Here is a 57243-nt window from a genome sequence, read left to right as displayed (position 1 = left end):
TTCTCTTTTTTGAGGGATGTTTATCAAATTGAGAAAAGGGAACAGTAACAAGGGAGAGAAAACGATGCAGTTACAAACAATTCAAGGAGGCTATTGGATGACACAACTACACGATCACGTAAACACAATCGTCGCAACACAAGGGGTGCTTTTTACGAAGTTACACCAACACCACTGGTATGTGAAGGGCGATAAATTCTTTACGTTACATGAAAAGTTTGAAGAGTTATATGATGAAGTAAACGGACAATTTGATGCATTTGCTGAGCGTTTATTAACGATTGGTGGTCGTCCTTATTCGACGCTACAAGAATTTATTGACCACTCAAGTATTAGTGAAGCACCATACACAAAAGAGGTCTCATCAGAAGAGATGGTCAAGACCGTCCTAGCTGATTTTGGCACGGTCGTCAAAGACTTAGCTAAAGGGATTGAACTGGCTGGTGAAGCGGGAGACGATGTGACGGAAGATTTATGTATCGGCTATAAAGCGTCACTAGAGAAGCATATGTGGATGTTACGTTTTTACTTAGGTTAAGTTTTTTACGCTGTACAAAAATGCTTTTACAAAACACATGAACGCATGTTATCAACATCCATCTAAACATATTCAATAAACAAAAAGGAGCTGTTTTCATTGACACAACTACATGATCACGTAAACAAAATCGTCGCAACACAAGGGGTATTATTCACGAAGTTACACCAACATCACTGGTATGTAAAAGGAAATAAGTTTTTCGTTTTACATGAAAAGTTTGAAGAATTATACGATGAAGTGAATGGGCAATTTGATGAATTTGCGGAGCGTTTATTAACGATTGGTGGAAGCCCTTATTCTACACTACAAGAGTTTCTTGATCACTCAAGTATAAGTGAGTCGCCATATACGAAAGAAGTTTCATCAGACGAGATGGTTAAAACGGTCCTAGCTGATTTTGAAACAGTCGTTGAGGACCTAGAAAAAGGGATTGAACTGGCTGGTGAAGCAGGTGATGACGTGACAGAAGACATGTGCATCGGCTATAAAACATCACTTGAAAAACATATGTGGATGTTACGTTACTATTTAGGCTAAGTAATCAAATGAAGTAAGAGACGTCAAATAGACGCAATAGCAGAGTTTCGTAGTGGATGAATCGAATGAATAAACTATTAAAGGAGTTGTTTTCATTGACACAATTACACGATCACTTAAACAAAATTGTCGCAACGCAAGGGGTATTATTCACGAAATTACACCAGCATCATTGGTATGTGAAAGGACCGAACTTCTTTACGTTACATGAAAAATTCGAAGCGTTATACGATGAAGTCAATCAGCAATTCGATGAATTTGCGGAGCGTTTGTTAACGATTGGTGGAACTCCATATTCTACACTACAAGAGTTTCTTGACCACTCAAGCATTAGTGAAGCACCTTACACAGATAAAGTACCGGCAGAAGAGATGGTTAAGTCGGTCCTTTCGGACTTTGAAACAGTCGTCAAAGAGTTAGAAAATGGGATTGAACTTGCTGGTGAAGCGGGCGATGACGATACAGAAGATTTATGTATTGGCTATAAAACATCACTCGAAAAACATATGTGGATGCTTAAGTACTATTTAGATTAATTTCACATGAGTGAAGTCACCATTTGTTCTTTTGTCGATAGACATATAGGTGAACGCAAGCGAATGTAACTAAAATAGCATGAAACAAGAGAAAGCGAAAGAGAGAAGATAGAAAAAAAGACTCACATGGCGTGAGTCTTTTTGTATGTCAAGCTAGTCTTAATAGAAAGATGCGCCAACGATGACAAGTAAAATAAACAAAACAACAATTAAAGCAAACGTATTGTAGCTGTTTGATTGGCATGGGTTTGGTTGGCAAGGATACATAAACGTCACCACCTTTACTCGAGATATAATAGTATATCCGATTAGTGATAAAAAGGTAGGGCGATTATCTTTAAAGAAACAGATTCTATTTTGATTAGCTCAATACGAGCCAATACTATTTAATCAAACGTCTTCCGATTCTTTTGCATTTATAGTCAACGCACGTTCGATCGCTTTTTTTACCCCATCATCATTATTTGATGTGGTCGTATAGGCGGCGTTTGCTTTAATTAAATCTGCAGCATTGTCCATCGCGACACCGTATTTAACGTTTGTTAACATCGGTAAATCATTTTCGTTATCACCAATAGCCATAATCTCATCTGACGTAATGCCGAGCGACTTGGCGTAACGTAATAGCGCATGGCCTTTCGTTGCTTCTTTATGATTAAATTCAACATTATCAAATCCTGAGCTTGTCACATAAATGTCTTCTCTATTTGAAAACATATGACGCAACGATTCAAGATCACCTTTATTATAAGAGAAAGCAAGTAATTTATAGGGGATAATATTCGGGTCATGTAAGACTGATAGAAAATCATCTGTAAAGGTGAATGTTTCTTCTTGGAAACGTCGATCAATATACGCTTTAATTTCATCATCACTGAACCCAACAAACTTTTCTCGTAAAATCGTTAACAACATATCGATAAAGTGATCTTTTTCTGGCGCGTAGACGCCGTTGTTTGTATACATTTCTAAATAAATTTTATTTGTGTCAACCGCTGCAATAATTTCTTTTGCGATAGGCACATCAAAGGGTGTGTCCACGACAAGATTATGCTCATGGTCGAATAGATTAGCCCCATTCATGCAAAGATAGGCACGTCAAGTCCTGCCTTTGAAATTGCTTGTTTTGCAGAGCCGTATGAGCGGCCAGTTGCGACCATAAAACGAATACCTTGTTGTTCTGCTTTGTTAATCATCTGAACGGTTTCTTTTGAAATCGTCCCACCTTCTTGTAGTAAGGTGCCATCTAAGTCTGATGCAATTAATTTAATCATTTGCTTGCTCCTCATTATGTTTATATAGTAAATGGATGTAAATAGATGTTTCTAATGAAACGAAGATCAGTTACGATGATGATTCAATAATGCCTAAATGAATAAAGGCATCATATAAGCCCCCTTCATCAACAGAGGTCGTCTGATAATCGCTATAAGCGATTAAGTCAGGATGAGCGTTCCCCATCGCGATACCGGTACCGGCAAGTTTCAACATGTCTTTATCATTCATTCCGTCGCCAATGGCAGCTACCTGTTCCATGTTTAGACCTTCTTGTTTTACAATGGCTTCGATTGCTTTGCCTTTATTGACAGCTTGTTGAATAATATCATAGTGATTAGTCATACCTTCGACGTGTACTTCAGAAAAGAAAAGTGTCTCATCTTTTTGATATAAGTAGATGTTGTCTTTTGGACAGTTCATTAAAGTCATACCATATATATGACTTTTTTGATCATCGGTGTATAAAGCGTTGTACACAATACCGAAGTGTTGAATAAACGTTTGAACAAAGTCAGGTTCAAAAGAGGTAAACAAATTATGTGTGTCAGAATATAACACGATTTCTTGATTATGAGCTTGTGCGGTCTGAATCAAATCATCGACAACTTGTTCATTCATATGTTGTTCATATAGAACACGGTCGCCTTTTCTCGCATAAGCCCCGTTATATCCAACAACATTGGTAATGCCGAGTGTGTCCATTAATGGCTTTAGTTCATGTACCGGTCGCCCCGTCGCGAGCCATAGTTCAACGCCTTTTGCTTTAGCAGCTTTAAGGGCGGCGATGGTTTTGCTGTGAATCGATTGATCATGTCTTACGATAGTACCGTCAACATCGATAAAAAGGTGTGTGATCTGTGTCATGGTTATTCCTCCGGATAAATAATTAGTGAAATATAAGCTATATTTAAAACGCCATGTTCATCGCTTGTTCTTCCTCATATTCTAGTGTACCATGAAAAGGAATCATCTGTGTATTGTAGAACATCATGTAAGGGCATACATATTAAAGGAGCGATTTTTTTGGGTAGTTTTAATCAACAATTCATTTTATCGATTATTATTATCGTGCTAGGTTTTTTTATTAACCGTTTCGGCTGGTTGGGAGAGAATGAGGGGGATGGCCTCTCGCGTTTGATCATCAACGTTACCTTACCAAGCTTAATTATCTATTCGTTTCATGATTTAACAATTGAACCCTCCTTGTTAGTACTTGTATTGTGTGGCATTATTTATGGTTTGATCTTAATGGGAGTAGGCTACTTGTTTTTTCGTAAGAAAGTAGGCAAATCAAAAGGCATGTTGCTTATGATGATGCCAGGTTTAAATATTGGCTTATTCGCTTATCCTTTAGTAGAAGGCTTATTTGGCCAAGAAGGCATTCAGTTTTTTGGGATGCTTGACGTTGGGAATGCTTTAATTACCTTTGGTATGTGTTATGTCATTGGTAGTTATTATTCAGGTCAACATCAGGCCTTTGATTTTTTATCCATATTAAAGAAGTTAGGGCGATCGGTACCGCTGATGACTTATCTCGTCGTCTTTATCCTTTCAGTTCTAAACTTGCAGCTGCCTATGCTATTGATTGATACGGCGGAAGTCATTTCAAGAGCGAATATGCCGCTGTCTTTAATTGTGCTCGGGATGTTTATTCATATCCACATGGACAAGTCACAACGCCATGATTTACTATCGTTTCTATCAGCGCGATTTGGGGTGGTATAATCGTTGGTTTGATTTGTTATTACATGCTACCGCTAAGTGAGATGGTAAGACTCACATTATTCATTGGGGCGATTCTTCCCTTGCCACTTGTCCACTTACCGTATGCGGTTGATTTTGATTATGATCGCCGCTTTGTCGGGACGGTATCCAGTTTTTCGCTTGTTATCAGTTTTCTATTGATTTGGCTCGTCGCGATGTTGATCGTTTAACTTGTTTATAAATGAAGAAATTTAATTTGCTTGAACCGTTTTTAATCACAAGATTTAAGGTATAGTCTAGCATAATCGTTATAAAGTGAGGGGTTTATTATGGATGACTACTTAAACATTTTACGTGTATTTGAAGATAATGTCTTAAAACTAAAAAAGCGTTACCGCTGGCGTTTTGACTCAAAAAGTATTGCGCTCGTATCACTACAATTTGCGCTTAGTCATCAACCGCTAGATTTAAATGTATTTGAGCATGTTAGTCAAACGCTCAGTAAAAAACTATCGCCTTTCTCCACGTTAAAACAATCGGAACAGTACTTTATTGCTGCATCTTTAATTATTAAGACAGACGATCCGATCGCAGCGATTGATGATTTTTTAACGCAACAAAAAGCGTTAATGAAAGAGGGTATGATCAAAGAAACGGTCAGTTATTACTTAGCACTTATGTTAGTAGAGAAAAAGGCGCCGCTTTCTTCTGTAGGGTCAGCTAATCAGCTGTATCGCCGCTTAAAGCATCGACATAGCTTTATGCTAAATCGAACCATTTTTCCATTTGTATTTAAAATTACTGTCGAACAACAGCATAATAAACGCTTGCAAGATGAACAAGCTGTTGTTGAAGTGATTGAATCGAATTATGATCAATTAGTCAAACATGGGTTTAAGGCGGGGACGCACCTTTATGTCATGAGTATGGTCTTTTCATTACCGGCCTTCCGTCACCATTTAAGTCATGCGATTCAGTTATTCAAACAGTTAAGTGAGGTAAACTTTACGATAGAACCAGAACAATATCTCTCGTTTGCGATTTTATCACATTCATCTTTTGAGAAGAAACATGTAATTGAACTGGAGATATTAGTTAATGACTTAGTGAAACGAACGAAAATTAAGCAAGATAAAAAGTTTCAAAAACAGTTAGCGATGCATATGCTACTGATTGATTATTTGCCGCATCAAACAGGGGCGAGTCAAGACGTGCTGACGCTTGCGTACGAATTAATTGAAGTGGAGCACATGGCCATTATGTCGGCTGTGTCATCTAGTTCTATTGGGTTATATTAAAAATAATTATAGGGAAAGTAGGAGAAGATTATATGGCGCAAATGACGTGTCACTTTTTTTCAGATGTTTTACAAAAGCATACGGGAATGACTGTGATAATTCCGGAACAAACAAGCAACCAATATGGCGGGGTAAATAAAGACCAACAAGCAAAGTTACCTCTTCTTTATTTACTTCATGGCTTTTCCGATGATCATACGATTTGGAGCAGACGAACATCAATTGAACGCTACGCGGATGAACATGGGATAGCTGTTGTAATGCCTGATGGTGACCATAGTTTTTATACTGATATGCATCAAGGGAGAAACTACTTTACTTTCTTATCGGAAGAGCTACCTAAAAAAGTGGCCTACTTATTTCCGGTATCAATGGAACCTAAGGATACTTATGTCGCCGGTTTATCGATGGGGGGATATGGGGCGCTTAAATGGGCGTTAAGTAGACCGGACGCTTTCCATAAAGTCGCTTCGCTCTCTGGGGCTGTTGATATGGCGAGACTACGACAAGAACGCGAGACGGGCGATATGGGACCATTAATGGATCGCATTTTTGCGGATAAAGATATTACCGATACGACACATGATCTGTTTTACTTACTCAAGCAGTTAATCAACAATAAAAAGGATGTACCAGATATTTATCTTGCATGTGGAACAGAAGACTTTCTTTACGAGGATAATCAACGTTTAGCAGAACAGTTAACAGCCTATGACCTTCGGTCAAAAGTGACGTTTGATTCAGGTACCCATGAATGGGGCTATTGGGACCGACATATAAAAGAAGTGTTGGACTGGATGATGAAATGAAACAGATCTCATAAGTCTTGCGTGTATTCGAGACTTAAACCTAGCGGTCCCCAGCGATCTCTAGGTTTTTTTAATACCTATATATGTGTTAAACAGGACCAGTAACATCGATAGGTGTGGTAGACTATGGTTAATGAGGTGAAAATAATGACAATATTAGTGGTAGAAGATGAAGTGAAATTGGCACGTGCTTTAGAACTTGAGTTAAAGTTTGAAGGTTATGATGTGTTATTATGTCATGACGGGAAAGAAGCACTTCAACTTATGTTAGATCAAACGTTTGAATTAGTCATTTTAGACGTTATGTTACCTAATTTAAGCGGGATGGATATTTTGCGTCGCTTACGAAAAGAAAATGAAACATTGCCAGTGATCATGCTGACAGCGCGTGATCAAATTTATGATAAAGTGAGTGGCTTAGACTAGGTGCGAATGATTATATTACCAAGCCGTTTGAAATTGAAGAATTGCTTGCTAGAATCAGAGTGCAACTGCGCAAGAATCCATTAGCGCTTGAGACCGATCAAGCAGATCAATTAGCTATCAAAGATGTCGTGATTTATTTAAGTACTTACGAAGTAAAGAAAGATGACCGACTTGTTGAATTAACGAAACGAGAATTTGAGTTAATGGCTTATTTAGCGAGGAATAAAAATCACGTGTTGACTCGTGATCAACTCTTGGCAGAAGTGTGGGGATATGATTATATGGGCGAGACAAACGTCGTTGATGTCTATGTCAGATATTTACGACAGAAGTTAGGTTATGAGCTGATTGAAACGGTGCGGGGTGTCGGTTATATGGTGCGGAGTGAATAAAGATGAAACTGAAGACAAAGCTTGTCTTATTTAACACGCTCGGCTTTCTCTTGTTTTTATTTGTGATTGAAGCGCTCATTTATTTTAGTTTTATTCAAATTATGACGAGTCAAGAAATCGACCGGATTGAAGCGCAAGCGACGACATTACTTGAAGCTTTTGCTCAAGATGAGGTCAGCAATGTAGACCCGGCCCAATTATTAAAAGCTTATGTTCCCGCTGATGGGATGATTCGTCTCATAGACGATGAAGGGGAGATTATTCAAGTCGTGACACAAGATGAACGCTTGACGAATCTTGATGCCTCATTTATTAATCGATCAGCGACAGAAGAATTCACTATCGAAGATGGTGAGCGCTTTGCTAAAGTATCTGTGCCAATTATTTATGTCGATCAACAAGTAAGAGCGCTCGAATTAGTGCAACCACTCAAATATATTGATGATGCCCTCGATGTCTTAATGCTCGTGCTCATCTTAAGTTTTTTCATTATGATCATTCCGGGTGTATTAATTGGGAAGACAATTGCCAGACTCATCATTCAACCAATCGAACGATTGTCGCACGCGATGCAACATAATCAAACGGATGGGAAGTGGGAAACGGTCGAATTTAGTGATCGGAAAGATGAACTTGGACAAATGGCGCTTAACTTTAATGAAATGAATACCCGACTTAAGTCAATGTTTGATACACAAGAACAGTTTGTCGCCAATGCTTCGCATGAATTAAAGACTCCCCTAGCGGTGATTAAGAGTTATGTAAGGTTGATGGAACGTCAAGGGAAGATTAATCCAGAGGTGATGGAAGAATCACTTGAAACGATAAATGATGAAACAGACCGTATGCATCGCTTAATCCAACAAATGTTAACGCTCGTATCAATTGAAAAAGGTGAGAGGTTTACGTTTGAACAAGTATCTTTAAGACCGCTTTTAAAACAAGCGAGTAAATCCATTGCTTTAGCTTTTGACCGAACCATTGCGCTAGATATGGTAGAACAAGAGATAACGATTGTTGGTGATCAAGAGAAGCTAAAACAATTGGTCTATATTTTGTTAGATAATGCTCAGAAGTATTCAGAAGCCGCTATTATGTTAAGGTTAAAACAAACGGCGACTGAGGCGATTATTGAAGTGGAAGATAAGGGTGAAGGATTAAGTGAACAAGATCAATTAGCTATTTTTGATCGGTTTTATCGTGTGGATAAGGCTCGTGCACGCGAAACCGGGGGAACAGGTCTCGGTTTAACGATTGCCAAAGCGATTGTTGACCAACATGATGGGCGGATTGAAGTAGCGTCAACCTTAGGTAAAGGGACGACATTTCGTATCTTTTTACCATTCTAACCATCTTCTCATTAATTTCTCATGAAGCCTTTACAGTGCTTTCATCTTCTATTGCTATACTAAAAGTAACAAAGGGAGGATGATAAAAATGAAATCAACAATGGTAAAAGTAATCGGAAGTCTTGTCGGTGGGCTGGCTGTCTTTCTTATCAGTGCGTATGTATTCCAATATGCTATGGGCACAACAGAAGCTAAGATGTCGATCGAAGAGATTGAGTCGCTTGCTAGCGAACGCTTTCCTGGAGAAGTAGTCGAAGTTGAATATGATGACAACACGTACGAAATTGAAATTAAAATGGATACGCAGTCATTTGAATTGGTATTAGATGCAACAACGGGAGAAATCCTTTACTTAGAAGAAAAGAATCATTCCGTCGCAACAGCGAATGATCGTGAACAAGCGGATCAACCTAAACAAGAAGCAACTGCTGATCAATCAGGTGAAGTAACAACGACAGATGAAGAACAAGTAGATACATCTACTGACTCAGATCCTGCCTCTGAATCTGACAGCTCAACTGTTGATGGAACGACAGATGACTCAAAAGAACCAGTGTCAGAACAAGAAGAATCGAAAGGTGATGAAGAACTGTCATCTAATCAATCGATTCCAAATGAAAATGCCTCCGATGTAGCTAAAGAAACAGTAGCCAATACACCGGCTGTTATGATTAATCGAGGACAGGCACAGAAAATCGCAAGAGAAAAAGCAAACAATGCAAAAGTGACTGAAATTGAACTTGAAGAAGATGATGGCATGACTTACTATCAAGTCGAACTTGAAAATGATACGCATGAATTTGAAGTAGAGATTGATGCTTTTACCGGAAAAGTGCTCATTATTGAGATGGAGCAGCGCGATGACCAAACAACCGCTAAAAGTCAAGTCATGTCACGTGATGCTGTGCGTCAATTATTAACTAAAAATTATGCGGACTATCGAATTGAAAAAATAGAGTTAGATAACGATGATGGTCGTATGGTATATGACATTGAATTAAAAGCTGGTCGGGTAGAAATTGAGATGGCATTAGATGCTGTCTCTGGCGATGTTTTAGACTTTGATAAAGAAGTAGACGACGAAGATGATCGGGATGATGATTAAAGTAAAAGGGGCTAAGGCCTCTTTTTTTCTTTTTTAAAACAACGCCATTATGGTGTAAGTCATTGATCACGATGGGTCATCTCACAAGTATATGCGGGTTGATAAATAAAAATAATCAACAAAAAAAGGAAGCGACAGAATCGCTTCCTTTGTGTGTTAGGTCTAATTAGTTCTTTTCAACGTTAGCTGCTTGTGGTCCGCGGTTACCTTCTTCGATATCGAAAGTTACTGCTTGTCCTTCTTCAAGTGTTTTAAAGCCATCGCCTTGGATTGCTGAGAAGTGTACGAATACATCGTCTTGTCCTTCTACTTCGATAAATCCAAAACCTTTGTCTGCGTTAAACCATTTTACTGTACCTTGTGCCATATTACTTTTCCTCCTAGTGTGGTTATTCCACACAATTGTATTACTATTCTTGCTCAAGCATCAAAACGAAAACTTTCACGTTGCTAGTTACTTGAAGTGTTTTTGCAGTCGAACAAAATAGCTAAGTTCATTATAGCAGGCGTTTTTAATAAATGCAACCCTATCGGAAGAGAAATTGTTGCTTTCGTCTATAAAATTCTGACTTTTTTTAAAAATATAGAAATGAAGCTTGATATGATAGGGTTTAGCACGGTAAAAATAAAAGAAAAAAATATAAATTTATTTTGAGATAGCGCTTGAATAGCACGTTTTTTCGTTGGCTTCATCATTTTTTAGCTATATAATGAGAGGAAAAGGTTGCGTAAAAAGACGTGAACCTATAATATAAGTAAGTGATTTAACTGTACGGTGGATTTAACAACAAAGGGGAAATGATTTATGTCAAACAAACCATCCATTTATGGCTTAACGAAAGACCAATTAACCGATTGGTTTTTAAGTCAAGGATTAAAGAAATTTAGAGCGACACAAGTGTGGGATTGGTTATATGTTAAACGTGTTAAAAACTTTGAAGATATGACGAACCTACCTAAAGACACGCGTGATTTATTAGAAGCGCATTTTACGATCGGGACATTAGAAGAAGAGATCAAGCAGGAATCAAAAGATGGGACAATTAAGTTCCTATTTAAATTATCAGATGGTAACTTAATTGAAACAGTTTTGATGCGTTTTTCTTATGGTCTATCCGTATGTGTGACAACACAGGTTGGCTGTAACATCGGCTGTACGTTTTGTGCCAGTGGGTTATTAAAGAAGAATCGCGACTTAACGAGCGGTGAAATTGTTGAACAAATTATGAAGGTGCAACATGCCCTTGATGAAAAAGGTTTAGATGAACGCGTGAGTCATATCGTTGTGATGGGTATTGGCGAACCATTTGATAACTATGATCATACGATGGCGTTCTTACGTATCGTAAATGATCAAAAAGGATTATCGATTGGTGCACGGCACATTACTGTTTCAACAAGTGGTCTTGCGCATAAAATCAGAGATTTTGCTGATGAGAACTTACAAGTAAACTTAGCTGTCTCACTCCATGCACCAAATGATGAACTAAGAACGTCTATTATGAAGATCAATCGAGCTTTCCCGATTCAAAAGTTAATGGACAGTATTGATTATTACTTAAAAACGACCAATCGACGGATCACATTTGAATATATTCTTTTAAAAGATGTGAATGATCATGTGAAAGAAGCAAAACAATTGGCGAAGTTATTAAAAGATAAACGTCATTTGAGTTATGTGAATCTCATTCCGTATAATCCTGTTGCTGAACATAATCAATATGATCGTAGTGAAAAGAAACAAATTTTAGCTTTCTATGAAGCCCTACTTAAAGAAGGGATCAACTGCGGGGTCCGAGTTGAACAAGGGTCAGACATTGACGCGGCCTGTGGTCAACTGCGCAGTAAACAAATGAAAAAACAACAAGCTTAACTAAAAGACAAAACCTATGAGCATCATTCTAGGTTTTGTCTTATTTTTGTGGATGTATTAAACGTGCTGTTGATACTACCATAGCATTCCTTCAATTTATAGGAAGCGTATGTGAGAAAGTAAGAGACATAAATATTTTGACAGAAAGATCTAATCCTTGTATACCCATAGGGGTATATAAGGAGGGGTTGTATGACTCAATCAATATTTTTATATAGCATCATTATGCTATTGACAGCTTTATCATGGTTTAAGGACCGGCAAAAAACAAAAAAAGCGCTGATGAAAGCTAAAAATATGTTAGTCAAGCTCGCACCAGAGCTGCTAGCTATTTTACTGTTTGTCGGTTTAAGTTTATCCATATTCACACCCGAGACCATTTCATCATTGATCGGTGATCAATCAGGCGTTGTGGGTGTCTTCATCGCTAGTTTTATTGGATCATTTGCGATGCTACCAAGTTTTGTCGTGTTTCCACTGGCGGATACATTAGTGGACAATGGGGCAGGATTAGTCCAAGTATCAGCGTTTATTGCGACCCTTGTCTCTGTTGGTTTTGCTAGTTTACCGATGGAAAGAAAAATCTTCGGTAAAGAGTTTACGTACATGCGAAACTTATCAGCGGTACTCATGGCGTTTGTTTTTAGTTTCGTCATTTGGGTGGTGTTACCATGGCTATAATTAAACGCTTCCGTGCGCTGACCATCTTAAGTATTATCCTGCTTGGTTTGACATGGATCAGTCCTGACCGAGGGACGAATGCTTTATCACTGACAGGCGATAGCTTAATTGACATGTTTTCGTTACTACCACCTATTCTCGTCCTTGTTGGATTAATAGATCAGTGGGTTGATAAAAAAGTCTTAATTAAGTTTATGGGAGATGACTCGAAGTTTCTAGGTGTTATCGTCGCGTTGTTATTAGGAGGACTTGCGGCGGGGCCGATGTATATAGCCTTTCCAATCGCTATTACATTATTAAAGAAAGGTGCGAATATTCGTTATGTCGTGTTTTTCTTAGGGGTATGGACAACCGCAAAGCTACCGATTGTGTTATTCGAAGTGGCGGCATTTGGTTGGCAGTATACATTCATTCATGTGTCTGTTGGACTGATCTTCTTCTATTTTGTCGGTGTATTTTTCGAGAAGCGATTTGATCCAAAAACATTAGTAAAGGAAGATATTACAAGTAATGATAAATAGTCTGCTTAAAACCTCTCATGCGGTTTGTCCGTTTGAGAGGTTTTTTGTGAAAAAAACGTCGTCTTCTCTCAATTTGTATAAGAAAATAAGGTAAGGCATGCCAGGTCACTTTAAATGGATAAAAATAACGGGTGGATTTAAACAGAAAGAATGAAAGCTATTATAAATTAATTTAAGTAAATATATTGCGACCTGAAATGAATTGTGCTATTCTTTTGATAGCGATTAAGTGCAACCGTTTGCCTTAAGGTTTGTTATGGCTAATAATGTATCCGGTTGCAAATGATTTTATACTGTGGCTGATTTAGCGGTCATTCATAATTCGATTAACATGTAATGAGAGAAAAATAGTTATTTGTAAAAAATGCAAAATTGCGCAACTTTTTCATGAATAATATTAAGGAGGCATTAAAATGGGGAAATGGTGGCAAAATTCTACTGTCTATCAGATTTATCCACGTAGTTTTAATGATTCAAATGGCGATGGTATTGGAGATATTAACGGGATTACAGAGCGCTTACCGTACTTAAAACAGTTAGGTATTGAAGTCATTTGGTTATCACCGGTGTATCAATCACCGAATGATGATAATGGCTATGATATTAGTGATTATGAAGCCATTATGGATGAGTTTGGTACAATGGAAGATTATGATCGTATGTTAGCGGAAGCGAACCGGTTAGGATTAAAAATTATGATGGATTTAGTTGTAAATCATACATCAGATGAACATCACTGGTTTATTGAATCAAGACAAAGTAAAGCAAGTGAGAAACGAGACTATTATATTTGGCATGACCCAAAAACAAACGGTGAACCACCAACAAACTGGGCGGCCGCATTTGGTGGCAGTGTGTGGGAGTTTGATGAGGCAACGGGTCAATACTACTTACATCTTTTCAGTAAGAAACAACCTGATTTAAACTGGGAAAATGAAAATATGCGTCACGACATTTATCAGATGATGCGTAACTGGTTAGATAAAGGCGTCGCTGGCTTTAGAATGGATGTCATCAACATGATTTCAAAAGATCCGCGCTATCCAGAAGGTGAATTACTAAAAACGGGTTATAACGATGGCAGTCCGTATTATTTTAATGGACCGAAGGTCCATGACTTCTTACAAGAGATACATCAGGAAGTGTTGGCGGATTATGAAACAATCACCGTTGGTGAAATGCCCAATGTGAATGTAGACCAAGCGAAGCTCTATACAGGTGAGGACCGGAAGGAATTAGATATGGTGTTTCACTTTGATCACGTCGGCTTAGGTGACGGTGAACTCGGTAAGTGGACACCGAAAGAATGGAAACTTACCGAATTAAAAAAGATTTTCACTCGTTGGCAAGAAGGGCTCGACCAAGTGGGGTGGAATAGCTTATATTGGAGCAATCATGATCAACCCCGGGCGATTTCTCGCTTTGGTGATGACCGCGCGCAATACCGGGAAAAGTCAGGTAAGATGCTTGCGACGTGTCTGCATATGTTGAAAGGTACCCCTTACGTGTTCCAAGGTGAAGAGATAGGCATGACCAATGTAAAGTTTGATTCGATTGACGATTACCGGGACCTTGAGTCGATTAATGCTTATCATGAATTAACGGACAAAGGTTTACTGACAGAAGATGAGATGATAAGAGCGATTCATCAACGCGGCCGCGATAATGCGAGAACACCAATGCAGTGGTCAAGTGAGAATCATGCTGGATTTACAACGGGTGAACCTTGGATCAAGGTGAATCCAAACTATCCAGATATTAATGTGAAAGACGCATTAGCACGGGAGGATTCGATTTTTTATTACTACAAACAATTAATTGAACTGAGAAAGCAACATGAGATTTTTGTTAAAGGACGTTATCAGCTGCTTCATCCTGACCGTGAGGATGTATACGTCTATGAGCGCGTATTAGATGACCAAGTGCTTGTTGTCTTAACAAACTTTACGGACCAAGTTGTTTCAGTCGATATGACTGTTGATTTAACGAAGGCTACATGCTTAATTACGAATGAAACAGAAGCAATCAAACAAACAGAAGCTGGCTATACATTACAACCTTACGGGGCGTATGCTTTTTTGTTAAAACGCTAAATAATACTGTAATGAAGTAAGCTGTAATAGCCAACTTAACAGTGTAAGCTATTTAATAACAGTTTTAAAAAAATGAAAGAGATAATAGGGGTGCAGCAACATGACAAAGAAAATTTGGTGGAAAGAAGCGGTCGCTTATCAAGTGTATCCGCGTAGTTTAATGATTCAAATGGTGATGGTATTGGTGATATTAGAGGGATTATTGAAAAGCTCGATTACTTAAAGAATTTCGGCATCGATGTTATTTGGGTCTCACCGATTTATGAATCGCCTAACGATGATAATGGTTATGATATCAGTGATTACCAGGACATTATGGCTGACTTTGGTACAATGGAAGATTTCGATGAGTTACTTAAAGAAACACATAAGCGTGGAATGAAAATCATTATGGACTTAGTAATCAACCATACGTCTGATGAACACCCGTGGTTTATTGAGTCACGTGCGTCAAAAGATAATCCAAAACGTGATTGGTATATTTGGCATCCGGGGAAAGACGGAAAAGAACCGAATAACTGGGAATCTATCTTTAGTGGCTCTGTTTGGGAACATGATGCACAAACCGATGAATACTATATGCATGTCTTTAGTAAAAAGCAGCCGGATTTAAACTGGGAAAATAAAGACGTACGAGATGCTCTCTATGATATGGTTAACTGGTGGTTAGATAAAGGGATTGACGGCTTTAGAGTCGATGCTATCTCCCACATCAAAAAACGTGAAGGTTTTCCTGACTTACCTAATCCAGAGAATAAGAAGTATGTCCCGTCATTTGATCATCATATGAATCAACCGGGGATCGATACATTCTTATCAGAGTTCGCCCAAAAAACATTAAAAAACTATGATATTATGACTGTGGGTGAAGCTAACGGGGTTACGCTAGAAGATGCAGATAAGTGGATTGGCGAAGAAGATGGTTATTTTAATATGATCTTCCAATTTGATCATTTAAGTCTTTGGGGGACAAGTGTGGACGGCGGTCTTGATTTAGACGCCTTAAAAGCCGCTTTAACGAAATGGCAAGTTGGCTTAGATGGCCATGGTTGGAATGCGTTATTTTTAGAAAACCATGATCAACCGCGTTCGGTCTCAACGTGGGGGAATGATACCGATCTACGTCAAACATCCGCAAAAGCACTTGCGACCCTTTATTTCTTAATGCAAGGGACGCCGTTTATTTATCAAGGCCAAGAGATTGGGATGACCAATGTCCAGTTTGATTCAATTGATGATTATAATGATGTGGCGATTAAGAATCGTTACAAACATGAAAGAGAAGACGGCAAGTCTCATGAAGAAATCATGGCCTCGATTTGGAAAAACGGCCGCGATAATTCACGAACACCGATGCAGTGGGATCAGTCGCCTATGGCTGGCTTTACGACGGGCACACCTTGGCTTAAAGTGAATCCAAATTATCCAGATATTAATGTGAAGCACAACGTTGAAGACCCACATTCGGTCTATCATTACTACAAACGGTTAATTGAAATAAGAAAAGCGAGTGATGTATTAATCTATGGTCATTACACGCTCATTGAAGGTGAACATGAACAAGTCTATAGTTATTTACGTCACGACGAAGAACATGACGAAAGGTATATCATTGTCGTGAACATGTTTGATGTGAATACAACCATCGACTTTACCGGTGACTATGAGCTGGTCGATTGTGTCTTATCAAATTACGTTGTAACAGAAAAGACGCTAAATCTTCACTTACGTCCTTATGAGGCGCGGGTCTATAAAGTCTTACCGAAAAAATTAGTGTAACAAGTTAATTAAACATTAAATAGCCTTCTTTTATAGTAAGATGAAAAAAACCAAGTGACGGGTAAAATCTCGGCCACTTGGTTTTTTGTTTTTTAATCCCACTTAAACGGGGTTTCTTGATACACGTAATAGTTTAACCAGTTTGAAAACAGTAAATAGGCTAGCGAACGCCAGCGATTTCTAGGGGTGGCATCCGTATTGTTATTAGGGAAATAGTTTACCGGTGCATCAATTTTGATGCCTTTATTTAAGTCGCGAATAAATTCTTCATTTAAAGTATCGGCATCATATTCGATATGACCGGTAATCATCACGTGTCGTTCGTCTTTTGAGGCGATCAGTAACGGACCGGCTTCTTTTGAATCATCTAACATCAAGAGGTCAGGGTGATGTTTCAGCTGGTCATAGATTGCATCCGTGTTACGTGAATGTGGCGCTAAAAATTCATCGTTAATGCCGCGCATCAGCTTATTTGTCGCTTCTATTCGGTTATGCATAAAAATCCCAGAGATTTTTTTCTCGCGAGGCTGTTTATTAATGCCGTAATGATGATACAGAGCTGCTTGTGCGCCCCAACAAATATGCAAGGTTGAAGTGACGTGGTCTTTGGTCCAGTTCATGATCTCTACCATTTCAGGCCAGTAATCAACGTTTTCAAAATCGAGATGTTCAACCGGTGCACCGGTGATGATCATCCATCATAGTGACGTGACTTTACAGCTTCAAAAGTTTGATAAAACTTTTCTAAGTGTGATTTAGTGACATTTTTTGATTCATACGTAGCGGTATGAATGAAGTCTACATTGACCTGAAGTGGTGAGTTACTGAGTAACCTTAACAGTTGTGTCTCTGTACGTTCTTTTTCAGGCATGAGATTCAACAACAATAAATTAAGCGGACGGATATCTTGTGTCGTCGCTCGATCGGATTCCATAATAAAGATATTTTCTTTTTCTAATATCGGTCGTGCAGGTAATGCATGTGGTACATTAATAGGCAATCAAAATCCCCCCGTTCGTCAAATCTATTTGTCTATTATAGCTTGATTGACGTATGTATTCAATAAATAAAGAAAATTCAGATATAAACCATCATTGTCTATTATAAAAGAGACAATGATGGGTTATATTAGATTTTTAAGCGATCAGGTAAGGTAACAATTGACTCAATTAATGTGTTGAGTTTCGTTTCAATCCGGTGTAGTAAATAAAAGGTCACTACAATCGGAAAACCTAAATCAGCGATTAATTGGATCCATTGAGGGTCCATTTAAAATTCCTCCTCTCAAAAGGTGATAGACAAACAGGAGGCCGTATGGCCTCCTAATGTCAGGTCGGGTTATTAACCAAGCGTAATATCTGTAACTTGACGTTCAACGATACGCGCACTCTCTTTTTTAACGAGATCACCGCCTGATGAGATAAAGGCATTCTCGGTCACGATTGTATCCATGACCGTGTTGATTAAGGCAGGATCAACCGGTTCAACCGGTGCATCGAGTGACAATGTCACGATTTTATCATCGGCATTTCTAAATTTAAGTTCTAAAACTTTCATAGTATAGCCACCTCCTTTCTTAAAAAATCAGCGTGATTGATTACTCTGGAGAGATCAGAGACGTGTCATTACGCTTGATTTCCATTAAGGGATACTGTTGAAGCGAGCTAAGCGCGTTACTTACGACAAGTAATGCATCCGGTGTTGCGTCGGTTTTGACGTTGTTAAATGACTTTGTTTTCACAACGTCTTTACCTTCTAAATCTACGCCAGTAATGAAGTATAACTGTAAACGTGTGTTTGTGGTTACTTGAGTTGCCATGGTGCCTCACCTCCTTTCACAACTATAATCGTCATGAGAAAATAAAGGAGGCGGGAAATAGGTGACTAATTGTGCTATGATAATATCTAATTTTCAAATTATATTATCTAATCCAATTTTGAGTAGAGGTGCAAAATGATAACATATCCAGTATTTACAAATGATTCAACAATCGGAGTAACAGCGCCATCATCGGGTGTTGGAGAAGATCTACATAATATACTCAATCAAGCAATTAAAAGAATGCAAACTAAAGGATTTAACGTTGTTTCAGGGGACACTGCTTGGACTCAAATTAAAGCAAAGTCCGCATCTGCAATCCAACGTGCCAAAGAGTTTAACTCAATGATTCAAAGTGATGAAATTGAAGTTATTATTCCTCCATGGGGTGGGGAGCTTTTAATCGAAATACTAGAATATGTTGAATTCGATAAGGTGCAAAACAAGTGGATCTTAGGCTATTCTGATCTAAGTGTATTGCTATTAGCTATCACATTAACAAAAGGTCTTGCAACAGCCCATGGAACAAATTTAGTTGATTTAAGAGGAGAATATTCGGATGAAACAACGGCTATGTGGGAGCCTGTTTTAGCAACTAATAGAGATGAAACGATTGTTCAAAAGTCGTCACAACTATATCAAAAGGAGTGGAGTCACAATAGTCCATCACCTTGCGTCTTTAATCTAACTGAAAAAACGTATTGGAAAACTATCGATAATGAACCATTTCATATAGAAGGTCGTCTTCTTGGTGGGTGCATTGATGTAATTCGCCATTTAATTGGAACGCCTTTTGGTGACGTAAGAACATTTAGAGATAAATACATAACTAATGAACCAGTTGTATGGTATTTAGAGAACTGTGAATTGAATACGACTGATTTAAGAAGGTCTTTGGTACAAATGAAGTTAGCAGGTTGGTTTGAAGGATGTTCAGGCATACTATTCGGTCGAAGTGATGCAAACGTACCTGTAAGTGGTTACACAATTGAAGACGTGTATGCAGATATTGCCCGTGAATTGCAAATACCGATTGCCTATGATATTGATTGCGGCCATGTGCCGCCACAGATTACTTTTATAAATGGGGCATATGCAGAACTCCGAGTAGAAGATGGAGAAGGCACTGTAAAACAGACTTTTAAGCCTTGATAAACACACTATCTAGAACAGGGATGTATGACGGTTAGTATCGGAAATGTCACTACATAAATACCGAATTCACCCATTAGAATCCGATGTAGTTTTATCAACGTATTTTTTACTGACAAGACAACAAATATAAATACACTCCGAAGCCTCTATATGTAAACATATTGACTGAATCATTGGTATTGTTATTTTGATTGGTGTGATAAAGTGGCTTACGTACCTGATGGCGGAGCCATAGAATCAAATCAGAGCCGTGTTTCTTATCGCATGAAGAAGCGTGGCGTGCATTGGAGTTAAGCAGGTGCTCTAGGTATGGTCAAGCTTCGTCAAGTACGCGCGAATAACATGTTAAGAACTGTGTGCCTAAATCATTCATCGCGGTAGAAAAAAACGCACACTTAAATCTTTATTTAATCATCTTACCGAGAACAACTTGATACACACTGACTAAAATGTCCGACAGAAATTCCACGATAGATATGGTATACTATTGGGAGAAATTAAAAAGAGACAAAGGCGGGAGCAATCATGACAAAAAAACTCATCTTCTTCGATATTGATGGCACGCTGTTAAACCATGATAAACAGTTACCAGAAAAAGCGATCGAAGCGATACACAGATTAAAAGAAAAAGGCCATATCGTCGCCATCGCGACTGGACGTGGTCCATTTATGTATGAAGATATTCGCAAAACACTCGGCGTAGATACTTACGTCAGTTATAATGGATCGTTCGTCGTCTATGAAGAAAATGTGATTTATACAGCACCTCTTGATAAGCGTGCCCTGCTTCAACTTGAAGTAGAGGGACATGAAAATAACCATCCGATGATGTTTATGGATCATCAAAATATGCGTCAAAACGTGGAGAATCACCCATCGATTGATGAAAGTATCGCGACCCTTAAGTTAACTTTTACCCCAGATTATGATCCGAGTTATCATGCAGGACGTGACCTTTATCAAGCATTGTTCTTTGTGGACCAAGAAGAAATCAAACAATATGAAGGTCGTTATCCAGAGTTTGAATTTGTCCGTTGGCACCCACTTTCCGTTGATATTTTACCGGCAGGTGGCTCGAAATGGCGCGGAATTAAACAATTAATTGACTACTTAAACATCGACCCAAGTGATGTCTATGCTTTTGGCGATGGATTGAATGACGTTGAGATGCTCGAAAATATTCACAACAGTGTGGCGATGGGCAACGGCTGTTCAGAGGCGAAGCAAGTCGCAGATTATGTAACGGCTGATGTTGACGAAGATGGGTTGTATCTAGGTATTAAAGAAATGGGCTTGATTTAAAGCGTAAAACAGTTCAAATGCATAACTGTACGAAGAATTAGGAGGGTCTGGTGGATGGATAAAGTGCTACATCTGTTGCTGGTGATCATGTTACTTGTTATAGTGGTATTAACGTATCGTGTTTTTTTTCATTTACCAACGGACCCACTAGCATTAGGAGAGCTCCAAGTAAGTCTAGCCAGTGCTTACCTGATTTTTTTAGTCCTATTATTTTTTCAACAACATAAAAAGTAACCCGATTTTCTTGAATAATGAAGGCATAACAAAAGACTATTACTTTCAGCGCTTTTTCTGAAGGGTAGTCTTTTTTATTGTATGATAATGGTAAGACAGTGAGCGAAGACTGATTCAGTGCTTATCTGACTAGTGAATAAGCAAAAGAAGTTCGTTCGTTAGACTATTCGTTTTCATTATTTTCTGATATTATATTAGTCATTGGGATAAAGAGGTGAGGTAGTGATGGTATGTTATGGGTGCACTGAAACAGTCAGGCGTACACCAGAAGAAGTGGAACAACTCGTGAGTGAACAATTATCGTTTGAAACAGACCTTGTTTCAGAAGATACTTATCAAAAACGACTGGCACATTGTTACGCTTGTGATCAGTTAGATTATGATACAACGTGCCGTGTATGTGGCTGCTTTGTGCAATTTAGAGCTAGACTCAGTTATAAAGCGTGCCCACATATAGAAGAAAAAAGATGGGATAAGGTTAATACATAAACGAAGGGGAAGATAAAGATGGAACAACAAATATTTGACTGGATGGATCAGATTGAACAGGATTTACTTGATATTCGGACGCACTTATTTGAAAACCCAGAGCTCGGCGATCAGGAATTTATCGCACAAGAAACGTTAGTCGATTATTTAACGCAACATGCCTTTACGGTAGAGACGGGATTGGTTGAGCGACCAACGTCATTCCGGGCGACGTATAAAGGGAATAAAGAGGGTCCGACGATTGGTATTATGGCTGAATATGATGCCTTACCGGGTGTTGGTCATGGTTGTGGCCATAACTTAATTGCGACGATGGGAATTGGTGCAGGTATTCTATTAAGTAAAGTGATTGATGAATCTGGTGGCACAGTCATTGTTTACGGAACGCCAGCTGAAGAAACAAATGGTGCGAAAGTGCCGATGGCAGACGAAGGTCTGTTTGATGTGTGTGACGTGGCGATGATGGTGCACCCAGCAGGCGTATCAGCGAAAAGTGGCGAGTCACTGGCGATGGATGCGATTGAGTTTCGTTATGAAGGGAAGACAAGCCATGCGGCAGCGTCACCTGAAGAGGGCATTAATGCGCTTGACAGTGTGATTCAACTCTTTAACGGTATTAACGCTTTAAGACAGCACGTAAAAGATGACGTCAGAATTCATGGCGTGATTACAGAAGGTGGTCAAGCAGCCAACGTTGTCCCAGATCTTGCGATCAGCCAGTTCTATATTCGTGCAAAAGAACGTTACTATGTCGATGACGTCGTAGAAAAAGTGAAGAAAATCGCTGAAGGTGCAGCTCTTATGACCGGTGCAACGTTATCGATGAGAAATTACGAACTCAGCTATGATAACATGATTACGAATGAAACATTATCGAATATTTATACAGAACAACTTTATAAGGCTGGTGAGACGGAGATTGAAGAAGCGCGTGGTGGTTTAGGTTCTATGGACATCGGTAATGTCAGTCATAGAGTGCCGTCGATTCATCCTTACATTGGTATGGGTAAAGCAGGACTTGTCGCACATACGACGGATTTTAGAGACCAAACGATGACAGAGGGCGGGGAACTTGCCTTAAGACGTGGGGCGCTTTCGATGGCATTAACTGGCCTGAAATGCTTGACAGATCAAGATTTATTGGCAGAAATCAAACAAGAATTTGCGAACAGAAAAAAATAATTTAATGATTTTTAAATTTTTCACTTCCCAAAAGCAAATAAATTTGTTAAAATTCATAATCATGAATAAATATACAAATGAAGGGGAGAAAAAAATGAAAAAACTTACGATGCTTTTTCTTATGTTAGTGGCGACATTAATGATTGGTTTAACAGCTTGTGGTGCTGGTGAAGGAGATGCCTTACCAGATGTCGATAATACAGGCGGAGATGAATCAGCAGAAGATACAGACAGTGAAACAGATGATACAGACGCAGAATCAGATGATGAAGATAATATTTTAGTGATGGCCACATCACCGGATTACCCACCGTTTGAGTCATTAGATGTGGACGGGGAATTTGTTGGTTTTGATATTGAACTGGCGAAACTCATTGCGGAAGAACTCGGTATGGAACTTGAGATTCGCGATATGAAATTTGATGGGTTAATTGGTGCGCTACAAGCAGAGCGTGTGGATATGGTGCTTTCAGGCATGTCAGCAACAGAGAATCGTCGTCAAAACGTTGATTTCTCAATCGAGTATCACTCATCAGGTGAAATGTTTGTGACACGTAAAGATGAACCAATGACAGATTTAGCTGATTTAGAAGGAAAAACGGTTGGGGTTCAGCTTGGGACAATCCAAGAAGAAGGCGCAAAAGCGATTCAAGAAGACTATGACTTTGAGCTAAAAGCTTTAGATGATGCGCAGATGCTTGTCCAAGAACTAATCACAAACCGTGTCGATGTGATTTACTTAGATAAGCAAGTAGCTAAAGGCTTTATTGAAGCACAAGACTTAGCTGGATTTGACGATCCAACGGATGCTTCACCAGGTATGGCTGTTGCCCTACCTAAAGGAAGTGCTCTTTTAGAAGATGTGAACGCAGCGCTTGAGAGCATTATCGATAGTGGGAAACTACAAGAGCTAGAAGATGAGTTTTTAGCTGAAGAAGAATAAATAGTTTAAAAAAGTATTTTTAAACAAAACAACAAGAAATTTAATAAGGAATGAGGTGTAAGGCATGAATTTGGATTGGAGCCAAATCGTGCCTTATATTCCTTTTATGTTGGAAGGAATATGGGTCACGTTACAATTCGTCATCGTCTCGATTGTGATTGGATTTATTATTGGGACAGTACTGGCATTATTTAAAATAGGATCAATGAAACCGCTCCGTATATTTGCGGATTTTTATACATCGATGTTCCGCGGAACACCGCTGATTTTACAATTAATGATTATTTATTTAGCTGTACCGCAGTTAACAGGTTATGATATTTCGCCGTTCTTATCTGCCATCTTAGCGTTCGGGTTAAATTCATCCGCGTACGTATCAGAAATTATTCGAGCGGGTATTAGTGCGGTCGATAAAGGACAAACAGAAGCGGCCATGGCCCTTGGTGTGCCGTATCGACAGATGATGATTGATATTATCTTGCCGCAAGCACTTAAAAACATTTTACCTGCTTTAATGAACGAATTTATTACGTTAACAAAGGAATCGGCGATTGTGTCAACGATTGGTTATTTGGATTTGATGCGCCGTGGACAGGTCGTAGGCGCCAATCTTTACCGTCCTTTCGAGCCATTGTTGTTCATTGGTCTGATTTACTGGGGCCTCGTGATGGTGTTAAGCTTAATGGGTAAATGGGTTGAAGGGAGATTGAGTAAAGGTGATTAATGTCGAGCATTTATATAAGCGTTTTGGTAAAAACGAGGTATTGAAGGATATTTCGATTGATATTAAACAAGGGGAAGTTGTCTCCGTCATTGGACCGAGTGGTTCTGGTAAATCAACATTTTTACGTTGTATTAACTTACTTGAGACACCAACGGAAGGCAAAATCAGTGTCGCTGGTGTGGATTTAACGGATAAAAACACGAACGTCACAAAGGCGCGCGAAAAAATAGGGATGGTGTTTCAACATTTTCATTTATTTCCTCACCTAACCGTGCTTGAGAATTTAACTTATGCGCCGTTAAAGGTAAAACGATTGTCAAAAGCTGAGGCTGAAGAAAAGGCGTTAGTATTACTTGACCGTGTCGGTTTAAGTGATAAAAAAGATAGCTATCCAAATAGCTTATCGGGTGGACAAAAACAGCGGGTGGCCATTGCGAGAGCGTTAGCGATGGAACCAGACCTCATGTTATTTGATGAACCTACATCGGCCCTTGATCCAGAAATGGTAAAAGAAGTGTTAGATGTTATGAAAGACTTGGCTGAGTCTGGCATGACGATGCTTGTCGTGACCCATGAGATGGGCTTTGCGCGTGAAGTCGCAGACCGGGTGATTTTCTTAGATCAAGGCTTATTAATTGAAGAAGGCGAACCTCATGCATTTTTCAGTCAGCCTAAATCAGAACGAGCGAAAGATTTTCTGGATAAAATTTTATAAACACACCCTCGAACATCAGTGGCACGTGCTACTGATGTTTTCTTGTTATCATCCATCCACTAAAGGTCATGGTCAAATGCGTTGCTTAATCAATAGAATCATCATATAATGTGACTAAGAGCACAAGAATGATAGTAAAACAGGGAGGAGGATCGTTATGCAAACCATTAACCCAAAGGCGTTACCCCCATTTATTCAACAAGAAATGGATAAAATTGCGACGATGATCCGTCCATTAATGAAAAAAGTGTCGCTCTTTTATATGATTGGCTTGCCGCTCTTCATTGTAGGGGTCTTAAATATGGTGTTGCCGTTTCTTAGTTCCGAATTCAGTTCGATTTCGATGACGGCTCGTACGGTATATGCGCTCGTTGCGGCCGTTGGTCTCAGTTTGTTTAGAGAATCACAGTTTTTGAAAAAACAAATGCACCAAATTGTAAAGCGTTATATCGCTGAACGCATTAAAAAAAGCCTTGTCATTGAAGAACATGAGAAAACACGCTACGTCACGCGAGTGAATAAACAAAAACAGATGGACTTGCCACTCTTCTTTCATTTTCTAACTGAAGAACATAAACGAAAAGAAAGACAATATAGGTAACGACTTAAACCAATCACGACGCTACGTGGTTGGTTTTTAATAGTTAAAACAAAGAAACGGCGGCATTGGTCGTAAAAATGTGTTTTTCTGTTGTTTTACATCGAATGATACATTAAAATGGAAAGAGATAATCTAGTGAAAGTGCAAGAGATGAGGTGAGAGAATGGATTTAATCAGAGCGGCGATGGCTGACCCATTTAATAATATTTTAGGCCTATTTATTTATTTCTTAGCTGTTGTAGGCATTACCGTACTAACATTGACTTTATTGTTACATTTGATTCCTAATCCGTTATCAAGGCGTATAAGAAGTGCGATTATCGGTACATTGACGGTCATCATTATTGTACTGTGGGTGTTGCTTGTTTTTTAATAAGTACGGTGAATAAGTGGTCTTCGGCCATTTATTTTTTTTGCTTTTTTGTAACCGCATTCAACTATGTTATAATGGGATTGATTAATATGTTAAAAGAGTAAAATAAAGGAGTGAGGACATGGAAGTCACAGAAATAAAACCGATGATGGACCAGATTAGAAAAGAGATACATAAAGTGATGGTTGGTCAAGACGCGGCGATTGATTTAGTATTAATGAGCTTACTTGCCAATCGTCATACATTATTAGAAGACGTGCCGGGTACAGGTAAGACGTTACTTGCCAAGACACTGGCTAAAGCGATTGATTGTTCGTTTAACCGAGTACAGTTTACCCCGGATTTATTGCCGAGTGACGTGATTGGTTCAACGATTTTCCGGCAAAAAGATGAAGTGTTTGAATTTAATCAAGGACCGATTTTTACGAATATCTTATTAGCCGATGAAATCAACCGGGCGACGCAAGAACACAGTCAAGTTTATTGGAAGCAATGGAAGAACGTCAAGTCACCGTAGATCGAACCACCCACACATTAGCTTCGCCTTTCTTCGTGTTAGCTACCCAAAATCCGCTTGAAAGTCAAGGGACCTTTCCGTTGCCTGAAGCACAACTGGACCGGTTTTTTATTAAAATCAGCTTAGGCTATCCAACGCATGACGATGCTTTAGCGGTACTGAAGCGATTTAAAACAGCGGATCCTTTAACAACGGTTGAGCCGGTTATTACAAAGGAGACGTTAATTGAAGCTCAAGCAGTTTTTACCGATGTCTATATCGACGAGGTCATGTATGACTATATCATTCATTTAACTGAAGCAACGCGACACCATGAAGCGGTGGAAGTTGGATTATCTCCAAGAGGGATGCAAAATCTATTGCGGGCGACGCTTAGTTACGCGGCAATTAAGGGGAGAGACTACGTGATACCAGATGACGTGAAAGCAGTCTTTGGTCCTGTTGTGGCGCACCGCTTAAGTTTTGAACCCATGGCATCTGAACGACCTCTGGTCCTGGTAAAAGATATCCTTGAAAGTGTAGCAGCTCCAACAGAAGTTAAAGGTTCTGATTCAAAATGAATCTTGCCTGGCTGATTATCTTTGTTGTGGCGATTATTTATCTTCAAAGTGTTTTCTTTCAAAAGTTTGGTTTTAAAGGGCTCACGTATAACCGGTCATTTAATAAACAGACCGCATTTCCAAACGAAAAAATTGAAATTATTGATGAGATAACGAATCGAAAATTATTGCCGCTCCCTTGGGTGAGTGTTGAAGCGAAAATGAGTCGTTATCTTGTGTCTGTCGTTAATGAAGAGATCTTAGAAGAAGATGCGTTTCATCAAACGTTGTTCTCGCTATTACCTTATCAACAAATTAAGCGGCGCCACCATATGGTCGTTAAAAAACGCGGCGTCTATCATTTGGCCTCAGTTGCTCTTACTTTAGGAGATATGTTTGGTTTTAGTGATACCTATCAATCACACGAAACGACGGGTAAATTAATTGTTTATCCGAAACTGTACCGAAAAAACACGTTACCTGAAGATGTCCAAGTTTTTTTAGGTGAACATGCGGTGAATCGGTGGATTATTGACGACCCCTTTTTAAAAATTGGGACACGTGACTATCAAACAGGTGATGCCAGTCATAAAATCAACTGGAAACAAACAGCTAAAAGGCGAGACTTACAAGTGAATGAACATGACCATACGCGAGAACTTGACTTAACGATTGTATTAAATGTTGATCAATCGGATGATATTTGGTTACCGGTCAATGATGATGCGCTATTTGAGGAAAGTATATCTATCGTTGGTTCCATGTTTTATCAACTCAATCAACAAGCGGCGCCGTTTCGTTTCTTAACAAATGCGGTCACAATCAACAATCGTCAGCCAGATTTAAATGATGTTCAATTGTTAGAGCAAGGCGTAGGGCAAGGCCACTATCAACAAGGATTAACCACGCTTAGTTACTTAATACCCGAACGTCAACATCATTTTAAACATGTCTTAGACTATTTGATCCGCCGTTCAACAGATGAAACACTCGTTATTCTAACACCAGTCATCACCGAAGTTATTACCACTCGCGTGGAGGCGTTAAAGAAAAACGGGAACCAGGTGACGCTGATTCTAATTAAGGCACCAAAGGAGGTGAGGTGATGTTTGGTCGCGCACTGTTTTTTAGTATGCTGGAAGCCTTCAGTCTCTTTCCAGTCTTTCTCTGGTTAAATGCCTTACTATTTAACGGGGTGTTTGAGGGAGAACGCCTCTTATTGTATTTTCTGATTTATCCACTTGCGACCGCATTGAGTTATATGCATCATCATCTCGTCTCACGCATCGTTTATACGATAGGCATTTTAGCTCTATATGCTGCGATGATTGATTTTTCTTCACGTGCAGTGATGCTTAGTGTGGGGTTATTTATTGCGATAGCTGTCCAACGCGGCTTCTTATACCGCTTATCTGACGCTGAAGCGGTCTTTCCACGTACCTTAATGTGGACCGTTAGTCTGCCGAGTTATTTTGTCAGTTATTTTTTCTTTCAATCAAGCACATTAGAAGATTGGCTTGTTGGCAGTGCCATTATTTTGATAGTAGGGTTATTGTTGTTGACCAATCATGAGCATTTGCAAGCAAAAGACCGACATCATGCTCATCAAAAAAGTATGTTAACAACGATTAAACGACAGAACTCTTTATATTTATTTGTCATTGTGATCGGTATCTTTCTACTTGTAAGGTACAATGTTGTGGCAGCTGGTATTGTTTTTCTTTTACGTCAATTGTTCTACTTACTCGGTCAAGGTGAACCGACAGAAGCCCCACCTGAAGAGAGCATGGGTCCGGTGGCGATGGATTTATCGAATATAGAGGTAAAGGACCCCTCACTGTTTGCACAAATCATGGACAAAGTATTAGAAATCTTAGCAATCGGTATTTTCTCGGTTGTTATACTCTTTTTAATCTACGTGTTATTGAAACGGCTACCGGGAATCGGCAAAAAAATTGAACGAGTTGTTGTCCGCCTTTATCACGTCTTATTTCATCGGCGGTTTCGAACAACCGATGTATCTACGGCTGCTTTTGAGGACGAAACACAACAAGTATTTCAGTGGCAAGCTTGGTTAAACAAGCGCAAAAATAGCTGGAAGAAAGCTGATAAAACGGTAAATTGGCGTGAATTAGATGTGAACAGTCAAGTGCGCTATTTGTTTAGACAACTAGTGGAAAAGGGAACGGCGATGGGTCTAGACTACAGAAAAAGCCAGACGGCTGCTGAGTATGTGTCGATGATGCCAGACGAATTATTTGACCAAGACGACTGGCAATCTCATGTGACAGAGTTGTATCAATTGGCGCGTTATTCCAAACATGATAGCCAATCGGTCGTAAGCTACCTGGAACAACTTGAGCGCCATCATTGAAGTGATGCTTCGGATATGTTATATTTATCTTGAAGTCAAGATAAAAGGTTACGCGGACTTCATTCTTAACGCACAGAATTATTTGAGAGGAGTCGAATCATGAAACATCTCTTTATTGAAAAAGATAAACAAAAACCTGTCTTTTTATTGCTGCACGGGACAGGAGGAACAGAACGTGATTTAATACCGGTTGCTGAACATATAGACCCTGACGCCTCCATTTTATCAGTCAGAGGCAATGTGAATGAAAATGGTATGGCCCGATACTTTAAACGGTTACGTGAAGGTGTTTTTGATGAGGAAAGCCTCGTGTCAGAAACAGAGACGCTTCATCAATTTTTAAATCAAGCAGCGAAAGAATATGACTTTGATCGACAAAAACTTGTCGCTTTAGGCTATTCGAATGGGGCTAACATTGCAGGGAGTTTACTGATGCATTATGAACATAGTTTAAGAAAAGCGATGCTCCTGCACCCAATGGTACCAAGACGCGGGATTGCTTATCCAACACAAGACAAAGTCAAGGTTTTATCGGAGCGGGTCATAATGATCCACTCGTAGATAAAAGTGAAACAGAAGAATTAGTCGGTCTCTTTGAAGGACAAGGCATCGATGTATCGGTGACCTACACCAATCATGGACATGCGCTCTCAAATGAAGAAATAGCGAGCGCTAAAGCGTGGTATGAACAAAATGTGGTACATGAATGATAAATAAGAGCTGATCAACTTATGAACACTTACAGAAGCATCTCTTCTGTAAGTGTTTTTTGGTGCGCTTTTTAACTTTTTAAAAGCTATAAAGTTAGGTCCTATTTTGTGAAAATATAAAATAATATTAAAATAGGTCTTTACAAATAGCATTTATATACTATACTAATAAGTGTACTACTTGAACTAATACAGTTAATACACGTCATACAGTTAAGGTATAAATAGATGATCTCTAAGCATCATAAGTGGATGAGTGAAGGAAGGGGTGAGCCAAGTGTTTGATATTGATTTGCGCAGCCGGGATCCCATTTATCAGCAGCTTGTTGATAAATTTAAACAATTGATTATGAATCATATTTTAGAACCAGATGAAAAACTGCCATCCGTTCGTCAATTGGCTGAAGAGTTAACGGTGAACCCTAATACAATTCAAAAAGCTTACCGTCAATTGGAACAAGAAAATTTTATTTACTCAGTTAAAGGACGGGGTAGTTTTGTCCAAGTTCTTGAAAGTAATGTCGCGAGTGAAAAAATTCAAGACATTCGTAAAGATTTTGAGCACTTGTTAAAAGAAGCGTTGTTTCTTGGTGTAGAGGAAACAACATTGATTGAATGGGTTCAATCCGTTACAAAGAAAGCGAAGGAGGTAAGTGAAGATGATTAATGTGAGACAGGTACAGAAAAAATTCGAAAAAGAGCTTGTGGTTAATATAGATGAAGTGACGATTGAGCAAGGGACGATTTATGGCTTACTCGGATCTAATGGGGCGGGAAAAACAACGTTTCTGAAAATGTTATCAGGTATCATCAAACCAACGTCAGGCACGATTGTATTTGAAGACGAACCCATCTACGAGAATAAAAGATTGAAAGAACGTGTGATTTTCATTCCAGATCAACCGTTTTTCTTTCAACATTACTCAATTAAGCAACTAGCTGACTTTTACCGGGAACAATATCCATCGTTTAATGAAGCACGGTTTAATGAATGCGAGCGGATTTTTAAACTCGATACCAAGAAAAAAGTGCATACTTTCTCAAAAGGGATGCAGCGCCAAGTATCTTTTTGGCTCGCGCTATCCGCGATGCCGGATTACTTAATCTTGGATGAACCGTTTGATGGGCTAGATGCCGTTGTGAGAAAGAAAATAAAAAACTTAATTGTCCGTGACGTTGCTGAGCGCAATATGACCGTATTGATTTCATCACATAACTTGCGCGAAGTTGAAGATCTATGTAACTACATCGGCATTATTCACCGCGGTAAATATGTCATACACCGTGATATTGATGATTTGAAGACGGATGTGCATAAAGTTCAGATTGCTTATAAAACAGCACCTGACGATTTATTTGATGCCTTTAACGTGTTACATCATGAATCAAGAGGTTCTGTTCATATGTTTATTATAAAAGGTGACTTAGATATAATTGAAGGCTATATTCATACGACGTCACCAATCTTATATGATATTTTACCACTGACACTAGAAGAAATATTTGTGTATGAAATGGAGGGGATTGGCTATGCGATGGATCACGTCTTGGTGTAAAAAAGAATTAACCAAACAAAATTTTAGATTAGCAGGCTGGCTCTCTGTTGGATATTTTATCGTTTTATTTTTAAGTATCGTGATAGGACAAATCGATCGGTTTTCCCATATTAATAAAAACCCAAGCAATTATTACTATTATGATAATTTAATGATACACGGGGGATTTATTCCGGCCGTCCTTCTATTTATTATGCCGACATTAACTGCACTTGTCTTGTTTCGTTATCTACATAAGCAAGATGCCAGTGACTTTATTCATAGCTTACCAAGCACCCGAAAGACGATTTACTTGCACCATACGGTCTTTGGTATATTCAGCATCTTAATACCGCAAATTCTAACATATATCAGTCTTTTTATTGTGGATCAAGCAATGGATCATCAGAATTTGCTTGATTTGGCTGATATTAACCGTTGGTTTCACTTAAGTGCTTCAACAGGCCTTATCGTCTTTGCGGTTAGTGTGTTTGTGGCTATGTTGACAGGGGTTACGCTCGTTCAACTGATTTTCACGTATATTTTCTTATTCTTACCAGTCGGTTTAACATTTCTAGTGGTATTCAATATGCATTATGCCTTGCCAGGTCTATCGATGAATTATCTCGTAGAGGATGTGATTATTCACTTTTCACCCCTGACAGATTTAGAGCACGTGTTTATGGAAACTGATATGAACTGGACAAAAGTGATGATTTATTACGGGCTTGCGCTAACCATACTCGTTTTCAGTTATTTTCTATACAAGCGTCGTCCCGTTGAATCAGCCAACCAAGCGATTGCGTTCCATTCGTTGAAACCAATTTTTATCTACAGTTTTACTAGTAGCTTTACACTCATAGGTGGGATGTATTCAGGTATCTTTCAATATGAATTACCCATACTCTTTTTAATGTATATCATTTTTTCAGTGATTGGTTATTACATTAGTCAAATGATTGTTGAGAAAACATGGCGTGTATTTGGGAAAGTGAAACAATTGGGTTACTTTTTTGTTGTTGCGGCGTTAGTAATGATTGGCTTTAGCTTAGACGTGACAGGTTTTGTTCATCGTGTACCAGACCCTGATAAGGTTAAGGAAGTCTACGTGATTGATGATGATTATAATTTTACTGAGCGCGTAAACTATTACGGTAGACAACCTGGGTTCAATGACCCCGAAGATATAAAAAACATTCAAGCCCTTCATGAAGATTTAATCGACTCAGTCGAGCGTCATGACTTTTTAAATTATTATCGTTCAATTAAGATTGTGTACATTCTAGAGAATGGTTCTGAGATGGTTAGAGAATATAGTTTGGATGATGAAGAGTTTGAGCTATACGAGAACTATCACATCACCAACCATCCGATGTACCGCCGCTACAGTGAACCGTTGTTTTATATAAATCCAGCAAAAGCAAATAAAATTGAGGTTAAGTCTGAACATTATAACTATAAAGAATTAAAGATAACGAATCGCGATCAGATAATCGAGCTCATTGAACGCTTGCGTCAAGATACGTTGGCCTTACCCCAGGAAGATCATCTTAACTATATGATGAATTACCTAACAATCCATACTCCTGGTGAACAAGAAGTCTATATTAACTTAGCATATGAATATGAATCAACTTTACAATGGCTTGACGAACAAGGTTTAACAAAAGAAGCGTTAATTCTAACGGAGGATGTAGAAAGAATCGTTATCACGCCGTATAAAGAGGATTTATATCATGAGGCGGCGAGCTATGAAACAGCCTTTACTGATGATGAACGGACTATTTATACATCACCGGAAGCGATTGATCAATTGCTTAGACAAATGACAGCCGGCACAGGTGAACCCACTTATATGATGATGGTTTATTTAAAACAACTGAGTGAACCGTTGATGCGATCACTTGATGAAACGATTGTCTTTCCAGAATAACTGTCTTAAACGTTCCTAATCTAACGAAAAAACATCAAAAAATAAAAAGGAGGTGATCACCATGGAAGCTGTTGCGATGAAAGAAACATCACTGGATATTCACCATCTCTTTAGCTATTATCAAGAAATGGTCTATGTAGCAAAACGGGTCGTCTATGATTACCAAAAGGCTGAAGATGTGGTACAAGAGGCACTGATGAAAGCGATGCGGTCCTACCAACACTTAAAAGAACAAGACAAAGTAAAAGCGTGGTTCCGTACCATCGTGATTCGAACCGCGATTGATACGTATCGAAAAGAGAAAAAAAAAGAACTTGTATCTTTTGACGTTTTAACAGAACAAGGTATTGAGCTTTGTTATTGCGATGATACGGTTGAAAAATCAGTGACATTTCAATGTATGTACCAAGAAGTGCATAACTTGCTCGATGATTTATCACCAAAGCTTAAAGAGGTGATCACGTTAAAATATGAAGATGATTTAAGTGATCAACAAATTGCGGACACGCTGGGTATTTCATTATCAGCAGCTAAAACCCGTATTCACCGAGCCAGAAAACAATTGACAGAATTACGTGAGCAATCGTTATGTCTTTAAAAAAATAGGTAAAGCTTTCATCTTATAGTTTAACCTCTTTCCGGACAAACTAACCGGTAAAGGAGGTGAAAGTGATGAAACAATCGAAAAAAATGTTGCCATTTGCTTTATCTGTTGGTGTAGGAGCGATCACGTATTTATCAATGACGAATAAAGAAACGAAAGACATGGTAAAACCTATGATGAACATGGTGAAGAAAACAACTTTTTAAACCTAACACTTAGCATGAGTATTGACCATATTGACGTGATTTTTAAAAAAATCTCACTAAATATAACCTCAATATCAATGTGCTAAGTAAGCTTATCCATTGATTAAGGCAAAAGAAGCAGATGACTTCTTTTGCCTTTTGTTTTAAAAAAAATAAAAAACTTGTTATAATGAACAGGGAATATACAAATATTTTGACAAAGGGAGACGATTAATTTTGGGACAAGTATTAACAGGCTATCTCGGTACATATACAAAAAAAGACAGTGAGGGGGTGTATCGCTTTACTTTTGATGTGGATAAAGAAAGCGTGACATCAGTGGATGCGGTCGGTGAGGTTGATAATCCAACGTATGTCACCCCTTCAGCAGATGGGAACTATTTATATGCGGTATCTAAAGAAGGTGATGAAGGTGGTGTGACGGCTTTTAAGGTTGATTCGGATACGAAAGCACTCACAAAACTAAATAGTGTATCAAAAGCAGGTTCTCCGCCATGTCACGTGAGTGTCAATCAAGCGAATACGTTACTTGTCACGGCCAATTACCATACGAAAGAAATTATAAGTTATCATTTAAATGAAGATGGTTCAATTAAAGGGATGGCGGATATTAAAGAACATGAAGGAAGCGGCCCACATGAGCGTCAAGAGAAACCACATATGCACTTTAGTGGTTTTACACCTGATGAGCGCTATGTGATCGCGGTTGATTTAGGAAGCGATAAAATCACGTCATATTTAGTCGAAGCAGACGGATCATTAACAAAAGAAGCGGTCTTTGTAGCACCGCACGGTAGTGGACCGAGACATATTGCTTTTCACCCGAATAAAAAAATCGCTTATGTGATGACGGAATTAACGTCGGTTGTGCTAACGTTGGCGTATGATGCAAATACGGGAATCTTTACGTTAATCAATACAATTAAAGCGATTCCGGATACACACACAACGGTGAATGATGGTAGTGCCGTCCACGTGACAAAAGACGGGAAGTTTGTGTATGTTGGAAATAGAGGGCATAATTCTGTCACCATCTTCAAGGTGAATCAATCAGACTTTAGTATTGAACTTGTAGATTATCAATCGTCACTCGGTGATTGGCCACGTGATTTCGCCTTAACACCAGATGATCGTTATCTTATCTGTTCTAATCAAAATAGTGGCACACTCACCGTGTTTAAGCGTGACGCTGAATCAGGTAAGTTAACACCACTTCAACAAGATACTACGGCACCAGAAGCTGTCTGTGTGAAATTTCTGTAGTAAATGACGCATCTCCATAAAAGGTTAATTTATCCTAGGTTATTCTTCATGTTTTATAGAATAGCCTAGGTCTTTTTAATGTGTATAACTAGAGAGAAGGGGTCAATTGAGGTACAATATGAAAGAGAAGGTATAGGTAAGAGAGAGGAGGTCTCATATTGAAGCCGATACGAAATAAAAGACAATCGCCTTCACATTTTCGTAAAAGGATTGTGATAGTGCTGATTGTTTTATTTGTAGGGTTGTTTTTTGTGAGCGATATAAGATTTGTCAAAAACGAGCCGCTTGTATTAATAGGCAATAGAGACCTTGCTCCGATTGTTTATGATGATGGACAAGCAAATGGTGTGGCAGTGGATCTTGCAGAAGCGATTGGAGAAGTGATTGATCGTGATGTCACAGTTAAAACAATGGATTGGGAAGAAGCACAACAACGGGTATTAACGGGAGAAGCAGATGGCTTACTTCATATTAATGCTGATACTGAGCGGCAAGAGTTATTTAGTTTTTCAGAAGATTTACTATTATCTGAGTTTGTCATCTTCACTCGCCAAGATAATCGAGATGTCAATGGTCTTGAAGATTTAAACGGTACATCCGTTGGTGTGGAACAATCTGGTTATCCATATCGGCTCATCCAAAGCTATGAGGCAATTAAACCAACGGTTATAGAAAACTGGAAGACAGCTTTTAGACAACTTGCCTCAGGCGAAATAGAAGCGATTTTAGTCGATCGATGGATTGGGGAATATGAGTTAGCCAAAAGTCGAGTCACGGGAATTCAAGCGTTAGATCAACCAGTCGATCAGACTTATTCAAGTATCGCAGTGAAAAAGGGAAATGACGTTGTATTAAGACAGCTTAATCAGGGGATAAGAGAGATCAAAGATTCAGGAAAATTAGTAGATATATTAGCGTCTTGGAGCGGCGAACGCGTGGTCTATTTAACAGAAAACCGTTTAAACCGCTACCTGTTGTTTGGTGTAATTACCATTCTTTCGGTTGCTATTCTATCTGTTGTGTTTGTCATGATTCATTTACGCAAAGTGAATCAAGGATTAGAAAAAGAAGTCAGGAGACGAACCCATGAATTAGAAGAAAAAAACCGTGAACTCAAAAAACTTAATCGACAATTAGAGAAAATATCACTTGTTGATAAGACAACAATGATTCCTAATAGGCGACGATTTGATATGGAGATTGAAAAATCATGGGCGATAAAAAAACAAGAACAAGAATTCTTAGCTGTTATAATGATTGACATTGATTATTTTAAAGACTTTAATGACCAGTATGGTCATATTGCAGGGGACAAATACTTGAAAAAAGTGGCACAGACATTACAGTCAGTCATAAGTAACCCTGGTGACATTGTCGCAAGGTATGGAGGAGAAGAGTTTATCGTTCAATTACTTCGGCAAGACCACAGTCAGGCAAAAGCTGTTGCTGAAAAAATGCGAATGGCTGTGAGAGACTTAAATATAAAGAATCATCAAGGATTGTTGACCATCAGTCTTGGTGTTAGCGCTGTTATTCCACATGATGACTTAACGTTAGAAGCGTTTATACACGAGGCTGACATGGCACTATATCAAGCAAAAGAAAGTGGAAGAGATTGTGTCGTTGTCTTTGAACAAAACTAGTAGAACCCAACCGTTAATTAACTCGGTTGGGTTCTACTAGTTCTTTAGTAAACAATATGCTCTTTTTCAAAAGCAGTAATTTTATCTTCGTACGTGAGGGTTACTGAAATTTCATCCCAACCGTTTAACAACATTTGACGCGAATACTCAGCTAAGTCAAACGTCGCCTTAAATCCGTGATTATCTGTGACAACTTTATTTTCTAAGTCAACCGTCAGGTGATAATCACCTTTTTCAGCGTTGTCCATTAGCTTCTGTACCTCATCTTCTGTAAGTACAACAGGCAAAATCCCGTTTTTCGTACAGTTGTTGTAAAAAATATCGGCAAAACTTGGGGCAATAATGATACGGAAACCATAATCTTCTAGTGCCCAAGGGGCGTGTTCACGTGATGAACCACAACCAAAGTTTTCACCACCAACTAAGATGGACGTGCCTTTATATTTAGGATCATTTAGTGAGAAATCTTCACGTGGACGATCTTTTTCATCAAAGCGCCAATTATAAAATAAATACTGACCAAATCCTTGACGCGAGATGCGTTTCAGGAATTGCTTTGGAATGATTTGATCGGTATCGACATTGCTTCGATTTAAAGGGTATACGAGACCTCTATGCATTTTTAGTGGTTCCATTTGAATGCCTCCTTTAGATTAAAATGAACGGACATCGACAAAATGTCCAGCAATGGCGGCCGCTGCAGCCATTTCAGGGCTCACAAGGTGAGTTCTTGCATCAGCACCTTGACGACCTTCAAAGTTACGGTTTGACGTTGATGCACATCGTTCATGTGGTGGAACAGCGTCACCATTCATCGCGAGACACATACTACATCCTGGTTCGCGCCATTCAAAACCTGCATCAATAAACAGTTTATCTAAGCCTTTTTCTTCAGCTTGTCGTTTAACCGTTTGTGAGCCAGGGACGACGATCGCCGTCACATTTTTATTTACTTTACGGCCATGAATCACACTAGCAGCTTGTTCAAGGTCTTCAACACGTGAGTTGGTACATGAGCAATAAAGACGTGTTGAATGGGTACATCTGTAATTTTTACATCAGGCTCGAGTCCCATATAGGTTAACGCATGTTTGATTTCATTTTTATCATTTTCTGTTGTGGCACTCTCAGGATTAGGTATCTGAGCATTAACCGAAATACACTGTGCCGGGTTTGTTCCCCATGTCACTTGTGGTTCAACTTCTGATGCGTTTAAAGTGACGGTTTTGTCATAAGTAGCTCCTTCATCAGAACGTAGAGACAACCACATCTCTTTTGCTTGTTCAAATGCTTCGCCTTTAGGTGCGTGAAGACGACCTTTAATAAAGTTCACAGTCGTTTCATCAGGCCCAACAAGTCCTGCGCGTGCACCGGCTTCAATAGACATATTACAAATCGTCATACGGCCTTCCATCGATAGGTTACGCACAGCTTCACCGGTGTACTCAAGCACGTAGCCGGTACCGAAGTTGACGCCGTATTTGGCGATTAAAGCAAGGACAAGGTCTTTTGCTGTGACGCCTGTACCGAGGGTGCCATCGATTTGTACGTTTAATGTTTTAGGTTTTTGCTGCCAAACCGTTTGTGTTGCGAGCACGTGTTCGACCTCACTCGTACCAATACCGAAGGCAAGGGCACCGAAGGCGCCGTGAGTGGAGGTATGAGAGTCACCACAGACAATCGTTTTGCCTGGTTGTGTTAGACCAAGTTCTGGTCCAATCACGTGAACAATCCCTTGATGTTCATGCCCCATGCCGGCAAGTGGAACACCAAACTCTTCACAATTTTTTCTTAACGTATCCATTTGTAGTTTTGAGATTTCATCTTTAATGACATTGGTATGCACAGTTGGCACGTTGTGGTCCATCGTCGCAAATGTTCGTTTCGGTTGTCGAACGGTGCGCCCCTTTAGACGTAAACCTTCAAAAGCTTGTGGAGAGGTGACCTCATGGACCAAATGAAGATCGATATATAAGATGGCCGGTTTACCTTCTTCTTCATAAACGACGTTTTTATCCCAAATCTTCTCAACAATAGTTTTTGGTGTTGTCATGTGTTGTCACTCCTTTATTCTTTCGTTATCTGTTTAATAATTTGATCAGTCATATCAGTAGTAGATAGGCATGTGCCACCTTCGACTTGTAAATCTTTTGTGTGATAGCCGTTGTTAACAGCTTGTTCCACGGCACGTTCAATCGCAGTTGCTTCAGCATCAAGATTAAAAGAGTGTCTTAGCATCATCGCAGCAGAAAGAATCATCGCTATTGGATTAGCTATATTTTGCCCGGCAATGTCAGGCGCAGAACCGTGAGCTGGTTCATATAGACCTACACCATTTTCTGCGAGCGAGGCAGAAGGGAGCATCCCGAGTGAGCCGGTTAGAACACTTGCCTCGTCACTCAGAATATCACCAAACATATTCTCCGTAACAATCGTATCAAAGTCTTTTGGTGAGGTAATGAGCTTCATCGCGCAAGCATCCACAAGGACGTGTTCAACAGTAACGTCTGGATAGTTTTTGCTTTCTGTTTCAACAATTTCGCGCCACATTTTACTGGATTCGAGTACATTCGCTTTATCAACCGACGTTAATTTTTTGCTGCGTAACTCAGCGCTTTCAAATGCCTTTTTAATGATACGCGTCATCTCATTTTTCGTGTAATGTAACGTATCGACAACGACGTTGCCATTGTCACGACGTTCACTTGGACGACCAAAGTATAAGCCACCAGTAAGTTCACGAACAATCAGCAAGTCAGAACCTTCAATAACTTCACGTTTTAGTGGGGAAGCATCGGTTAATGTTTTAAATCCTTTGACGGGTCTAAGGTTTGCATATAAATCAAGGGCTTTTCTAATGCCGAGTAACCCACGTTCTGGACGTAAGTTAGACGGGTTTTGATCCCATTTGGGCCCGCCGACTGCACCAAGTAAGACCGCATCACTTGATTTAGCTTTTTCAATAGTTTCTTCAGGTAACGGTGTGCCTGCTTCGTCAATAGCAGCCCCACCAATTAATCCATCGGTTAAATGAAACGAATGACCAAATGTCTCGCCAATTGTGTGTAAGACGCGAATGGCTTGGTCCATAATTTCTGGACCAATACCATCGCCTCTTAAAATTAAAATCTGTTTATCCATACTTGTCACTCCTTTTCAGCTACCTGAATGATAAATACGCGGTTAATCGCATTTATAAAAGCATTCAGCGATGCTTCTAACACGTCTTGCGCTGTTGCTCGACACTGACGGTTGATCATTGACTGTCATACTAACGTGGACTTCAGCAAGGGCATCTTTTCCTTTACCAACGGAACTGAGGGTAAAGTCTGTTAATTGAATCTGTTCTTCAATTAATTCTTCAATGGTATTGTATAGGGCTTCAACGCTACCATTACCTGTACCTTGACCTTCAATTGTATCATGGTTAGGTGTCACAAGTGACACGGTCGCAGTAGGGGAGGTGGCTGAATTATATTCTACTTTAAAGTTGTTCAATTGATATTGCACGCGTGCTTTAATATCTGTTTGGACATCCATCAGAATGACGAATAAGTCATCATCTGTGACTTCTTTCTTACGATCGGTGAGTTGTTTGAATTGATCAAACGCCACCGATACTTTGTCTTCATCTAAACTAAAGCCAAGTTGTTTCATTTTATCTTTAAATGCATGGCGTCCGGAGTGTTTACCGAGGACGAGGCTATTAGACGTCACCCCAACAAGTTCTGGTGTAATAATTTCGTAAGTCTGAGCATTTTTAAGCACACCATCTTGGTGAATGCCAGACTCATGGGCAAAAGCATTACGACCGACAACCGCTTTATTGCCTGGAACCACCATACCTGTTAATTTCGAAATAATATCACTCGTACGTTTAATTTCATTTAATGTTAAATTCGTTTTAAATGGATAGAAGTCTTTACGAATCTCGAAAGTCACGGCCATTTCTTCTAAAGCGACATTACCTGCTCGCTCGCCAATACCGTTAATGGTTCCTTCGACTTGCGTTGCCCCATTTTCAACACCGGCAATAGAATTGATTAAAGCCATACCTAAATCATCGTGACAGTGGGTAGAGAGATCGACTTGGTCAATGTTTTTTACATGATTTTTCATATATTTAAACATAGCGCCGTATTCTTTCGGTGTTGTATAACCAACGGTATCAGGTAGGTTAATCACGGTCGCACCAGCATCAATCACTTTTTCAACAATAGTAGCTAAGAAGGGAAGTTCAGAGCGAGAGGCATCTTCTGCTGAGAATTCGATATCATCGCACTTACTTTTTGCGTAGCTAACCATGTTGACGGCAATGTCAATCACTTCCTCAGGTGTTTTCTTCAGTTTATCTTTCATATGAATAGGAGAAGTAGCGATAAAGACATGAATCCGAGGTTTTTTAGCGCCTTTAATCGCGTCCCATGCTCGGTCAATATCTTGTTTATTAGCTCTTGCGAGTGCAGCAACCGTAGATGTTGTCACCGTATCAGCAATTTTCTTTACCGCATCAAAATCGCCTTGTGAGGAAGCAGGAAAGCCTGCTTCCATCACGTCAACGCCTAAGCGTTCAAGTTGTTTAGCGATTTCAAGTTTTTCTAGTTGATTCAAGTTTACGCCCGGTGATTGTTCACCATCACGTAAAGTCGTATCGAAAATCTTAATTGTTGTCATTACCAGCCACTTCCTTTTTCGCTGTCTTTCTTTGATTCACGAAAGGCATTAAGTCGCGCAGTTCTTTACCTACCTTCTCAATTAAGTGATTATTTTCAGCATTATTGATAGCTGTAAATTGTGGACGATTGGCTTGGTTTTCTAACAACCATTCTTTTGCAAATTTACCCGTTTGGATATCGGTTAGAACATCCTTCATGCGTGTTTTTGTACCAGCGTCGATGACACGTGGGCCAGATACGAAGTCACCCCACTGAGCTGTATCAGAGATAGAATAACGCATGTTTTCAAGTCCACCTTCATAAAGCAAATCAACAATCAGTTTTAGTTCGTGTAGACATTCAAAGTAAGCAACCTCTGGTTGGTATCCAGCTTCAACAAGTGTTTCAAAACCAGCTTTGACAAGGCTTGTTGCCCCACCACAAAGCACAGCTTGTTCACCAAAAAGATCTGTTTCTGTTTCTTCTTGGAAGGTTGTTTCTAAGATACCGGCACGTCCGGCACCAATCCCCTTAGCGTAAGCAAGAGCGACTTCTTTTGCTTTTCCTGTGAAGTCTTGGTAGATACCAAATAGAGCTGGTACGCCAGCGCCTTCTTCATACGTACGTCGTACAAGGTGACCAGGCCCTTTAGGTGCAACAAGGAATACATCCACATTTTCTGGTGGTTGGATTTGGTTAAAGTGTACATTGAAGCCGTGAGCAAAGACTAACGCATTGCCTTCTTCAAGGTTATCTTTAATACTTTCATTGTATACTTTTGGTTGGTATTCATCTGGAAGCAAGATCATGATCACGTCTGCTTCTTTTGATGCTTCAGCGACTGATTTTACATCGACACCGTCTTCAACGGCTTGATCCCAAGACTTTCCTTTTCTTAAACCTACCACAACATCAAAACCACTTTCCTTTAAGTTAAGTGCGTGTGCATGTCCTTGTGAACCGTAACCGATGATGGCTACTTTCTTATCTTTTAATACTGCCTCATTAATATCTTGATTGTAAACTACTTTTGCCATTTGTCATCTTCCTTTCAATTTGTCTCGTTATATTTTTATATGTGTAAATGTAAATACATCTAACAATAGGGTAGGGGGGAGGTTACTCCCCGGTAAAACTTTTAAATAAGTCGAGTTAATGTAGAAGGCTAAAGCTCGATTGATCAGAACTTGACGGTTGTTGCCCACGTAAAAAGGCAGTTAAGCCTGTACGCGCGATATCTTTAACGCCGTAAGGTCGCAGTAATTCAATCAGCGCTTCCACTTTTTCTTGTTTACCTGTCACTTGAATTGACATCGTATCTTTAGATACATCGATCACCGTTGCTCTAAATGGATCAATGATGCTTTGAATTTCATGTCGTAATTGCGGGTTGCTTTGAATTTTAATTAAAGCAAGTTCACGCGCAACAATCGCTTTATCGGTAATATCAGAAACTTTAATCACATCGATTTGTTTATTGAGTTGTTTCGTGACTTGTTCAAGTTTTTGAAAATCTTCAACATCAACAACAAAGGTAATCCGTGACATTTCTTCATGCTCCGTGCGACCAACAGAAATACTTTCAATATTAAACTGTCGACGTTGGAGTAAGCCAGTAATGCGGTTTAAGACACCACTACGGTTTTTAACTTTGGCAGTAATGATTCGTTTCATGGTTTCACTCCTATCATTTCATGTAGTCCTTTGCCAGGGGCAATCATTGGATACACATTTTCTTGTTGCAAGACGCGTGCATCGATTAAGACGGGACCATCGGTATGAAGTAGCTCGTTTATTTGAGCTTCAAAATCAGCTTGTGATTCAATTTTCACACCTTTCACTTCATAAGCTGTCGCTAATTTAACGAAGTCTGGTTGAATGCTGAAAATCGATTCAGAATAGCGTTCAGAGTAGAACTTTTCTTGCCATTGTCTGACCATACCAAGTGCCGCATTATTCACGATAATAATCTTTACCGGAAGCCGACGTTCTTGAAGAATAGATAGTTCTTGAAGGGTCATTTGGAAACCACCGTCACCAACAATGGCGACAACGAGATCATTTGGTTTAGCAAGTTGTGCCCCAATCGAAGCAGGGAAACCGAAGCCCATCGTACCTAAACCACCACTAGTGACCCAACGATTTGGTTGATTAAACTTATAATACTGGGCAGACCACATTTGGTGTTGGCCGACATCTGTGGCAATAATCGCTTCACCTTTAGTCGCTTTGTATACTTCTGAGATCACCCATTGACCAACCATATCTTGTTCAGGTTTGTTAAACCATAATGGGTAGTCTGTTTTATTTTTTTGACAGTTTGTGAGCCATTCGTTAAAGTCAGGCGTGTCTTTGATTTGTTTTTTCATTTCTTTTAAAGCTTCTTTTGCATCCCCAACGATGGGGATGTGGGTATTAATATTTTTGCCAATCTCAGCCGGGTCAATATCAATATGGGCGACAATGGCTGATGGGGCGAAATGATCAAGATTACCTGTTAGACGGTCATCAAAACGTGAACCAATATTAATGAGTAAATCTGTTTCGTACAGGGCCATATTCGATGCATATGTTCCGTGCATCCCGCCCATACCGAGTGAGAGTTCATGTTCACCCGGGAATGTGCCAAGACCAAGTAGCGTGTTGACAACTGGAATTTGGTGTGTTTCCGCAAATTCAATCAGCTCTTTTGAAGCTTTGGCGAACTGTACACCAGCACCTGCTAAAATAACAGGGCTAGAGGCTTGTTCGAGCGCTTCTTTTAACTTCTTAATTTGGAGCGGATTCGGTTTCACCGTTGGTTGATAACCCGGTAAGTCATAACTTGAATCATAGTGATCCTCACATGGATTCGCTTGAACATCCTTTGGAATATCAATGACAACTGGACCCGGTCGCCCCGTTGTGGCAATATGGAAGGCCTCTTTAATGATTCTTGGTAAATCACTGATTTTACGTACTTGATAATTATGTTTCGTAATCGGTGTGGTAATCCCAATCACATCAGCCTCTTGAAAGGCATCTGTTCCAATCACGGACTGGTTTACTTGTCCCGTGAAAACGACCAAAGGTAAAGAATCTAGCATCGCATCCGTTATACCTGTCACCAAGTTAGTGGCACCAGGCCCAGAGGTGCCAATGACGACACCAGGCTTACCCGATACTCTCGCATAACCTTCGGCTGCGTGAATGGATCCTTGCTCGTGTCGTGCTAACACTTGATTAAAATGTTCTTTCTTTTTATATAGTGCATCGAAAATCGGTAAGACAGCGCCACCTGGATAGCCAAACAATGTATCAACATCTTGTTCTATGAGTGCTTCAATTAACAAATCAGCACCAGTTTTTGGCATGTGTGCAGGTTCTTTTCTGTCTTGATGTTTTGTCATCGCCATGTTATACCCTCCTAAGTTAAAGTGAATAAGATTTAAAGTATAGAAAAAAGACCTTTTCTCACGTCATAATCTACCTACTAGCAGAATTACAAGGGAGAAAAGATCTTTGCTTTTCACGGTACCACCCTGATTTATCAACACGATTGTGTTGACCTCATGAGAGAAACAGGTGTTTCTCTCTTTTGATAACGGGTCCCATCGAGTGGACCCGGTTAAGTCTACTATCTAAGTGAATTCAACTTAACACTCCTAGAGGATGTCGAGTCAGCGTATATTTCCGGGCTTCCAGCAACCCCGGCTCTCTGTGAACATACTCTTGCTAACTCTTTTTTCTAATCATCGTTTTGTTATATTTTCATGACACCACCGGTATTAGCGGAGGTAACGAGTTTTGCGTATTTTGCTAAATAACCTGAAGTAATCTTCGGATCAGGAATTTCAAAAGCAGCTTGACGTTCAGCTAATTCTTCCTCGCTAATGTCAAGATTAAGCGTACGATTTGGTAAGTCAATGATAATCGTATCGTCTGTTTTAATTAAACCAACCGGACCACCTTCTTGAGCTTCTGGTGAAATATGTCCAATCGAGATACCTCGAGAGGCACCAGAGAAGCGACCATCAGTAATTAGGGCGACATCTTTACCTAACCCTCGACCGGCAATAGCAGCGGTTGGCGCAAGCATTTCAGGCATTCCCGGACCACCTTTAGGTCCTTCATAAAGAATGACGACCACGTCTCCTTTATCAACCGTACCATCCGCAATGCCTTCAAGTGCTTCGTCTTGTGAATGAAAGACAACTGCACGTCCTTTAAAGACGTTAATCGAAGGATCAACGGCACCGACTTTGATGACGGCCCCGTTAGGAGCGATGTTACCAAAGAGAATAGATAAACCACCTACTGGGCTATATGGATTATCCAATGGACGAATCACGTTTGGATTCTTGATTGGATGATCTTTAACATTTTCATACACGGATTTACCTGTCACGGTCATCCGATCTTTATTTAGTGCACCTGGGATTTTACACAGTTCATTTATAACGGCAGGTACACCACCAGCTAAGTGAACATCATGCATGGTCACATCGGAAGCCGGTGCAATTTTTGCTAAATAAGGAATCCGTTTAGCTACTTCATTGATCCGTTCAAGGTCGTAATCAATGCCCGCTTCATGCGCAATCGCCAACGTGTGCAGGACCGTATTTGTTGAACCACCCATCGCCATATCCAAAGCAAAGGCATCATCAATCGCATCTTTTGTGACGATGTCACGAGGTTTAATATCTTTTTCAATGAGATTCATTAAATGTTTCGCCGCATCTTTTATGAGGCGATGACGTTCAGGAGAGGTTGCTAAGATTGTCCCGTTTTCCGGAAGAGCTAAACCTAGCATCTCCATTAATGAGTTCATTGAGTTAGCGGTAAACATTCCGGAACAAGAACCACACGTTGGACAGGCCAGTGTTTCAAGTTCTGTTAGTTCTTCTTCGGTCATTTTACCTGATTGAACAGCACCAACGCCTTCAAACATGGAGCTTAATGTCAGTGTTTCACCCGTAGGTGAGACGCCACCTTCCATCGGACCACCAGAGACAAACACGGCCGGAACGTTGGTCCGAACAGCGGCCATCAACATACCTGGGGTAATTTTGTCACAGTTTGGAATATAGAACACCCCATCAAACCAGTGGGCGTTAATCACTGTTTCTGCTGAGTCGGCAATGATCTCGCGACTCGGTAGGGAATAACGCATGCCAATGTGTCCCATCGCAATACCGTCATCAACACCGATGGTGTTGAATTCAAACGGAATTCCGCCAGCTTCCCTGATTGCTTCCTTCACGACTTCTGCAAATTTATTTAAATGCATATGGCCGGGAATAATATCAATATATGAGTTACAAACACCAATGAAGGGTTTGCCTAAATCTTTTGTTTTAACCCCTGTCGCGTGTAATAAACTACGATGGGGAGCTCGGTCTAAACCTTTTTTTATCATGTCACTCCGCATATGTTTCGCCCCTTACTTCATCACACGCCTGATGAAGAATGATTATTCAGAATATTCTTCATCGACTGATGACTTAAAAAATTAAAAATTTTATATGTTGCTTGCAATCATACAATCATTTTAAAAAATAATCAACAGATTTTATTAAAATTTTCTGATTTTTATTACATTTGAAAATAATCCATTTTGTAAGCGGTTAATATATTTATTAACCATTGCAATCGTTGATCATTTCGTTACAATAGAATCACATCTGATATAAAGGAAAGGGGATTAAAGATGCGAGTTCTCGCGGTTCTACCGTGTGGTAAGAAGAAAATTTGGGACAAGATACCAGATGTGGGGCCGATGAAAGTTGAGGATGTCTATATCGGTACATTACACCGTCTTACGCGTCATTATGCAGAAATTTTCGCTGATGATTGGGTTATTTTGTCAGGTAAATATGGATTTCGTTCTAGAAATGAGATGATTAAAGAAGATTATGATATCACATTTGGAATGAAAAGTGCCGATGTTGTCTCGTCAAACACGTTGATGAATCAAGTTGTTGAACAAGGGTTGAATAGATATGATCAAGCCCTAATATTAACAGGGAAAAAGCATCAACAGGTCATTCATGCAATTGGTGGAATAACGAAGGATGACCGCTATCCACTGCTTGGAACTAAGGGAATTGGAGAGATGCAACAGCGTCTCAAACAAGCGATTGATAAAAAGCAGCCACTATAGTAAGTCGAGTTTCTACTATATAAATAGTTGATATCATTCATGAGTGATTTTTTGTTTGAGTGTCTGAGTAAAAGCGTTTGGGTCGTGATCAGCTAAAAATGTTTTCACACCTTCATCGGTATGAATGTAAAGCGCAAATGTATACTTGGTCATTCGTCTTGTACTGACATCAATGATTTTAGTGTAAGGATAAAAGGTTACAGTAGACACCACGCCGCTTGATGTTAATTTTAGTGTATCACATTCTTTTTTTAATGGTGAGTTGATTATCGATGATTTGTCTCGTTGTTGTATGTGTGGTTAATAAATGCGTCATAGTGTTCACCTCCCTATCGTTAGTATGAGAGATAGAAGGGAATAATGCAAAAGGTTTGTTTAAATGAAGCGCGCATGATTTATATGAAAGGAAGGGGTTAAAATTGAAAGCCATTGTTGATGCGAATAAAGAAACGACACTGACCCAACTTGAACGACCGGCCCCGCAGGGACATGAGGTTGAAGTGAAAATATTGTATGCAGGATTAAATCGTCGTGATTTAATGATCAGATCTCGCCGCAGAGAAGAAACCGCTCCTGTTGTTCTTGGGTCTGATGCCGTTGGGATCATCACACGAATAGGAGAAGCTGTGTCGAGATTTAAAGAAGGGGAGACAGTGATTGTTAATCCAGGTTTATATTGGGATGAGTGTACGAACACCTCACCAGACACCTTAGAGATTGTGGGGTATCCTAATCACGGGACGTTTAGTGAGTATTATCTTCAAGATGAGAACTATTTTGAGCTAAATCCTAACTATTTAACGAATAGAGAAGCAGGGGTCTTAGCTTTATCGGCACTCACAGCTTACCGGGCTATATTTACTAAAGGTCAACTTGCTCCTGGTGAAACTGTGTTTATTCCAGGTGGTTCAAGCGGAGTAAGTACGTATATGATTATATTTGCTAAAGCCGTTGGTGCGCGGGTCATAACGACCTCACGGCAAAAAAATAAGCTAGATCAATTAAAAGGAATTGGGGCAGATGTGACATTGCTCACGAGTGATGATTGGCAAGAAGCGTTAAGTAGTGAAACGATTGATTGTGTCATTGATAGTATCGGTGAAAAAACGTTTCACCGTTCGCTTGCGGTATTAAAAAAAGGCGGACGGCTTGTCACCTTTGGTGCAACAACAGATGATGTTGTATCATTTAACGTGAGACAATTTTTTTATAATCAGCAAACGATTTTAGGTACGACGCTTGGAAGCCGAGAAGAACTCCGAGCGATGCTTCAGTTTATCGAGCATTATCATATTCATCCGATTGTTGATAAAGTTTTTAGTTATAAAGATTACCGACAAGCGTTTGATTATTTAAAACAATCACAACAGATTGGCAACATTGCTTTTACCTTTAATGAATAATAGCTAAGGCATGAGGGAAATGAGAGGGTTGACTCATATTTTCCTCATGCTTTTTATATCTCGTTCAAAGTTAAGTTTGCCGTTTCGCTATGACTCTGCGCTAGCTTTTCGGTTTAAATAAAAGCGCACCAATCATACCAAAAACGATAGCCGAAGTAATCCCTGCACTCGTTAATTGAAACATGCCAATGATGACGCCAATGATACCAGACTGTTCAGCTTCTTCTAATGCCCCGTGAACGAGGGCATTACCGAACGACATGATCGGTACGGTTGCACCTGCACCAGCAAAGTCAATAAACGGTTCATATAAACCTAAGCCGTCTAAAATGCTTCCAATCACGACAAACAAACTAAGCATAAAAGCAGGCGTCTGCTTGAATACATCGATAATTAATTGACCACATACACAGATAAGCCCTCCCACAATAAAACTGACTAAAATAGACACAAGCATCGGTTTCATCCTTTCATAATTAAGATTCGATGACGACTAGATGAGCGATAGTAGGAATAATAGGCGTTTGAAGTAGGGCTACGGGTGAATGAAGGGCACCAGTCGCAATGACAAGGACTTTCAGTGATTGTTTGAATAGGTGTTTTATTCCGTGACTGAGTAAAAATAAGCTTAAGCAGCCAGCCCCACTCCCGCCGCTCATGACGGGTTGATGATCTTTAAAAATCTCGCAACCTGCATCAATAAGTTGTTCTCGATTTACTTGATAGCCTTCATGAACTAACAGATCAAATAAAATTGCTTGTCCAACAGCTCCTAAGTCTCCGGTAATAATATAATCATAATCAGCCGGCGTAACTTGACAATCTTGAAAGTGACAGAGCAATGTATCAAAGCATGCAGGTGCCATAGCCTCCCCCATATTGTAAGGATCTTTAAAGCCAGCGTTTATGACACGACCTAATGTTGCGTAGGTGATTTTCGGTCCTTCACCTTCTGTAGCGAGTATACAAAAACCACCACCGGTCACAGTCGTTTGGCTTGAAGGAGGTTTCTGTTGACCATACTCATTTGGAAAGCGAAATTGTTTCTCAACAGCCGCGAAATGACTCATCGTGCCGACCATAACGGTCTGCTTTTGACCTTGTTGTAACATAAAGGCTGCACTTTGAAGAGATAGACCGAAAGTGGCGCAAGCATGATCAAAAGTCACTGGGACAAGTAGCGTCTCCATTAATCCGTAATGCGTCGGTGTTGATTGATTAATTAAGTCACCGGTAAATAGATAAGTCGTGAGTGGATGGCGACTCATCAAAATATTGACGGTTTGTCTGATTAATTTGGTGTAACATAATTCATATGTCTTTTCATCATCATATAAATCAGGAATAAATTGATCAATCTCAGCCGTAAGGTTGCCTTGCTTTTCAAGTGGACCAGCTATGGTATGTTGGTCAATGATGACAGCGGGTGTATGGAATTGAAAACTGCGTGTACCAATATTCATATTTTTCTCCTTTACGTCAAGATAAGTTTAATTAAGGCGATAACAAAGCTTGCAAATACCCCAAAAAGAATCACGCTACCAGCAAGTTTAAAAATATTACCGCCTACACCTAAAACATAGCCTTCGCTTTTGTGTTCAATGGCGCTAGCAATAACAGCGTTCCCAAATCCAGTCACCGGTACCATGGTACCTGCACCGGCAATTTGAGCGATTTTATCATAGACACCAAAGCCAGTTAATAGCATGGTGATGAGAATCAGGGTAGCGACGGTAGGATCGCCTACGGTTTCTTCTGAGAAATCAAAAAAATACAGATAAAATAAACTGATGCATTGACCAAAAGCACAGATGACACCACCGAAGATGAAACTCATCACACAATTTTTAAGTAGCGGTCGCGGTGGATTATGTTTTTCAGCTACGGTATGGAACAGTTTGTTGTTCATCATTCATCCTCCTTTTCTAGTGATTGATCATAAGATTTTAACTTGTCTAGCGCGTCTGTTGATAAGGGTTGTTCTACTCGCCTTACTTCGATGACAGCCTTCATATCAGAAGATGTGTACACCTCATGTGCTGGATATTTTTTTTTGTAAGTCATTTTTTAATATCTTCAGCTATCTGTTGTTCTACAAATTGTTTGAGAGGCGTTACAATCATCGCCACATAGATCACATCATCCGTGATAATACTTTCAACCGTATCTAGTTCTGGGTATTGTTGTTTGAGTGATGTGTCAAATGTCGTGTCTTCAGATGGGGCGCAGCTAGTTAAAATAACAAGTGTAGCGAGACATAGATAGAGAAAACGCATAGTTCATTCACCAACTTTTTTTAAAGTACACTTAATTTGCCACGTCTAGCGTAAATTATGTATAAAAAGCAACTGGAAATATGGAAGAAAAAAACACAACTCTGATCAATGATGATCGTGAGTTGTGTGTAAGGTTAACTTAACGATTATTAAATTTTTTCTCCTTAACAAAAGGGGTGAGACGATCATTACGACGATTGTGTAAAGTCTTTATCATCTGTTTTGTCCATGAATCTTCTCGCTGATTTGTTGATCGCGTGCGGTAATAAGTTTCAATGGTCTGATCGAATTGATCGAGTGCAGCCATATGTGCTTCATCGTCTTTGTAAGTATTTTCAAAGTAGACAGCTTCTTTTGGTAACTTTGGTTTAATTTCTTGTTGTTCATCAGGATAACCTAACGCTAAGCCAAATAGCGGGACAACGTGTTCAGGTAACTGGAATAAATCATTGACGAGGTCAAGGTCACGTTTAATACTGCCGATATAACATGCCCCAATCCCGAGTGATTCAGCCGCAAGCGTCATATTTTGAGCAGCGATGGTTGCGTCTACTGTTGCGATCATAAAGTATTCGGTACTTTGAACGTTGTAAGCCAGCGTTTCTTTCTCTTTTTCGTCAGCCTTAAGCATGTGGCGATGATAGTCACCACAGAATAAGACGAAGTGGCCATTATCTTTGATGTAAGATTGATTTGAGATGGAAGCCAAGCGCTTTTTTTCTCTGGGTCAGTGACGCCAATCATAGTATATGCCATGAGATAGCTTGAGGTGGAACTACTTCTTGCCGCATCAAGGATGAGAGCTAAGTGTTCTTGTTTTAATGGCTCAGGTTTAAATTTTCTGATGGAACGGTGATTTAAAATAGTATCAATGGTTTGATTCATTGGTGTACACTCCTTTATACAATATCATTATATGTCATGACTCTATAGTCTTCATGACTCTACAGTCACATCAATCATTTGGGTAGGGGCCTCACTAAGACTTTCCCACTTTTGTAGGGCTTCGATGGTTGGATCTAACAGGTCAGGTAGTGTTAAATGAATGACACCTTCCTCGCTCATGACCATATCAAGAATCGGCCAAGTAAACGTCTGAAGCGCTTGCGGTGTAACCGCGTGAGATGAGACTTCTATTGAAACATTTTCTAAACTATTCGTATTAAATGCAAGCAGTTGATGACGGTTGATATTTAAGTCAGTGATCGGTTGACTGAAGTTAAATAAAAGCGTTGTTTCATTTAATGTCACATAGCGTTCTAATAACACTTGGTCGGCAATCAGCGTGGATGTTTGTTCTGTTGTGTCAATGAGTAAGTAGCTCGCAACATCACCGGTTTTCGCAAAAGTTAAGAGGTGCAATGATTTCTCAGATAGATGAATTGGCGTGAGCGTCATTTGATCAATCGCACGAGCTTTATCTTTATGCTGAACTAAGTAATGATGGATAATAGGTATATCAGCTAAACTGATTTTAATTACTTCTTCTTTTAATTGAAATTCAATGATTTCAATTGTTTCATCTTTGATTGTTTCTTCAATAAGACTCGCTTCTTCTTTTTCAATGTCTTCTGTTTGTTCCTCAACAACAATCGGCGGATTGTCTCTACAACCGGACAAGATCGTCAAAAAACTAATGAGAATCATAAAGGATAGGGTAATCTGTCGCACTAACGTCAACTCCATTCAATCTGTAGTTCTCTTTAGTATAACGTTTAACGTTGTAAATTTGAATGGTCAGCTTTAAAAAACAAAAAAATAATCATGATAAGACAGGGGGGCCTAGTCTACCTCATGATTATTTGTATAAGCAAGTATTTTCAGTTGATCATTTTCAAGACCGATCTCAAATGTATAAGAGACGGTTTTCGGCTCTTGGTCAGTGCGATGTTCTTCGACTAACACATCAAATACCCACTGGTCGTCTTCAACATTCGCTTGTTGTTGTTCTATAAGATTGATCGATTTTAAAGCGATATAGTGCTCTCTAAAAGCGGTATAGTCACGTTCGCGTTGGTAGGCACTGCCTAATAAAGCATAAGCGTTGATGTAGTCATGAATAGCTAAGCTATCAATAAAATATTGGACGAGATAATAACTATCCTCTTTATAATTTTCAATTGAGGATGCTTGATTATGAATCGTTGCTGGAAAGGTCAGTTCATCGTTAGTCGTATTGGCTGACCAATCGGCTATATCATCCATGACATCTTTTATTGGAATGCTAAAGCCGATATCAGTATCGCTAATACCGGCAGAATTAATCCCAATGACGTTACCGGTTGTTTGGTCAATGAGTGGCCCGCCGCTATTACCATGGGTAATATTTGAAGAGATTTGGTAGACCTCATCGTATGAATACCCATCGATATCAAAGCTTCGATTGGTACCTGAAATAATCCCGACAGAAACGGAATTTTGATAACCGAGTGGACTGCCGAGCGCAAGAATATCGGTTCCAATATCGACAGATTGCGTTGTATCAATGGTCATCGGCCGCTGATTAATTAACTGTGGGACACGGATAACCGCAATATCTTTTTCTTTACTCATCCCGACAATCGCAGCGGGGTATGTTTCTGTCGTGGATAATGTGACTTCAACAACAGAGGCCCCTTCGATCACATGGGCATTTGTAATGATATCCCCCTGATTGTTATAAAGAAAACCTGACCCAACTCTGTTTGATACAGGTGTTTCTACAGAGATTTTAACGACATTCTTTTGTGCTTCATGTATGATTTGTTGCAATGTTTGTGTACGGTTGTTTGTTGGTTCAAATACAACGACAGGATCTGTGCCGATGGGTGAGTCAAAGGTTTGTTGGTACGTTCGGTATAACAAGACACTGCCACCTAAGAGAATAAAGATGGTTAAGAGAAGAGAGAAATGTTTTCGAATAACAGTCATGACGGCTCCTCCTCATTTAATAACCATGAAATACTGGCGATTTTCACATCGGTCGCTTCATCGTTAAATTGTTTATCTAAGAAAATATAATCTAACTGTCCCTCATCAAAAGGATAGAGGACATCTGGGTACACGAAAGTCGTACGAGTATCAATCACGTCGTTATCGTGATTAAGTAGTTCAAATGTGACTTCGATATGATAAATAGGGACAGTGGCTTCACTTTTAACCGTCCCTTTTACTTTTAGTTGACCAGACGTTGTTTCTGATAGTGCTACATCCGAGATATTGACAGCCTTTGATTCGTTGAAAGCAACTTCTTCTTCGTATGATTGGTAAGCTTTTTCCATGCGTTCTTCCAGTGCTGTGACAAATTGATTTTGTGCTAAGTTGATGGTTTCTTTCAAACTTAATAGACGTTGATCGTCTGGAAGATAATACAGACCGTTTTCGACTAATTCCGTCGCATCCGAAAATTTATTGTCAGCTAAATAACTATTAGCTAAACTGGCGATTGACGAAGAAAGTCGTTCGCGCAGTTGTTGCTTTAATAACAACGCATCGGTAGAATGAATCGCCTCAATTTCCCATACGAGGGCTTGTAAATCCTGGATAGATAAATCATTTGACAGTCGTGTATCTATTTGTTCCAGTTGAAGCTGTTCTTGCATGTGTTTGATGTTCATAACAAGGCGATCAATCGCTTCACCTTTATAGTCATCTAAAGAGATTTGTAAGTTATGCAGCTGTTCAAGCTGTGCTTGATAAGATAAGCTGTCATCAAGATGAATGTTCTCCAGATATAATGTGAGTAGTTTATTTAAATCCTCAGCCGCTTGAAACGTAGGGTAAACGGTTAAGGCTTTTTCCGTTAAAGTTAAACTTTCTTCATAGTCATCTTCATAAAACGCATCTGCCGCTTCTTCGAAAAGATCGGTTGCCTGATGACTTCTTTGCTGGTGAAGCCAGTGAATGCCACTGAAAATCAGTCCTATAAGCATGAGCGCTAAGGTAGGGAACAACCAAGTCTTGATAGAAAAACGGTTTGACTGAAAGCGCGACTGACGGTCTGCAGGTAACTTCGTACCACACGAGACACAAAATATTTCGTCATCATGCACTTTGGCTCCACATTTAGGGCAATAACCCATCTCATCACCACTTTCCTTAATAAATAACTTGCCACTCATCAAATGGATACATAATCATTTCAGCTCGACCGATAATTTCCTGTTTTAGAATCAGCCCGAGGGAGTTACGACTATCTCTGCTGTTGCGTCGATTATCACCCATCACGTAATAGTAATCAGCTGGAATATAGGTCGGTTTAATATTATGTGTCCAATAACTTCTTTCATTAGTAATAAAGGTTTGACGATAAGGAATTTCGTCTATATATAACTGTTGGTCTTGATAGCTTAAAGTTTCGGTAGGTAGACCAATGATGCGTTTAATATAGGTTTGCTCATCGCGCTTAATAACAACAACATCCCCACGATGGGGTGAATCGAACAAATAACTTAAGCGGTTGTAGATAATGGTTTGCTGATTATTAACGGTAGGTGCCATACTGTGGCCATCGACAATCGCGGTTCTAAAGATGAATAAATGAATAAATAAAACGATAAAAAAGAACGTCAAAACGCTCAACACAATCCGTTGTTTTTTTGTAAAGTGAGGTTTTGTCATGCTAAAAGTCCCTTTCCTGCCTTCGTTGACACATTTTTTGTATCTTTTTAATCATACCATAAAAAAAACGGGTTGAATATGTCACCATTGTTAATTATGTGCTAAAATAAACGGATAAATCACACAAAAAGTAACGGATAGAGAAAAATAGAGAACTCATTAAAGAAAAGGGGAAGCCATATGTGCCTTGAAAAATTGTTAAAACAAATCACTGAAACACGTGAACACATGATGCTTGTCGCAAATGAAAAAGGGATGAATCATCATGAAGCCATCAAAATCAGTATGGAGCTTGATCTTTTACTTAACGATTATCAAAAAAAATTAAATAAACGCATATAAAACACGCTGCACATGGAATGCTCACTGTGCAGCGTGTTTTTTA

59 protein-coding genes and 8 pseudogenes are annotated in these 57243 nt (G+C 39.4%); 39 read left to right on the top strand and 28 right to left on the bottom strand.

Annotation, left to right across the window (positions count from 1 at the left end; all coding sequences use genetic code 11):
* The first annotated feature begins 97 nt into the window (after positions 1–97).
* The 3 genes from JCM19043_RS10090 to JCM19043_RS10080 all read left to right on the top strand — a co-directional run bounded on the left by JCM19043_RS10090 (position 98) and on the right by JCM19043_RS10080 (position 1614).
* On the top strand, positions 98–538 hold the full coding sequence (locus JCM19043_RS10090; RefSeq protein WP_062322222.1) for a Dps family protein: 441 nt from the start codon (positions 98–100) through the stop codon (positions 536–538).
* Positions 539–637: 99 nt separating this feature from the next.
* Positions 638–1078, top strand: coding sequence for a DNA starvation/stationary phase protection protein (locus tag JCM19043_RS10085; protein ID WP_062322218.1), 441 nt, complete (start codon positions 638–640; stop codon positions 1076–1078).
* A gap of 65 nt (positions 1079–1143) precedes the next feature.
* Positions 1144–1614 (top strand): DNA starvation/stationary phase protection protein, encoded by a 471-nt coding sequence (locus JCM19043_RS10080; RefSeq protein ID WP_062322216.1) that lies wholly within the window; start codon positions 1144–1146, stop codon positions 1612–1614.
* A 159-nt stretch (positions 1615–1773) separates the two neighbouring features.
* Here JCM19043_RS10080 and JCM19043_RS16070 read toward each other — a convergent pair whose 3' ends face one another.
* The 3 genes and pseudogenes from JCM19043_RS16070 to JCM19043_RS10065 all read right to left on the bottom strand — a co-directional run bounded on the left by JCM19043_RS16070 (position 1774) and on the right by JCM19043_RS10065 (position 3756).
* Positions 1774–1881: a YjcZ family sporulation protein gene (locus tag JCM19043_RS16070; RefSeq protein WP_082394521.1), complete on the bottom strand. Its 108-nt coding sequence runs from the start codon at positions 1879–1881 to the stop codon at positions 1774–1776.
* Between the two features lie 123 nt (positions 1882–2004).
* Positions 2005–2888, bottom strand: a pseudogene (locus tag JCM19043_RS10075) (HAD family hydrolase).
* Between the two features lie 70 nt (positions 2889–2958).
* On the bottom strand, positions 2959–3756 hold the full coding sequence (locus JCM19043_RS10065; RefSeq protein WP_062322210.1) for an HAD family hydrolase: 798 nt from the start codon (positions 3754–3756) through the stop codon (positions 2959–2961).
* Between the two features lie 159 nt (positions 3757–3915).
* Here JCM19043_RS10065 and JCM19043_RS10060 point away from each other — a divergent pair, with 159 nt between their 5' ends.
* The 7 genes and pseudogenes from JCM19043_RS10060 (at position 3916) to JCM19043_RS10030 (ending at position 9975) form a co-directional block, all read left to right on the top strand.
* The gene (locus tag JCM19043_RS10060; protein ID WP_062322208.1) at positions 3916–4617 is read left to right on the top strand and encodes an AEC family transporter; all 702 of its coding nucleotides are present in this window, start codon (positions 3916–3918) and stop codon (positions 4615–4617) included.
* 8 nt (positions 4618–4625) lie between these two features.
* Positions 4626–4826: a hypothetical protein gene (locus JCM19043_RS10055; protein ID WP_156321391.1), complete on the top strand. Its 201-nt coding sequence runs from the start codon at positions 4626–4628 to the stop codon at positions 4824–4826.
* Between the two features lie 99 nt (positions 4827–4925).
* Positions 4926–5894: a DUF4003 family protein gene (locus JCM19043_RS10050; RefSeq protein ID WP_062322204.1), complete on the top strand. Its 969-nt coding sequence runs from the start codon at positions 4926–4928 to the stop codon at positions 5892–5894.
* Positions 5895–5926: 32 nt separating this feature from the next.
* Positions 5927–6703, top strand: a complete 777-nt coding sequence (locus JCM19043_RS10045; RefSeq protein WP_062322202.1) for an alpha/beta hydrolase family protein — start codon at positions 5927–5929, stop codon at positions 6701–6703.
* Between the two features lie 147 nt (positions 6704–6850).
* Positions 6851–7521: pseudogene (locus tag JCM19043_RS10040) on the top strand (response regulator transcription factor).
* Positions 7522–7523: 2 nt separating this feature from the next.
* The gene (locus JCM19043_RS10035) at positions 7524–8870 is read left to right on the top strand and encodes an ATP-binding protein (RefSeq protein WP_062322200.1); all 1347 of its coding nucleotides are present in this window, start codon (positions 7524–7526) and stop codon (positions 8868–8870) included.
* Positions 8871–8958: 88 nt separating this feature from the next.
* Positions 8959–9975 (top strand): PepSY domain-containing protein, encoded by a 1017-nt coding sequence (locus JCM19043_RS10030; protein ID WP_062322198.1) that lies wholly within the window; start codon positions 8959–8961, stop codon positions 9973–9975.
* A 166-nt stretch (positions 9976–10141) separates the two neighbouring features.
* On the opposite strand, the gene JCM19043_RS10025 is transcribed toward JCM19043_RS10030, so the two are convergent.
* On the bottom strand, positions 10142–10342 hold the full coding sequence (locus JCM19043_RS10025) for a cold-shock protein (protein ID WP_062322196.1): 201 nt from the start codon (positions 10340–10342) through the stop codon (positions 10142–10144).
* A 438-nt stretch (positions 10343–10780) separates the two neighbouring features.
* Here JCM19043_RS10025 and rlmN point away from each other — a divergent pair, with 438 nt between their 5' ends.
* From rlmN to JCM19043_RS09995, 5 genes and pseudogenes are all read left to right on the top strand, one after another.
* A complete protein-coding gene (rlmN, locus tag JCM19043_RS10015; protein ID WP_062322191.1) occupies positions 10781–11848 on the top strand; it encodes a 23S rRNA (adenine(2503)-C(2))-methyltransferase RlmN in 1068 nt (355 codons plus the stop codon).
* A gap of 192 nt (positions 11849–12040) precedes the next feature.
* Positions 12041–12529 carry a hypothetical protein gene (locus JCM19043_RS10010; RefSeq protein WP_062322190.1) on the top strand — a complete coding sequence of 163 codons (489 nt, stop codon included), beginning with the start codon at positions 12041–12043 and terminating at the stop codon, positions 12527–12529.
* Positions 12520–13050 carry a permease gene (locus JCM19043_RS10005; protein ID WP_062322187.1) on the top strand — a complete coding sequence of 177 codons (531 nt, stop codon included), beginning with the start codon at positions 12520–12522 and terminating at the stop codon, positions 13048–13050. The genes JCM19043_RS10010 and JCM19043_RS10005 overlap by 10 nt, the downstream gene beginning before the upstream one ends.
* Positions 13051–13463: 413 nt before the next feature.
* Entirely contained in the window at positions 13464–15143 is a 1680-nt protein-coding gene (locus JCM19043_RS10000; protein WP_062322185.1) for an alpha-glucosidase, read from the top strand.
* 100 nt (positions 15144–15243) lie between these two features.
* A pseudogene (locus JCM19043_RS09995) lies at positions 15244–16922 on the top strand (alpha-glucosidase).
* Between the two features lie 92 nt (positions 16923–17014).
* Here JCM19043_RS09995 and metA read toward each other — a convergent pair.
* From metA to JCM19043_RS09975, 4 genes and pseudogenes are all read right to left on the bottom strand, one after another.
* Positions 17015–17922, bottom strand: a pseudogene (metA, locus tag JCM19043_RS09990) (homoserine O-succinyltransferase).
* Positions 17923–18050: 128 nt separating this feature from the next.
* Positions 18051–18191, bottom strand: coding sequence for a YvrJ family protein (locus JCM19043_RS09985; protein ID WP_062322183.1), 141 nt, complete (start codon positions 18189–18191; stop codon positions 18051–18053).
* 72 nt (positions 18192–18263) lie between these two features.
* Positions 18264–18479, bottom strand: a complete 216-nt coding sequence (locus JCM19043_RS09980) for a DUF2922 domain-containing protein (RefSeq protein ID WP_062322181.1) — start codon at positions 18477–18479, stop codon at positions 18264–18266.
* Between the two features lie 40 nt (positions 18480–18519).
* The gene (locus JCM19043_RS09975) at positions 18520–18741 is read right to left on the bottom strand and encodes a DUF1659 domain-containing protein (protein WP_062322179.1); all 222 of its coding nucleotides are present in this window, start codon (positions 18739–18741) and stop codon (positions 18520–18522) included.
* 135 nt (positions 18742–18876) lie between these two features.
* Between JCM19043_RS09975 and JCM19043_RS09970 the strand changes: the two genes are divergently transcribed.
* The 21 genes and pseudogenes from JCM19043_RS09970 (at position 18877) to JCM19043_RS09875 (ending at position 37783) form a co-directional block, all read left to right on the top strand.
* Complete coding sequence (locus tag JCM19043_RS09970) at positions 18877–19893, top strand: S66 peptidase family protein (protein ID WP_062322177.1); 1017 nt, start codon at positions 18877–18879, stop codon at positions 19891–19893.
* Positions 19894–20421: 528 nt separating this feature from the next.
* Entirely contained in the window at positions 20422–21198 is a 777-nt protein-coding gene (locus JCM19043_RS09965; RefSeq protein WP_062322175.1) for a Cof-type HAD-IIB family hydrolase, read from the top strand.
* A gap of 54 nt (positions 21199–21252) precedes the next feature.
* On the top strand, positions 21253–21432 hold the full coding sequence (locus JCM19043_RS09960) for a hypothetical protein (protein WP_062322173.1): 180 nt from the start codon (positions 21253–21255) through the stop codon (positions 21430–21432).
* A 225-nt stretch (positions 21433–21657) separates the two neighbouring features.
* Positions 21658–21921, top strand: a complete 264-nt coding sequence (locus JCM19043_RS09955; protein WP_062322171.1) for a DUF6171 family protein — start codon at positions 21658–21660, stop codon at positions 21919–21921.
* Positions 21922–21939: 18 nt separating this feature from the next.
* A complete protein-coding gene (locus tag JCM19043_RS09950) occupies positions 21940–23103 on the top strand; it encodes a M20 family metallopeptidase (protein ID WP_062322169.1) in 1164 nt (387 codons plus the stop codon).
* 94 nt (positions 23104–23197) lie between these two features.
* Positions 23198–24046, top strand: a complete 849-nt coding sequence (locus tag JCM19043_RS09945) for a transporter substrate-binding domain-containing protein (RefSeq protein ID WP_062322167.1) — start codon at positions 23198–23200, stop codon at positions 24044–24046.
* Positions 24047–24110: 64 nt separating this feature from the next.
* Complete coding sequence (locus JCM19043_RS09940) at positions 24111–24770, top strand: amino acid ABC transporter permease (RefSeq protein ID WP_062322166.1); 660 nt, start codon at positions 24111–24113, stop codon at positions 24768–24770.
* The gene (locus JCM19043_RS09935; protein WP_062322164.1) at positions 24763–25485 is read left to right on the top strand and encodes an amino acid ABC transporter ATP-binding protein; all 723 of its coding nucleotides are present in this window, start codon (positions 24763–24765) and stop codon (positions 25483–25485) included. Before JCM19043_RS09940 ends, JCM19043_RS09935 begins: the two co-directional genes overlap by 8 nt.
* Before the next feature lie 157 nt (positions 25486–25642).
* On the top strand, positions 25643–26086 hold the full coding sequence (locus JCM19043_RS09930; RefSeq protein WP_231631492.1) for a DUF5392 family protein: 444 nt from the start codon (positions 25643–25645) through the stop codon (positions 26084–26086).
* Positions 26087–26249: 163 nt separating this feature from the next.
* Complete coding sequence (locus JCM19043_RS09925) at positions 26250–26459, top strand: hypothetical protein (RefSeq protein WP_062322161.1); 210 nt, start codon at positions 26250–26252, stop codon at positions 26457–26459.
* Between the two features lie 121 nt (positions 26460–26580).
* A pseudogene (locus tag JCM19043_RS09920) lies at positions 26581–27536 on the top strand (AAA family ATPase).
* Positions 27533–28621: a DUF58 domain-containing protein gene (locus JCM19043_RS09915; protein WP_062322160.1), complete on the top strand. Its 1089-nt coding sequence runs from the start codon at positions 27533–27535 to the stop codon at positions 28619–28621. Before JCM19043_RS09920 ends, JCM19043_RS09915 begins: the two are co-directional and overlap by 4 nt.
* On the top strand, positions 28621–29889 hold the full coding sequence (locus tag JCM19043_RS09910; RefSeq protein ID WP_062322158.1) for a DUF4129 domain-containing protein: 1269 nt from the start codon (positions 28621–28623) through the stop codon (positions 29887–29889). The genes JCM19043_RS09915 and JCM19043_RS09910 overlap by 1 nt, the downstream gene beginning before the upstream one ends.
* A 99-nt stretch (positions 29890–29988) precedes the next feature.
* Positions 29989–30599, top strand: a pseudogene (locus tag JCM19043_RS09905) (alpha/beta hydrolase).
* Positions 30600–30876: 277 nt separating this feature from the next.
* The gene (locus JCM19043_RS09900) at positions 30877–31266 is read left to right on the top strand and encodes a GntR family transcriptional regulator (RefSeq protein ID WP_062322156.1); all 390 of its coding nucleotides are present in this window, start codon (positions 30877–30879) and stop codon (positions 31264–31266) included.
* Positions 31259–32155 (top strand): ABC transporter ATP-binding protein, encoded by an 897-nt coding sequence (locus JCM19043_RS09895; protein WP_062322153.1) that lies wholly within the window; start codon positions 31259–31261, stop codon positions 32153–32155. The genes JCM19043_RS09900 and JCM19043_RS09895 overlap by 8 nt, the downstream gene beginning before the upstream one ends.
* The gene (locus tag JCM19043_RS09890) at positions 32130–34067 is read left to right on the top strand and encodes an ABC transporter permease (protein WP_062322151.1); all 1938 of its coding nucleotides are present in this window, start codon (positions 32130–32132) and stop codon (positions 34065–34067) included. The genes JCM19043_RS09895 and JCM19043_RS09890 overlap by 26 nt, the downstream gene beginning before the upstream one ends.
* Before the next feature lie 61 nt (positions 34068–34128).
* The gene (locus JCM19043_RS09885; protein WP_062322149.1) at positions 34129–34665 is read left to right on the top strand and encodes an RNA polymerase sigma factor; all 537 of its coding nucleotides are present in this window, start codon (positions 34129–34131) and stop codon (positions 34663–34665) included.
* Between the two features lie 74 nt (positions 34666–34739).
* Complete coding sequence (locus JCM19043_RS16480) at positions 34740–34877, top strand: hypothetical protein (protein WP_156321390.1); 138 nt, start codon at positions 34740–34742, stop codon at positions 34875–34877.
* Between the two features lie 216 nt (positions 34878–35093).
* The gene (locus tag JCM19043_RS09880) at positions 35094–36140 is read left to right on the top strand and encodes a lactonase family protein (protein ID WP_062322147.1); all 1047 of its coding nucleotides are present in this window, start codon (positions 35094–35096) and stop codon (positions 36138–36140) included.
* Between the two features lie 251 nt (positions 36141–36391).
* Entirely contained in the window at positions 36392–37783 is a 1392-nt protein-coding gene (locus tag JCM19043_RS09875; RefSeq protein WP_156321389.1) for a GGDEF domain-containing protein, read from the top strand.
* Positions 37784–37827: 44 nt separating this feature from the next.
* Here JCM19043_RS09875 and leuD read toward each other — a convergent pair whose 3' ends face one another.
* The 8 genes and pseudogenes from leuD to ilvD all read right to left on the bottom strand — a co-directional run bounded on the left by leuD (position 37828) and on the right by ilvD (position 47848).
* On the bottom strand, positions 37828–38418 hold the full coding sequence (gene leuD / locus JCM19043_RS09870) for a 3-isopropylmalate dehydratase small subunit (protein WP_062322143.1): 591 nt from the start codon (positions 38416–38418) through the stop codon (positions 37828–37830).
* Positions 38419–38436: 18 nt separating this feature from the next.
* Positions 38437–39836 (bottom strand): annotated as a pseudogene (gene leuC / locus JCM19043_RS09865) (3-isopropylmalate dehydratase large subunit).
* 14 nt (positions 39837–39850) lie between these two features.
* Positions 39851–40924, bottom strand: coding sequence for a 3-isopropylmalate dehydrogenase (gene leuB, locus JCM19043_RS09860; RefSeq protein WP_062322141.1), 1074 nt, complete (start codon positions 40922–40924; stop codon positions 39851–39853).
* A gap of 5 nt (positions 40925–40929) precedes the next feature.
* Positions 40930–42457, bottom strand: a pseudogene (locus JCM19043_RS09855) (2-isopropylmalate synthase).
* Positions 42444–43475, bottom strand: coding sequence for a ketol-acid reductoisomerase (gene ilvC, locus JCM19043_RS09850; protein ID WP_062322138.1), 1032 nt, complete (start codon positions 43473–43475; stop codon positions 42444–42446). The pseudogene JCM19043_RS09855 and the gene ilvC overlap by 14 nt, the downstream one beginning before the upstream one ends.
* A gap of 115 nt (positions 43476–43590) precedes the next feature.
* The gene (gene ilvN, locus JCM19043_RS09845; RefSeq protein WP_062322136.1) at positions 43591–44112 is read right to left on the bottom strand and encodes an acetolactate synthase small subunit; all 522 of its coding nucleotides are present in this window, start codon (positions 44110–44112) and stop codon (positions 43591–43593) included.
* Entirely contained in the window at positions 44109–45833 is a 1725-nt protein-coding gene (gene ilvB, locus JCM19043_RS09840) for a biosynthetic-type acetolactate synthase large subunit (protein ID WP_062322134.1), read from the bottom strand. Before ilvB ends, ilvN begins: the two co-directional genes overlap by 4 nt.
* A gap of 347 nt (positions 45834–46180) precedes the next feature.
* Positions 46181–47848, bottom strand: a complete 1668-nt coding sequence (gene ilvD / locus JCM19043_RS09835; protein WP_062322132.1) for a dihydroxy-acid dehydratase — start codon at positions 47846–47848, stop codon at positions 46181–46183.
* 279 nt (positions 47849–48127) lie between these two features.
* Between ilvD and JCM19043_RS09830 the strand changes: the two genes are divergently transcribed.
* On the top strand, positions 48128–48580 hold the full coding sequence (locus JCM19043_RS09830) for a DUF6884 domain-containing protein (protein ID WP_062322130.1): 453 nt from the start codon (positions 48128–48130) through the stop codon (positions 48578–48580).
* A 33-nt stretch (positions 48581–48613) separates the two neighbouring features.
* Here the strand turns inward: JCM19043_RS09830 and JCM19043_RS16475 are convergent, their stop codons facing one another.
* Positions 48614–48793: a hypothetical protein gene (locus JCM19043_RS16475; RefSeq protein WP_156321388.1), complete on the bottom strand. Its 180-nt coding sequence runs from the start codon at positions 48791–48793 to the stop codon at positions 48614–48616.
* Positions 48794–48999: 206 nt separating this feature from the next.
* Between JCM19043_RS16475 and JCM19043_RS09825 the strand changes: the two genes are divergently transcribed.
* A complete protein-coding gene (locus JCM19043_RS09825; RefSeq protein ID WP_062322127.1) occupies positions 49000–49983 on the top strand; it encodes a zinc-binding dehydrogenase in 984 nt (327 codons plus the stop codon).
* Positions 49984–50083: 100 nt separating this feature from the next.
* Here JCM19043_RS09825 and spoVAE read toward each other — a convergent pair whose 3' ends face one another.
* From spoVAE to lepB, 11 genes are all read right to left on the bottom strand, one after another.
* Positions 50084–50440 carry a stage V sporulation protein AE gene (gene spoVAE / locus JCM19043_RS09820; protein ID WP_062322125.1) on the bottom strand — a complete coding sequence of 119 codons (357 nt, stop codon included), beginning with the start codon at positions 50438–50440 and terminating at the stop codon, positions 50084–50086.
* Positions 50441–50459: 19 nt separating this feature from the next.
* Positions 50460–51446, bottom strand: coding sequence for a hypothetical protein (locus JCM19043_RS09815; RefSeq protein WP_062322123.1), 987 nt, complete (start codon positions 51444–51446; stop codon positions 50460–50462).
* A gap of 11 nt (positions 51447–51457) precedes the next feature.
* Positions 51458–51892: a stage V sporulation protein AC gene (spoVAC, locus tag JCM19043_RS09810; protein WP_089853148.1), complete on the bottom strand. Its 435-nt coding sequence runs from the start codon at positions 51890–51892 to the stop codon at positions 51458–51460.
* Positions 51892–52047, bottom strand: coding sequence for a hypothetical protein (locus JCM19043_RS16470; protein ID WP_156321387.1), 156 nt, complete (start codon positions 52045–52047; stop codon positions 51892–51894). The genes spoVAC and JCM19043_RS16470 overlap by 1 nt, the downstream gene beginning before the upstream one ends.
* Entirely contained in the window at positions 52044–52259 is a 216-nt protein-coding gene (locus JCM19043_RS09805) for a hypothetical protein (protein ID WP_062322119.1), read from the bottom strand. The genes JCM19043_RS16470 and JCM19043_RS09805 overlap by 4 nt, the downstream gene beginning before the upstream one ends.
* Positions 52260–52398: 139 nt before the next feature.
* The gene (locus JCM19043_RS17655) at positions 52399–52890 is read right to left on the bottom strand and encodes a nitroreductase family protein (protein ID WP_156321386.1); all 492 of its coding nucleotides are present in this window, start codon (positions 52888–52890) and stop codon (positions 52399–52401) included.
* A complete protein-coding gene (locus tag JCM19043_RS18195) occupies positions 52821–53144 on the bottom strand; it encodes a nitroreductase family protein (protein ID WP_156321385.1) in 324 nt (107 codons plus the stop codon). Before JCM19043_RS18195 ends, JCM19043_RS17655 begins: the two co-directional genes overlap by 70 nt.
* Positions 53145–53195: 51 nt before the next feature.
* Entirely contained in the window at positions 53196–53930 is a 735-nt protein-coding gene (locus JCM19043_RS09795) for a hypothetical protein (protein ID WP_143103136.1), read from the bottom strand.
* A 111-nt stretch (positions 53931–54041) separates the two neighbouring features.
* The gene (locus tag JCM19043_RS09790; protein WP_062322115.1) at positions 54042–55169 is read right to left on the bottom strand and encodes a S1C family serine protease; all 1128 of its coding nucleotides are present in this window, start codon (positions 55167–55169) and stop codon (positions 54042–54044) included.
* Positions 55166–56359: a zinc ribbon domain-containing protein gene (locus tag JCM19043_RS09785; protein WP_089853159.1), complete on the bottom strand. Its 1194-nt coding sequence runs from the start codon at positions 56357–56359 to the stop codon at positions 55166–55168. Before JCM19043_RS09785 ends, JCM19043_RS09790 begins: the two co-directional genes overlap by 4 nt.
* Complete coding sequence (gene lepB / locus JCM19043_RS09780) at positions 56337–56858, bottom strand: signal peptidase I (protein ID WP_062322112.1); 522 nt, start codon at positions 56856–56858, stop codon at positions 56337–56339. The genes JCM19043_RS09785 and lepB overlap by 23 nt, the downstream gene beginning before the upstream one ends.
* Positions 56859–57038: 180 nt before the next feature.
* Here lepB and JCM19043_RS16065 point away from each other — a divergent pair, with 180 nt between their 5' ends.
* Positions 57039–57200 (top strand): aspartyl-phosphate phosphatase Spo0E family protein, encoded by a 162-nt coding sequence (locus JCM19043_RS16065; RefSeq protein ID WP_082394518.1) that lies wholly within the window; start codon positions 57039–57041, stop codon positions 57198–57200.
* The last annotated feature ends 43 nt before the right edge of the window (positions 57201–57243 follow it).

This window comes from Halolactibacillus sp. JCM 19043 (assembly GCF_001310395.1).
In the GTDB taxonomy this organism is placed as follows: domain Bacteria; phylum Bacillota; class Bacilli; order Bacillales; family Amphibacillaceae; genus Halolactibacillus; species Halolactibacillus miurensis.
This window is presented reverse-complemented; position numbering and strand designations above follow the sequence as displayed.

What these genes read in the sequence shown, in the direction of transcription:
- JCM19043_RS10090 (WP_062322222.1), top strand. Translation starts at nt 98, where the DNA reads ATGACACAACTACACGATCACGTAAACACAATCGTCGCAACACAAGGG.
- JCM19043_RS10080 (WP_062322216.1), top strand. Translation starts at nt 1,144, where the DNA reads ATGAATAAACTATTAAAGGAGTTGTTTTCATTGACACAATTACACGAT.
- JCM19043_RS16070 (WP_082394521.1), bottom strand. Translation starts at nt 1,881, where the DNA reads ATGTATCCTTGCCAACCAAACCCATGCCAATCAAACAGCTACAATACG.
- JCM19043_RS10065 (WP_062322210.1), bottom strand. Translation starts at nt 3,756, where the DNA reads ATGACACAGATCACACACCTTTTTATCGATGTTGACGGTACTATCGTA.
- JCM19043_RS10050 (WP_062322204.1), top strand. Translation starts at nt 4,926, where the DNA reads ATGGATGACTACTTAAACATTTTACGTGTATTTGAAGATAATGTCTTA.
- JCM19043_RS10045 (WP_062322202.1), top strand. Translation starts at nt 5,927, where the DNA reads ATGGCGCAAATGACGTGTCACTTTTTTTCAGATGTTTTACAAAAGCAT.
- JCM19043_RS10035 (WP_062322200.1), top strand. Translation starts at nt 7,524, where the DNA reads ATGAAACTGAAGACAAAGCTTGTCTTATTTAACACGCTCGGCTTTCTC.
- JCM19043_RS10030 (WP_062322198.1), top strand. Translation starts at nt 8,959, where the DNA reads ATGAAATCAACAATGGTAAAAGTAATCGGAAGTCTTGTCGGTGGGCTG.
- JCM19043_RS10025 (WP_062322196.1), bottom strand. Translation starts at nt 10,342, where the DNA reads ATGGCACAAGGTACAGTAAAATGGTTTAACGCAGACAAAGGTTTTGGA.
- rlmN (WP_062322191.1), top strand. Translation starts at nt 10,781, where the DNA reads ATGTCAAACAAACCATCCATTTATGGCTTAACGAAAGACCAATTAACC.
- JCM19043_RS10010 (WP_062322190.1), top strand. Translation starts at nt 12,041, where the DNA reads ATGACTCAATCAATATTTTTATATAGCATCATTATGCTATTGACAGCT.
- JCM19043_RS10005 (WP_062322187.1), top strand. Translation starts at nt 12,520, where the DNA reads ATGGCTATAATTAAACGCTTCCGTGCGCTGACCATCTTAAGTATTATC.
- JCM19043_RS10000 (WP_062322185.1), top strand. Translation starts at nt 13,464, where the DNA reads ATGGGGAAATGGTGGCAAAATTCTACTGTCTATCAGATTTATCCACGT.
- JCM19043_RS09985 (WP_062322183.1), bottom strand. Translation starts at nt 18,191, where the DNA reads ATGGACCCTCAATGGATCCAATTAATCGCTGATTTAGGTTTTCCGATT.
- JCM19043_RS09980 (WP_062322181.1), bottom strand. Translation starts at nt 18,479, where the DNA reads ATGAAAGTTTTAGAACTTAAATTTAGAAATGCCGATGATAAAATCGTG.
- JCM19043_RS09975 (WP_062322179.1), bottom strand. Translation starts at nt 18,741, where the DNA reads ATGGCAACTCAAGTAACCACAAACACACGTTTACAGTTATACTTCATT.
- JCM19043_RS09970 (WP_062322177.1), top strand. Translation starts at nt 18,877, where the DNA reads ATGATAACATATCCAGTATTTACAAATGATTCAACAATCGGAGTAACA.
- JCM19043_RS09965 (WP_062322175.1), top strand. Translation starts at nt 20,422, where the DNA reads ATGACAAAAAAACTCATCTTCTTCGATATTGATGGCACGCTGTTAAAC.
- JCM19043_RS09960 (WP_062322173.1), top strand. Translation starts at nt 21,253, where the DNA reads ATGGATAAAGTGCTACATCTGTTGCTGGTGATCATGTTACTTGTTATA.
- JCM19043_RS09955 (WP_062322171.1), top strand. Translation starts at nt 21,658, where the DNA reads ATGGTATGTTATGGGTGCACTGAAACAGTCAGGCGTACACCAGAAGAA.
- JCM19043_RS09950 (WP_062322169.1), top strand. Translation starts at nt 21,940, where the DNA reads ATGGAACAACAAATATTTGACTGGATGGATCAGATTGAACAGGATTTA.
- JCM19043_RS09945 (WP_062322167.1), top strand. Translation starts at nt 23,198, where the DNA reads ATGAAAAAACTTACGATGCTTTTTCTTATGTTAGTGGCGACATTAATG.
- JCM19043_RS09940 (WP_062322166.1), top strand. Translation starts at nt 24,111, where the DNA reads ATGAATTTGGATTGGAGCCAAATCGTGCCTTATATTCCTTTTATGTTG.
- JCM19043_RS09930 (WP_231631492.1), top strand. Translation starts at nt 25,643, where the DNA reads ATGCAAACCATTAACCCAAAGGCGTTACCCCCATTTATTCAACAAGAA.
- JCM19043_RS09925 (WP_062322161.1), top strand. Translation starts at nt 26,250, where the DNA reads ATGGATTTAATCAGAGCGGCGATGGCTGACCCATTTAATAATATTTTA.
- JCM19043_RS09915 (WP_062322160.1), top strand. Translation starts at nt 27,533, where the DNA reads ATGAATCTTGCCTGGCTGATTATCTTTGTTGTGGCGATTATTTATCTT.
- JCM19043_RS09910 (WP_062322158.1), top strand. Translation starts at nt 28,621, where the DNA reads ATGTTTGGTCGCGCACTGTTTTTTAGTATGCTGGAAGCCTTCAGTCTC.
- JCM19043_RS09895 (WP_062322153.1), top strand. Translation starts at nt 31,259, where the DNA reads ATGATTAATGTGAGACAGGTACAGAAAAAATTCGAAAAAGAGCTTGTG.
- JCM19043_RS09890 (WP_062322151.1), top strand. Translation starts at nt 32,130, where the DNA reads ATGCGATGGATCACGTCTTGGTGTAAAAAAGAATTAACCAAACAAAAT.
- JCM19043_RS09885 (WP_062322149.1), top strand. Translation starts at nt 34,129, where the DNA reads ATGGAAGCTGTTGCGATGAAAGAAACATCACTGGATATTCACCATCTC.
- JCM19043_RS16480 (WP_156321390.1), top strand. Translation starts at nt 34,740, where the DNA reads ATGAAACAATCGAAAAAAATGTTGCCATTTGCTTTATCTGTTGGTGTA.
- leuD (WP_062322143.1), bottom strand. Translation starts at nt 38,418, where the DNA reads ATGGAACCACTAAAAATGCATAGAGGTCTCGTATACCCTTTAAATCGA.
- leuB (WP_062322141.1), bottom strand. Translation starts at nt 40,924, where the DNA reads ATGGATAAACAGATTTTAATTTTAAGAGGCGATGGTATTGGTCCAGAA.
- ilvC (WP_062322138.1), bottom strand. Translation starts at nt 43,475, where the DNA reads ATGGCAAAAGTAGTTTACAATCAAGATATTAATGAGGCAGTATTAAAA.
- ilvN (WP_062322136.1), bottom strand. Translation starts at nt 44,112, where the DNA reads ATGAAACGAATCATTACTGCCAAAGTTAAAAACCGTAGTGGTGTCTTA.
- ilvB (WP_062322134.1), bottom strand. Translation starts at nt 45,833, where the DNA reads ATGGCGATGACAAAACATCAAGACAGAAAAGAACCTGCACACATGCCA.
- ilvD (WP_062322132.1), bottom strand. Translation starts at nt 47,848, where the DNA reads ATGCGGAGTGACATGATAAAAAAAGGTTTAGACCGAGCTCCCCATCGT.
- JCM19043_RS09830 (WP_062322130.1), top strand. Translation starts at nt 48,128, where the DNA reads ATGCGAGTTCTCGCGGTTCTACCGTGTGGTAAGAAGAAAATTTGGGAC.
- spoVAE (WP_062322125.1), bottom strand. Translation starts at nt 50,440, where the DNA reads ATGCTTGTGTCTATTTTAGTCAGTTTTATTGTGGGAGGGCTTATCTGT.
- JCM19043_RS09815 (WP_062322123.1), bottom strand. Translation starts at nt 51,446, where the DNA reads ATGAATATTGGTACACGCAGTTTTCAATTCCATACACCCGCTGTCATC.
- spoVAC (WP_089853148.1), bottom strand. Translation starts at nt 51,892, where the DNA reads ATGAACAACAAACTGTTCCATACCGTAGCTGAAAAACATAATCCACCG.
- JCM19043_RS16470 (WP_156321387.1), bottom strand. Translation starts at nt 52,047, where the DNA reads ATGACTTACAAAAAAAAATATCCAGCACATGAGGTGTACACATCTTCT.
- JCM19043_RS09805 (WP_062322119.1), bottom strand. Translation starts at nt 52,259, where the DNA reads ATGCGTTTTCTCTATCTATGTCTCGCTACACTTGTTATTTTAACTAGC.
- JCM19043_RS17655 (WP_156321386.1), bottom strand. Translation starts at nt 52,890, where the DNA reads ATGCTTAAGGCTGACGAAAAAGAGAAAGAAACGCTGGCTTACAACGTT.
- JCM19043_RS18195 (WP_156321385.1), bottom strand. Translation starts at nt 53,144, where the DNA reads ATGAATCAAACCATTGATACTATTTTAAATCACCGTTCCATCAGAAAA.
- JCM19043_RS09790 (WP_062322115.1), bottom strand. Translation starts at nt 55,169, where the DNA reads ATGACTGTTATTCGAAAACATTTCTCTCTTCTCTTAACCATCTTTATT.
- JCM19043_RS09785 (WP_089853159.1), bottom strand. Translation starts at nt 56,359, where the DNA reads ATGAGTGGCAAGTTATTTATTAAGGAAAGTGGTGATGAGATGGGTTAT.
- lepB (WP_062322112.1), bottom strand. Translation starts at nt 56,858, where the DNA reads ATGACAAAACCTCACTTTACAAAAAAACAACGGATTGTGTTGAGCGTT.
- JCM19043_RS16065 (WP_082394518.1), top strand. Translation starts at nt 57,039, where the DNA reads ATGTGCCTTGAAAAATTGTTAAAACAAATCACTGAAACACGTGAACAC.